The sequence below is a fragment of the Mycobacterium aquaticum genome, assembly GCF_002086485.1.
GTDB classification, from domain to species: Bacteria; Actinomycetota; Actinomycetes; order Mycobacteriales; family Mycobacteriaceae; genus Mycobacterium; species Mycobacterium aquaticum.
Map to the genome: position 1 here is coordinate 57,672 of NZ_MVHF01000008.1, position 56,842 is coordinate 114,513.

56 protein-coding genes (2 of these 56 only partly in view) are annotated in these 56,842 nt (G+C 66.2%); 36 read left to right on the forward strand and 20 right to left on the reverse strand.

Annotated features, from left to right (window positions below; translation table 11 throughout):
* The 3 genes from BST13_RS10820 to BST13_RS10830 all read right to left on the reverse strand — a co-directional run.
* Positions 1-652, reverse strand: partial view of a neutral zinc metallopeptidase gene (locus BST13_RS10820; RefSeq protein ID WP_095533491.1) — the 5' portion only. The gene continues 689 nt to the left of window position 1, outside the view; 652 of the gene's 1,341 nt are visible here — the first part of the coding sequence; it begins with the start codon at positions 650-652; its stop codon lies beyond the left edge, outside the window.
* Between the two features lie 141 nt (positions 653-793).
* Positions 794-1,435, reverse strand: a complete 642-nt coding sequence (locus tag BST13_RS10825; RefSeq protein ID WP_083163543.1) for a DUF4333 domain-containing protein — start codon at positions 1,433-1,435, stop codon at positions 794-796.
* Positions 1,436-1,468: 33 nt separating this feature from the next.
* The gene (locus BST13_RS10830; protein ID WP_083163545.1) at positions 1,469-2,923 is read right to left on the reverse strand and encodes a neutral zinc metallopeptidase; all 1,455 of its coding nucleotides are present in this window, start codon (positions 2,921-2,923) and stop codon (positions 1,469-1,471) included.
* 96 nt (positions 2,924-3,019) lie between these two features.
* Between BST13_RS10830 and BST13_RS10835 the strand changes: the two genes are divergently transcribed.
* The 3 genes from BST13_RS10835 (at position 3,020) to BST13_RS10845 (ending at position 5,975) form a co-directional block, all read left to right on the forward strand.
* Positions 3,020-3,694, forward strand: coding sequence for a nucleoside/nucleotide kinase family protein (locus tag BST13_RS10835; RefSeq protein ID WP_083163880.1), 675 nt, complete (start codon positions 3,020-3,022; stop codon positions 3,692-3,694).
* Positions 3,691-4,671, forward strand: coding sequence for a LacI family DNA-binding transcriptional regulator (locus BST13_RS10840; RefSeq protein ID WP_095533492.1), 981 nt, complete (start codon positions 3,691-3,693; stop codon positions 4,669-4,671). The genes BST13_RS10835 and BST13_RS10840 overlap by 4 nt, the downstream gene beginning before the upstream one ends.
* 101 nt (positions 4,672-4,772) lie before the next feature.
* Positions 4,773-5,975: a cytochrome P450 gene (locus tag BST13_RS10845; RefSeq protein ID WP_083163548.1), complete on the forward strand. Its 1,203-nt coding sequence runs from the start codon at positions 4,773-4,775 to the stop codon at positions 5,973-5,975.
* A 1-nt stretch (position 5,976) separates the two neighbouring features.
* Here the strand turns inward: BST13_RS10845 and BST13_RS10850 are convergent, their stop codons facing one another.
* The 3 genes from BST13_RS10850 to BST13_RS10860 form a co-directional block, all read right to left on the reverse strand.
* Positions 5,977-6,279, reverse strand: a complete 303-nt coding sequence (locus tag BST13_RS10850) for a hypothetical protein (RefSeq protein ID WP_083163550.1) — start codon at positions 6,277-6,279, stop codon at positions 5,977-5,979.
* A gap of 79 nt (positions 6,280-6,358) precedes the next feature.
* Positions 6,359-7,864, reverse strand: coding sequence for a class I adenylate-forming enzyme family protein (locus BST13_RS10855; RefSeq protein WP_083163552.1), 1,506 nt, complete (start codon positions 7,862-7,864; stop codon positions 6,359-6,361).
* Positions 7,861-8,721, reverse strand: coding sequence for an SDR family oxidoreductase (locus tag BST13_RS10860; protein WP_083163554.1), 861 nt, complete (start codon positions 8,719-8,721; stop codon positions 7,861-7,863). Before BST13_RS10860 ends, BST13_RS10855 begins: the two co-directional genes overlap by 4 nt.
* A 182-nt stretch (positions 8,722-8,903) precedes the next feature.
* On the opposite strand from BST13_RS10860, the gene BST13_RS10865 reads away from it, so the two are divergent.
* Genes BST13_RS10865 through BST13_RS10880 form a run of 4 tightly spaced genes read left to right on the forward strand, consistent with a single transcriptional unit; the run spans position 8,904 to position 12,881 of the window.
* On the forward strand, positions 8,904-10,481 hold the full coding sequence (locus tag BST13_RS10865) for a methylmalonyl-CoA mutase family protein (protein ID WP_083163556.1): 1,578 nt from the start codon (positions 8,904-8,906) through the stop codon (positions 10,479-10,481).
* On the forward strand, positions 10,481-10,879 hold the full coding sequence (locus BST13_RS10870) for a cobalamin B12-binding domain-containing protein (protein ID WP_083163558.1): 399 nt from the start codon (positions 10,481-10,483) through the stop codon (positions 10,877-10,879). The genes BST13_RS10865 and BST13_RS10870 overlap by 1 nt, the downstream gene beginning before the upstream one ends.
* The gene (locus tag BST13_RS10875; RefSeq protein WP_083163560.1) at positions 10,879-11,835 is read left to right on the forward strand and encodes an LLM class F420-dependent oxidoreductase; all 957 of its coding nucleotides are present in this window, start codon (positions 10,879-10,881) and stop codon (positions 11,833-11,835) included. The genes BST13_RS10870 and BST13_RS10875 overlap by 1 nt, the downstream gene beginning before the upstream one ends.
* The gene (locus BST13_RS10880) at positions 11,832-12,881 is read left to right on the forward strand and encodes a CaiB/BaiF CoA transferase family protein (RefSeq protein WP_083163563.1); all 1,050 of its coding nucleotides are present in this window, start codon (positions 11,832-11,834) and stop codon (positions 12,879-12,881) included. The genes BST13_RS10875 and BST13_RS10880 overlap by 4 nt, the downstream gene beginning before the upstream one ends.
* Here the strand turns inward: BST13_RS10880 and BST13_RS10885 are convergent.
* Positions 12,866-13,186, reverse strand: coding sequence for a 2Fe-2S iron-sulfur cluster-binding protein (locus tag BST13_RS10885; protein ID WP_083163565.1), 321 nt, complete (start codon positions 13,184-13,186; stop codon positions 12,866-12,868). The genes BST13_RS10880 and BST13_RS10885 overlap by 16 nt on opposite strands.
* A gap of 118 nt (positions 13,187-13,304) precedes the next feature.
* Here BST13_RS10885 and BST13_RS10890 point away from each other — a divergent pair, with 118 nt between their 5' ends.
* Genes BST13_RS10890 through BST13_RS10905 form a run of 4 tightly spaced genes read left to right on the forward strand, consistent with a single transcriptional unit; the run spans position 13,305 to position 17,338 of the window.
* Positions 13,305-14,699: a class I adenylate-forming enzyme family protein gene (locus BST13_RS10890; RefSeq protein WP_083163568.1), complete on the forward strand. Its 1,395-nt coding sequence runs from the start codon at positions 13,305-13,307 to the stop codon at positions 14,697-14,699.
* The gene (locus tag BST13_RS10895; protein WP_083163882.1) at positions 14,677-15,498 is read left to right on the forward strand and encodes an acyl-CoA dehydrogenase family protein; all 822 of its coding nucleotides are present in this window, start codon (positions 14,677-14,679) and stop codon (positions 15,496-15,498) included. The genes BST13_RS10890 and BST13_RS10895 overlap by 23 nt, the downstream gene beginning before the upstream one ends.
* A complete protein-coding gene (locus BST13_RS10900; protein WP_083163570.1) occupies positions 15,485-16,573 on the forward strand; it encodes an acyl-CoA dehydrogenase family protein in 1,089 nt (362 codons plus the stop codon). Before BST13_RS10895 ends, BST13_RS10900 begins: the two co-directional genes overlap by 14 nt.
* A 6-nt stretch (positions 16,574-16,579) precedes the next feature.
* A complete protein-coding gene (locus tag BST13_RS10905) occupies positions 16,580-17,338 on the forward strand; it encodes an enoyl-CoA hydratase/isomerase family protein (protein WP_083163573.1) in 759 nt (252 codons plus the stop codon).
* Between the two features lie 78 nt (positions 17,339-17,416).
* Here the strand turns inward: BST13_RS10905 and BST13_RS10910 are convergent, their stop codons facing one another.
* Together BST13_RS10910 and BST13_RS10915 are read right to left on the reverse strand one after the other, a co-directional pair.
* A complete protein-coding gene (locus BST13_RS10910; RefSeq protein WP_083163575.1) occupies positions 17,417-18,178 on the reverse strand; it encodes an SDR family NAD(P)-dependent oxidoreductase in 762 nt (253 codons plus the stop codon).
* A 94-nt stretch (positions 18,179-18,272) separates the two neighbouring features.
* The gene (locus tag BST13_RS10915) at positions 18,273-19,037 is read right to left on the reverse strand and encodes an SDR family NAD(P)-dependent oxidoreductase (RefSeq protein ID WP_083163578.1); all 765 of its coding nucleotides are present in this window, start codon (positions 19,035-19,037) and stop codon (positions 18,273-18,275) included.
* A 117-nt stretch (positions 19,038-19,154) separates the two neighbouring features.
* Here BST13_RS10915 and meaB point away from each other — a divergent pair, with 117 nt between their 5' ends.
* On the forward strand, positions 19,155-20,027 hold the full coding sequence (meaB, locus tag BST13_RS10920) for a methylmalonyl Co-A mutase-associated GTPase MeaB (RefSeq protein WP_083163885.1): 873 nt from the start codon (positions 19,155-19,157) through the stop codon (positions 20,025-20,027).
* Between the two features lie 80 nt (positions 20,028-20,107).
* On the opposite strand, the gene BST13_RS10925 is transcribed toward meaB, so the two are convergent.
* Together BST13_RS10925 and BST13_RS10930 are read right to left on the reverse strand one after the other, a co-directional pair.
* Positions 20,108-21,721, reverse strand: coding sequence for an FAD-dependent oxidoreductase (locus BST13_RS10925; RefSeq protein ID WP_083163580.1), 1,614 nt, complete (start codon positions 21,719-21,721; stop codon positions 20,108-20,110).
* A 14-nt stretch (positions 21,722-21,735) separates the two neighbouring features.
* Positions 21,736-22,449, reverse strand: coding sequence for an IclR family transcriptional regulator (locus tag BST13_RS10930; RefSeq protein WP_083163582.1), 714 nt, complete (start codon positions 22,447-22,449; stop codon positions 21,736-21,738).
* A gap of 130 nt (positions 22,450-22,579) precedes the next feature.
* Here BST13_RS10930 and BST13_RS10935 point away from each other — a divergent pair, with 130 nt between their 5' ends.
* From BST13_RS10935 to BST13_RS11020, 18 genes are all read left to right on the forward strand, one after another.
* The gene (locus BST13_RS10935; RefSeq protein WP_083163887.1) at positions 22,580-23,476 is read left to right on the forward strand and encodes an alpha/beta fold hydrolase; all 897 of its coding nucleotides are present in this window, start codon (positions 22,580-22,582) and stop codon (positions 23,474-23,476) included.
* A gap of 2 nt (positions 23,477-23,478) precedes the next feature.
* Positions 23,479-25,167 (forward strand): bifunctional 3-(3-hydroxy-phenyl)propionate/3-hydroxycinnamic acid hydroxylase, encoded by a 1,689-nt coding sequence (locus BST13_RS10940; protein WP_083163584.1) that lies wholly within the window; start codon positions 23,479-23,481, stop codon positions 25,165-25,167.
* Positions 25,115-26,038 (forward strand): 3-carboxyethylcatechol 2,3-dioxygenase, encoded by a 924-nt coding sequence (locus BST13_RS10945; protein ID WP_245839499.1) that lies wholly within the window; start codon positions 25,115-25,117, stop codon positions 26,036-26,038. Before BST13_RS10940 ends, BST13_RS10945 begins: the two co-directional genes overlap by 53 nt.
* Positions 26,035-27,786: an FAD-binding protein gene (locus BST13_RS10950; protein WP_083163589.1), complete on the forward strand. Its 1,752-nt coding sequence runs from the start codon at positions 26,035-26,037 to the stop codon at positions 27,784-27,786. The genes BST13_RS10945 and BST13_RS10950 overlap by 4 nt, the downstream gene beginning before the upstream one ends.
* A 15-nt stretch (positions 27,787-27,801) precedes the next feature.
* Positions 27,802-29,112 carry an LLM class flavin-dependent oxidoreductase gene (locus BST13_RS10955; RefSeq protein WP_083163592.1) on the forward strand — a complete coding sequence of 437 codons (1,311 nt, stop codon included), beginning with the start codon at positions 27,802-27,804 and terminating at the stop codon, positions 29,110-29,112.
* 8 nt (positions 29,113-29,120) lie between these two features.
* Complete coding sequence (locus BST13_RS10960; protein WP_083163594.1) at positions 29,121-29,918, forward strand: coniferyl-alcohol dehydrogenase; 798 nt, start codon at positions 29,121-29,123, stop codon at positions 29,916-29,918.
* An 8-nt stretch (positions 29,919-29,926) separates the two neighbouring features.
* On the forward strand, positions 29,927-30,907 hold the full coding sequence (locus BST13_RS10965) for a cyclase family protein (RefSeq protein ID WP_425437008.1): 981 nt from the start codon (positions 29,927-29,929) through the stop codon (positions 30,905-30,907).
* A 7-nt stretch (positions 30,908-30,914) separates the two neighbouring features.
* Complete coding sequence (locus tag BST13_RS10970) at positions 30,915-31,496, forward strand: NADPH-dependent FMN reductase (protein ID WP_083163599.1); 582 nt, start codon at positions 30,915-30,917, stop codon at positions 31,494-31,496.
* Complete coding sequence (locus BST13_RS10975) at positions 31,493-32,314, forward strand: alpha/beta fold hydrolase (protein WP_083163602.1); 822 nt, start codon at positions 31,493-31,495, stop codon at positions 32,312-32,314. The genes BST13_RS10970 and BST13_RS10975 overlap by 4 nt, the downstream gene beginning before the upstream one ends.
* Positions 32,311-33,120 (forward strand): SDR family NAD(P)-dependent oxidoreductase, encoded by an 810-nt coding sequence (locus tag BST13_RS10980; RefSeq protein WP_211296063.1) that lies wholly within the window; start codon positions 32,311-32,313, stop codon positions 33,118-33,120. The genes BST13_RS10975 and BST13_RS10980 overlap by 4 nt, the downstream gene beginning before the upstream one ends.
* 123 nt (positions 33,121-33,243) lie before the next feature.
* Complete coding sequence (locus BST13_RS10985) at positions 33,244-33,900, forward strand: TetR/AcrR family transcriptional regulator (protein ID WP_245839501.1); 657 nt, start codon at positions 33,244-33,246, stop codon at positions 33,898-33,900.
* Between the two features lie 5 nt (positions 33,901-33,905).
* Positions 33,906-34,100, forward strand: coding sequence for a ferredoxin (locus tag BST13_RS10990; protein WP_083163606.1), 195 nt, complete (start codon positions 33,906-33,908; stop codon positions 34,098-34,100).
* A 10-nt stretch (positions 34,101-34,110) separates the two neighbouring features.
* Positions 34,111-35,328, forward strand: a complete 1,218-nt coding sequence (locus BST13_RS10995; RefSeq protein ID WP_083163608.1) for a cytochrome P450 — start codon at positions 34,111-34,113, stop codon at positions 35,326-35,328.
* A 19-nt stretch (positions 35,329-35,347) separates the two neighbouring features.
* A complete protein-coding gene (locus tag BST13_RS11000; protein ID WP_083163610.1) occupies positions 35,348-36,547 on the forward strand; it encodes an amidohydrolase family protein in 1,200 nt (399 codons plus the stop codon).
* Positions 36,544-37,776, forward strand: a complete 1,233-nt coding sequence (locus BST13_RS11005; RefSeq protein ID WP_083163612.1) for a M24 family metallopeptidase — start codon at positions 36,544-36,546, stop codon at positions 37,774-37,776. Before BST13_RS11000 ends, BST13_RS11005 begins: the two co-directional genes overlap by 4 nt.
* Positions 37,773-38,936 carry a M24 family metallopeptidase gene (locus BST13_RS11010; RefSeq protein WP_245839504.1) on the forward strand — a complete coding sequence of 388 codons (1,164 nt, stop codon included), beginning with the start codon at positions 37,773-37,775 and terminating at the stop codon, positions 38,934-38,936. The genes BST13_RS11005 and BST13_RS11010 overlap by 4 nt, the downstream gene beginning before the upstream one ends.
* The gene (locus tag BST13_RS11015) at positions 38,929-39,888 is read left to right on the forward strand and encodes an enoyl-CoA hydratase/isomerase family protein (protein ID WP_083163891.1); all 960 of its coding nucleotides are present in this window, start codon (positions 38,929-38,931) and stop codon (positions 39,886-39,888) included. Before BST13_RS11010 ends, BST13_RS11015 begins: the two co-directional genes overlap by 8 nt.
* A gap of 4 nt (positions 39,889-39,892) precedes the next feature.
* Positions 39,893-42,322, forward strand: coding sequence for a CaiB/BaiF CoA transferase family protein (locus BST13_RS11020; protein WP_083163614.1), 2,430 nt, complete (start codon positions 39,893-39,895; stop codon positions 42,320-42,322).
* 76 nt (positions 42,323-42,398) lie between these two features.
* Here BST13_RS11020 and BST13_RS11025 read toward each other — a convergent pair whose 3' ends face one another.
* Together BST13_RS11025 and BST13_RS11030 are read right to left on the reverse strand one after the other, a co-directional pair.
* Positions 42,399-43,244, reverse strand: a complete 846-nt coding sequence (locus tag BST13_RS11025; protein WP_083163616.1) for a mycofactocin-coupled SDR family oxidoreductase — start codon at positions 43,242-43,244, stop codon at positions 42,399-42,401.
* A gap of 312 nt (positions 43,245-43,556) precedes the next feature.
* Complete coding sequence (locus tag BST13_RS11030) at positions 43,557-44,276, reverse strand: TetR/AcrR family transcriptional regulator (RefSeq protein WP_083163618.1); 720 nt, start codon at positions 44,274-44,276, stop codon at positions 43,557-43,559.
* 161 nt (positions 44,277-44,437) lie between these two features.
* On the opposite strand from BST13_RS11030, the gene BST13_RS11035 reads away from it, so the two are divergent.
* Positions 44,438-45,220 carry an enoyl-CoA hydratase gene (locus tag BST13_RS11035; RefSeq protein ID WP_083163620.1) on the forward strand — a complete coding sequence of 261 codons (783 nt, stop codon included), beginning with the start codon at positions 44,438-44,440 and terminating at the stop codon, positions 45,218-45,220.
* Positions 45,221-45,225: 5 nt separating this feature from the next.
* Complete coding sequence (locus BST13_RS11040; protein WP_083163622.1) at positions 45,226-46,713, forward strand: adenylate/guanylate cyclase domain-containing protein; 1,488 nt, start codon at positions 45,226-45,228, stop codon at positions 46,711-46,713.
* A gap of 18 nt (positions 46,714-46,731) precedes the next feature.
* Here BST13_RS11040 and BST13_RS11045 read toward each other — a convergent pair whose 3' ends face one another.
* From BST13_RS11045 to BST13_RS11075, 7 genes are read right to left on the reverse strand one after another with little or no spacing between them, the layout of a single operon-like run.
* Positions 46,732-47,472, reverse strand: a complete 741-nt coding sequence (locus BST13_RS11045) for an acyl-CoA dehydrogenase family protein (protein WP_083163895.1) — start codon at positions 47,470-47,472, stop codon at positions 46,732-46,734.
* A 51-nt stretch (positions 47,473-47,523) separates the two neighbouring features.
* On the reverse strand, positions 47,524-48,645 hold the full coding sequence (locus tag BST13_RS11050) for an acyl-CoA dehydrogenase family protein (RefSeq protein WP_083163625.1): 1,122 nt from the start codon (positions 48,643-48,645) through the stop codon (positions 47,524-47,526).
* Complete coding sequence (locus tag BST13_RS11055; RefSeq protein WP_083163628.1) at positions 48,642-49,073, reverse strand: nuclear transport factor 2 family protein; 432 nt, start codon at positions 49,071-49,073, stop codon at positions 48,642-48,644. Before BST13_RS11055 ends, BST13_RS11050 begins: the two co-directional genes overlap by 4 nt.
* Entirely contained in the window at positions 49,054-50,283 is a 1,230-nt protein-coding gene (locus BST13_RS11060) for a metal-dependent hydrolase family protein (protein ID WP_083163630.1), read from the reverse strand. Before BST13_RS11060 ends, BST13_RS11055 begins: the two co-directional genes overlap by 20 nt.
* 3 nt (positions 50,284-50,286) lie before the next feature.
* Entirely contained in the window at positions 50,287-50,631 is a 345-nt protein-coding gene (locus tag BST13_RS11065) for a hypothetical protein (protein ID WP_083163633.1), read from the reverse strand.
* Entirely contained in the window at positions 50,624-51,937 is a 1,314-nt protein-coding gene (locus tag BST13_RS11070) for an SRPBCC family protein (protein ID WP_083163636.1), read from the reverse strand. Before BST13_RS11070 ends, BST13_RS11065 begins: the two co-directional genes overlap by 8 nt.
* Before the next feature lie 4 nt (positions 51,938-51,941).
* Positions 51,942-52,490: a carboxymuconolactone decarboxylase family protein gene (locus BST13_RS11075; RefSeq protein ID WP_083163897.1), complete on the reverse strand. Its 549-nt coding sequence runs from the start codon at positions 52,488-52,490 to the stop codon at positions 51,942-51,944.
* Positions 52,491-52,710: 220 nt separating this feature from the next.
* Between BST13_RS11075 and BST13_RS11080 the strand changes: the two genes are divergently transcribed.
* The 4 genes in view from BST13_RS11080 to BST13_RS11095 are tightly spaced (at most 39 nt apart) and all read left to right on the forward strand, a layout consistent with a single transcriptional unit that may run on beyond the window.
* On the forward strand, positions 52,711-54,006 hold the full coding sequence (locus tag BST13_RS11080; protein ID WP_083163638.1) for an amidohydrolase family protein: 1,296 nt from the start codon (positions 52,711-52,713) through the stop codon (positions 54,004-54,006).
* A gap of 39 nt (positions 54,007-54,045) precedes the next feature.
* Positions 54,046-55,212: an acyl-CoA dehydrogenase family protein gene (locus BST13_RS11085; RefSeq protein WP_083163641.1), complete on the forward strand. Its 1,167-nt coding sequence runs from the start codon at positions 54,046-54,048 to the stop codon at positions 55,210-55,212.
* 16 nt (positions 55,213-55,228) lie between these two features.
* Positions 55,229-55,987, forward strand: a complete 759-nt coding sequence (locus tag BST13_RS11090) for an SDR family NAD(P)-dependent oxidoreductase (RefSeq protein WP_083163643.1) — start codon at positions 55,229-55,231, stop codon at positions 55,985-55,987.
* 4 nt (positions 55,988-55,991) lie between these two features.
* Positions 55,992-56,842 carry the 5' portion of a CaiB/BaiF CoA transferase family protein gene (locus tag BST13_RS11095; RefSeq protein ID WP_245839506.1) on the forward strand. The gene runs 388 nt beyond the window's last position, so 851 of the gene's 1,239 nt are visible here — the first part of the coding sequence; the start codon lies at positions 55,992-55,994; the stop codon falls past the right edge of the window.

A 56,842-nucleotide genomic window follows, 5' to 3' on the forward strand; every position in this document is an offset into this window, starting at 1 on the left:
TCCGGTCCAGGGCCGAGCCGTGGCCGCGGGCCTTGCCGCCACCCTCGTCCTCGGTCATCAGGGGGTCGCGCCCGTAGATGATGCCCGCCAGCACGTGGTTGAGACCGTCGCCGGTACTGAGTTCGAAGCGGGGCGAGTTTCCCGCGGCCACCCACCGCAGATACACCCCGCCGAAGCAGTCGGCCTGCTGCTCGCGGACCAGCACCGGATCCTTACGGCTCACGATGCCCGACTTGAACTGGATGGCATGGCCGTATTCGTGCGCCAGGATCCCGACGATTCCCATCGCGGTGAAGTACTGCAGCGCAACGGAGAACATCACGCCGCGGTCCCAGGCGATCAAATCGTCGTCGTAGCAGAAGAACGCGTTGACTTTTCCGGCAGTCACGCTTCCGCACGTCTCCGGGGAACGGGGGTCCTCGGAGTCGTACGACACCAGGGTCTGTACCGGTTCGAAGGTTCCCGACAACGCGCCGGTGTAGTTCTTGCTCCAGAAGTCTTCGATGTCGTCGACGGCCAGCGCCGCGATCTCATCGATCTGACCGTGATCGGTGTTCTCGACGTCGCGGGTGGGCTGCGGGGCATTCGGCCGTAGCCCGCTGTTGCCGTCGGTGACCGGCAGCCCGCCGACCCGATCCGGTTGGAACAACATCGATGTCGCCCGGCCCTGTATCACGTCGGCTCCGCAGCCTGCGACAAGCACTGTGCAACATGCCAACACGAGCACGATTCGCCAGAGCGACCGCTGCCTCGTCAAATTCGCCGCCTCTCGAAGTTCGGTGATGTTCCGGGTCTACCGCGGACCGTCGACGGCGTAGGTGCCGTTGTCGTCGGTGAACTCGACGTTCACCTGTCGCGTCGCACCGTTGATCTGGACCTTGCAGGTGAAGCTGTTGTTGGTGGCCACCTTCGGGTTCTCACCGTTGTTGCAGTTGACCGTTTCGACGTCGTTGGCGCCGTAGCCGTTGATGGGGTCGGACAAAATCTCCTTCACACCCGACTCGGCTTGTTTGACGTCGAGCACCTTGCCGCTGAAGCCGAACTGCCACACCGCGAAACCGCCACCGATGACGAGGATCGCCGCGACGACCAACCCGGCGATCAACAGCGTCCGGTTGTTCGACGACTTGGTCGGTGGGGTAGGCGGAGGATACTGCGGCTGGTTCGTGGGCTGGTTGTATCCCTGCCATGGATTGGGCTGCGCACCGTAGGGCTGCGCTGGTGAGCCGTAGGGCTGCTGCGGCGCACCGTACGGCTGCTGGGGTCTGTACGGCTGCTGCGGCGCACCGTAGGGATTGGCTTGTGCCGGTGGTGGATTCGACGGATTCGGATTCCAGTACGACTGCCCGCCACCGGGAGCGGGTTGTTGTGGCGTCGATCCGGGTGCGGGGGTGGCTCCGCCCGGTTTTGCCCACCAGGGCTGGGGATCACTCATGACCTCTCCTTGTCAGAGGGGGAACGTCGACCGTCATGGGAAGCGTTGGTAGCACTCGTCCTCGGTGCCTTGGACGCCGGAGCGGTAGGCCAGGATGCGGGTGAATCCCGCCGGGAGCAGTTTGCCGTTGACGTCGCTGGCGGCCAAGCCGTTGGTGAGTAGACCCGAGATGGCCTCGTCCGCGTCGCCGGGGGAGAGGGTGAGTTTTCCGCCGGGTTCGGCCATTTTGGCTTGGCCGACGCCGGTGAGGCAACCGGTGCGCATGGCGGCGACAGGGGTGTCGAGGCTCAGACCCTTGTCGTGCTGGACGGCCAGCGCGTAGCGGGAGGTGAAGACCGAGATCGCGGTGTTGTCGCCCTGCAGCAGTACCTGCTGGTTGTCTTCGTCCTTGGCTTGTGCCAGCTTCTTGAGACCAGCAAGGTCGACGATGATGGTGTTGTTGGCCGGGCAGTAGGAGGCCGGTGGGGAGAGTTTGGCGTCGGGGCAGTCTTTGGTGTCGGTGCTCAGGGTCGGCGGTTTCGACGGTGAGTAGATGTCGCCGAGGACGTCCATCAGGTTCTTGAGGGTGTCGGCGTCGATCTCGGTGTCCACAGCCTGGGTGTCGCCGTACCCGTCGGGCTCCAGGAACTTGGGCAGGTCGCCCTGGCGTTTCTTGATCTCGTCCATGTTGATGGCCGCGCACTGGTCGACGTTGCCTGCGAAGCCGATCTGAAACGCGCTGACCCGGTCCAGTGCCGAGCCGTGGGCGTTGGTAACGCCCCTGGCCGCGGCGGCCCGTTGGGTCTTGAGCTGGTCGCGGATGTAGATCAGACCCGCGAGCACGTGATTGAGACCGTCGCCGGTACTGAGTTCGAAGCGTTTCGAGTGTCCCGCGGCCACCCACCGCAGATAGACCCCGGCGAAGCAGTCGGCCTGCTGCTCGGCCACGAAGATCGGGTCGTCGTCGGTCAGGATCCCCGTCTTGTACTGGATCTCGTGGCCGTATTCGTGGGCCAGGATGCCGACGAGGGCCATCTCGCCGAAGTACTTCGACGCCACCGGCACGATGACACCGCGGTCCCAGGCGATCTCGTCCATGTTGGGGCCGTGGCAGTAGCTGGCGTTGACGACCTTGTACGACGGCGAGCCGCACATGTCCACGCTGTTGGGGTCTCGGGAGTCGTAGGACAGCAGGGTCGTCACCGGCTCGAAGCGCTTGGGCAGCGTGGAGTCGTTCTGGCTCCAGAACTCTTCGATGTCGTCGATGGCCAGCAGCACCATGCGGTCGATGTCGCCGCCGTCGCTGTTGTCCGCGGTCCGCTTGGGTTCGGGCGGGTTGGGCCGCAGCCCGCTGTGGCCGTCGGTGACGGGTAGGCCGCCGACGCGGTCGGGGTCGAACATCATCGATGTCGCATGGCCCTGCACTACTGTGCCGCCGCATCCGGCCAGCAACGTCGCGCAGCTCGCGATGACGAGCAAAGACCACCAGAACGAACGCCGACCCGACAACTGCCCCCCGCCTTCCCGACACAGTGTCCACGCGCCGCCGGTGGGCAACGCATCGCCTCGAGTATCTCAGTATTGCGTCGGGCCGCGGGTCGCGTGATTCGATCGCCCGCAAACGACCACAATGGCTCCATCGAACACCGCACCCTAGATGATCTCCTCGACCGCGTCGTCGCGTACGCCGCGCGGCCCGGCACGTCCGTCGTCGGCATCACCGGACCACCGGGTGCCGGAAAGACCACGCTCGCCGAGGCGCTCGTCGCGGCTGCCGGGGCACAGCTCGGACAGTCTGCGGTCGCGCACGTGCCGATGGACGGCTTCCACCTCGCCGACGTCGAGCTGCGCCGCCTCGGGCGGTTGGCCCGCAAGGGCGCGCCCGACACCTTCGACGCTGCGGGCTACGCGGCCCTGCTGCAACGGATCCGCCTGCCGCGGGCCGAGGTGGTCTATGCCCCGGCCTTCGAGCGGGATCTCGAGCAACCGATCGCGGGAGCCATCGGAGTCGGGCCCGAGGTCCGGGTGGTCGTCACCGAAGGGAACTACCTTCTGCTCGAAACCGCGCAGTGGCGCGCAGTCGCGGCTGAAATCGACGAGATCTGGTACTGCACAGTCGATGACGCCGTGCGGCTGCGACGACTCGTCGATCGTCACATCCGGTTCGGCAAGCCCGCGGAGGCTGCCCGGCGCTGGGTACAGGAGGTTGACGAGCCCAATGCCCGTCTGGTCGCCGCGACCGCATGCCGCGCGGCCGGCGTCGTCAGGATGACCTCATGAGCAGGAGCAGGCCCACCAAAGCCGATGTCGCCAGGCTGGCCAAGGTTTCCACCGCGACGGTCAGCTACGTGCTGAACAACGTTGAAGGGCAGCGTATCTCGGAACAGACCCAGGCCGCCGTGCGCAGTGCCGCCGCCGAACTGGGATACCGCCCGAACCTCGCGGCACGCAATCTCGCGGTCGGCGGCAGCGGTGTGGTGCTCTACATCGTCGGCCGGCTGTCGTTGGGCAACCTTCCCATCGAGGTCGGCAGCAAGCTGACCACGGCGCTGGCGCGCCACGGTGTGGTGTTGTCCCTGCAGTTCGAGACCGACGACGACCGCAACGTGGTGGACGCCATCGCCGACCTGAACCCGATGGCCGTCACCAGCACCTTCCCGCTGACCGGCGCCGCGCTGGCCGCGGTGACCGCGGCGGGCATACCGCAGATCCACCTCGGCAGTTCGCAGCTGCACTCGATCGGCGAGCTCGATCGCAGCGTCGGCGAGATGCGCGTTGAGCACCTGAGGGCACGTGGGCATTCGCGGCTGGCGTTCGCCTACACCACCGACGAGGAACTGCGGCCGCTTGGTGACTACTGGCTCGTCGGGTTGCGTGCGGCGGCGAAGCGCCGTGGGCTGCCCGAGATCGAGGTCGCGAGTTTCGCCGCGGACGGATCGAACGCAGCGGACATCGTTGGCAATTGGGCCGCGGCGGGCGTGACCGCGATCTGTGCCCAGAGCGACGAGACGGCGTTCGTGGTCCTCCATGGTTTACGCCGGGCCGGTTTGCGCTGCCCGCAGGACATGGCGGTGATGGGCGTGAACGCCATCGAGCTGGGCGCGGTGAGCTTCCCCCCGCTGACGTCGGTGGCGTTCGACGCCAAGGCAATCGTCGACGTGGCGGTCGCGGCGATGATGTCCGAGCTGGGCTACCCCACCGAACCCGAGCCGAGCAGTGCGGGCGTGGCGAGGCTCATCGAGCGCGACTCCACCTGACGCGTGTCCCGGTCGTCCAGCTCGAGAGAACCGCTGAGCTACTTACGCGCATAAGCATGCCTGTGTAAACTCCGTTCTCGGACACAGAGAGGTGGATTACCGTGACAGTGAGCGCGACCCAGAAGGTGTACTTCGACCCCTACGACGTCGAGATCAACGCCGATCCGTATCCCACATTCGCCCGGCTGCGCGACGAAGCGCCGCTGTACTACAACGAGCAGCATGACTTCTTCGCGCTGAGCCGGTTCGCCGATGTCAACAGGGCGCTCGTCGACCACGAGACCTTCAGCTCGGCTCGCGGCGCCATCATCGAGCTGATCAAAGCCAACATCGACATCCCTTCGGGCGCACTGATCTTCGAGGACCCGCCGATCCATGACATCCATCGCAAGCTGCTGGCTCGAATGTTCACGCCCCGCAAGATCAATGCGCTCGAACCCAAGATTCGCGAGTTCTGTGCGCAGTCCCTCGACCCACTCGTTGGCGCGGGCACGTTCGACTTCATCACCGACTTCGGCGCCGTGATGCCGATGCGCGTGATCAGCGCGCTCCTTGGTATCCCGGAGGGCGACCAGGAGATGATCCGCGACCACGGCAACGAGCAGTTGAGAACCGAGGCGGGTCAACCCATGAAGGCGGCCAAGGAAGGCCTGGTCGACGGGTCGATCTTCGAGGCCTACATCGACTGGCGCAAGGACAATCCGTCCGACGACATCATGACGGACCTGCTCAACGTCGACTTCACCGACGAGCACGGCGTCACCCGCAAGCTCACCCGTGAGGAACTGCTGATCTACATCAATGTGGTGGCGGGAGCGGGCAACGAGACCACCACGCGGTTGATCGGCTGGGCGGCAAAGGTTTTGGCCGAGCACCCGGATCAACGACGCCAGCTCGTCGAGAACCCGGGGCTGATCCCGCAGGCGGTGGAGGAGCTGCTGCGCTTCGAGCCGCCGGCCCCGCACGTGGCCCGGTACGTGACCCGCGACGTCGAGTTCTACGGCCGGACCGTGCCCGAGGGCAGTGTCATGATGATGCTGATCGGAGCGGCGGTGCGCGACAGTCGCCAGTTCCCGCCCGACGGCGAGGTTTTCGACATCCACCGCGAACAGCGCCAGCATCTGGCGTTCAGCGTCGGCACGCACTACTGCCTGGGTTCGGCGCTCGCCCGGCTGGAGGGCCGCATCGCGCTTGAGGAGATCCTCAAGCGCTTCCCGGTATGGGAGGTGGACCTGGACAACGCCGCGTTGTCACCGACCTCCACGGTGCGCGGCTGGGATTCCATGCCTGCCTTCGTGCCCTGACCTAGTCGCTGGCAGGCAGCGGCTTGGCCTCCTTGAGATTTAGCGCGGTGGTGCCGATCGACAGCGTGCCCGCACCCGCCTTGGTGACCAGAACCTCGGCGCCACCGTCGTCGACATAGCGTTTGCCCATCAGATTGCCGTCGGCGAAGGCGGGGTCGATCGTTGCACCCGAGTCCTTTTCGGCGTCGAGGGCGATCATCGCGACACCCCCCGCGCGCAGATCATCGAGGCTGTCGGCGCTGCGCACGACGATCACCTGGGTATCGCATACCTGGCTCTGGAGGCGGGTGCCGTTCTTGATCATGCTGACTCCTTGGTGGTTGGGCTGCCTGGCCGCGACTGTGCATCCTCTGCGAGTTCCTGGCCGATTTTTCGCAGACGATTCACGCTCGCGGAACGGGCGGTACCGGCTGAAGTTCATCGACGAGCTGGCGGCGCAGCACCTTGCCGGTGGCGTTGGTGGGCAGTTCATCGCGGAACACCACCCGGTCGGGGGTGCGGGAACCGCGCAGCTGCTGACGCACGTGTTCGCGTAACTCGTCGGGGTCGGGCGAGGCGCCTTCGGCAGGCACCACCACGGCGACGATGATCTGCCCCCACTGGGGATCCTCCGGCCCGACCACGGCCACGTCGCGCACCGCCGGATGCTCGACGAGCACATCCTCGATCTCGGCCGGGGCGATGTTCTCGCCGCCGCGGATGATGGTGTCGTCCGAGCGGCCGCCGATGAACAGGTAGCCTTCCTCGTCAAGCATCGCAACGTCTTTGGTGGGAAACCAGCCTTGGGCGTCGAGCACCGACCCGATGTCGGTGTAGCGACCGGAAACCTGCTCGCCCCGCACGAACAGCTCACCGGTCTCGCCCGGGCCGAGCACGGTGCCGTCGTCGGCGCGGATCTGCACCTCGATACCTGGTACCACCTTTCCCACCGATCCGAGCCGCCGGACCACGGCCGGGTCGTCGCCGGCCAGAGCCGCCCGGTGGTCCTCGGGACCGAGAACAGCGATGGTCGAACTGGTTTCGGTGAGTCCGTAGGCGTTGACGAACCCGACGTGGGGCAGCAGCTGCAGTGCCTTGCGGACCAGCGGCAATGCGACCTTGGAACCGCCGTAAGCCAGATTGCGCAACGTCGACAGTGTGCTGCCCGACGCCTCGAGTGCGGTGACGATGCGGTCCAGCATGGTCGGCACGACAGTCGCGGTGGTCACCCCTTCGGACCGCGCCAGCTCGACCCAGCGATTCGCGTCGAAGGTCCGTAGGTACACCATCTTGCGGCCGGCGTACAGATTTGACATGGCCGCCCCGACACCGGCGATGTGATACGGCGGTACGCAGATCAGCGCGGCGTCTTCCGGTGCGGCCGAGTCGAATTCGACTGTCCCGGTGATGTAGCTGGTGAGATTGTTGTGGGTGAGCTCGACGGCCTTGGGACGCGACGTCGTGCCGGAGGTGAAGAGCACCACCGCGACGGCATCGGGATCGATGAATTCCGATACGGGCTCGGACTGGCAGGCCGAGGTCAGGAACTCCTCCGAGGTGATGACTTGTCTGCCTGCACCGGCGACGACGTCGGCATACTCGGCATCGGCGATCACGAGCGGTTCGGCAAGCCGGTCGATGAGTTCACGCAGACCGTCGGCGCTGAGCCGGTAGTTGAGCGGGGTGAACGGCACCCCGGCCCGGGCAGAGGCAAACAGCAGAACGGGCAGGAGCGCGCCGCCGGTGCCGATGTAGGCCACGTGGGCTGCGCGGGACCTCGTGATGACGCCGGCGCCCCCGTCGGCCAGCGCACTCAATTCCCCGGCGGTGAGGCGGATATCGTCGGACACCACCGCGGTGCGGTCCGGGTTGCCCGACACCGCCATCTCCAGCAGCAGCGAAATACTCATAGGCCCTGTCCCGGTGCGTCGACGAAGATATCGATGATCGGATCATCCCCGCCACCGTATCGGGACAGGTCGGTGACGCCGGAGGCGGTGAGCACCTGCGAGTCGATGAAGCATTGCCCGGTGACCTCGGCGGCCGGACGGGAGAGGATCTCGACGGCGGCGTCCGCCATGATCTCCGGGCTGCGCGACGCGGCGAGCATGTCCGTGCCGCCGGCACCGTTGGCCACGGCGGCAGTCGCGATGTAGGTCTCGGGCCACAGGCAGCTGAAACCGATTCCGGCTCCGTCTTTTTCGGAGGCGTATTCGGCGGCCCAGCCCAGTGACAGCAGCGTCATACCGTATTTGGACAGCGTGTAGGACGGGTGGGCGCCGAGCCAGTACGGGTTCATGTTTATCGGCGGGGCCAGCGTCAGCACGTGCGGATTGGCAGAGCGGCGCAGATGCGGCAGTGCGGCCTTGGTGAGCAGGAACGTGCCGCGCACATTGATGTCCATCATCAGGTCGAACTTCTTGGCCGACAACGCCTCGGTGGGTTCGGTGGCAATGGCGCTGGCGTTGTTGACGACGATGTCGATGCCGCCGAAATGTTCGACGGCGGTGGCGACCGCGCGTGCGACGTCGTCGTCGTTGCGAACATCCCCGACCACCGCGACGGCTTTGCCGCCGGCGGCTTCCACTTCGGAGACTGCGGTGTACACGGTGCCCGGCAGCTTGGGGTGCGGTTCGGCGGTCTTGGCCAGCAGCACCACGTTCGCTCCGCGGCGGGCAGCGCCGAGCGCGATCGCCAGGCCGATGCCGCGACTGCCGCCGGATACGACCAGGGTGCGATCGGTGAATGAGTCCTGTTGGCTGGGCATGGGCCTCCTCGCGCGCCGCCGTCATTTGATGGTATTGCCATTCTCATTTTTAGCAAGTCTCGTAATCATAGAGTCACGCGCGTGGACTTACGCCGGGCCTCGGCGCTTTCGGCCAGTACCTGCCCGGTATTTTCCCAGTGCGGTATTGGCATTCTCTTTTTTGGCAAGTACGTTATCCAGTGATGAGCGACGACGTACAGACCCCTTCGGGCATCCCACTGGCGCCCGTGTACGGACCGGGCGACCGGGCCGGCGAACCACCGGCGCCGGGCATCTACCCGTTCACCCGCGGCAACTTTGCGTCCGGATACCGCGGTAAGACCTGGACGTTCCGGCAATATTCGGGCTTCGGCACGGCAGAGGAGTCCAATCGCCGGTACCGCTACCTGCTCGAGCAGGGCGGCACAGGCCTGTCGGTGGCCCTGGACCTGCCCACCCAATGTGGCTATGACTCCGACGACGACGAGTACGCAGAAGAGGTCGGCCGCGTGGGTGTCGCGGTGGACACCCTTGCCGACGCCGAGATTCTCTTCGACGGCATCCCGCTCGACGCGATCAGCACGAGCTTCACCATCAACGGCACGGCAGCGATCCTGCTGGCCTTCTACGTCGCCGCGGCCGAACGCAAGGGCGTCCCGCGCGAAAAGCTCACCGGCACCATCCAGAACGACATCCTCAAGGAGTACGCGTCGCGCGGCACGTGGATCTGGCCGCCGGAACCGTCGCTGCGGCTCATTGCCGACACCATCGAGTTCTGCGCTGCCGAGGTGCCGCGGTTCAACGCGATCTCGGTGGCCGGGGCGCACTTCCGCGACGCCGGAGCCAACGCCGTACAGGAGATGGCGTTCACCCTGGCCGACGGCGTCACCTACTGCGACACCGTGGTCGAGCGCGGGCGCATGAGCATCGACAAGTTCGCCCCACAGATCTCGTTCTTCTTCTACACCCACGGCGACTTCTTCGAGGAGATCGCCAAGTACCGTGCGGGCCGGCGGCGCTGGGCCACCATCGTGCGGGAGCGCTACGGCGCCACCACCGACAAGGCATCGATGTTCCGCTTCGGGTGTGTGTCCGGCGGTGCCTCGCTCTATGCACCACAGGCCCAGAACAACTTGGTGCGCGTCGCGTATGAGGCTCTCGCGTCGGTGCTCGGCGGCGTGCAGTCGATGTTCACCGCCGCGTGGGACGAACCGTTCGCGTTGCCCAGCGAAGAGTCGGCGACGCTGGCGCTGCGCACCCAGCAGATCCTCGCCTACGAGACCGGCGTGACCAAAGTTGCCGATCCGCTGGGTGGTTCGTACTTCGTCGAAGCGCTGACCGATGCCACCGAAGCCAAGATCATCGACATCATGTCCGACCTGGAGGCGCACGGCGGCATGGTGCGCTGCATCGAGGACGGCTACCTGCAGGGCCTGATCGCCGACGAAGCCTTCAAGATTCACAACGAGATCGAGTCGGGCGAGCGGCCGGTGGTCGGTGTCAACCGGTTTGTCGTCGACGAGCCGGCACCGGACCTCGCGACCTACGAGCTCGACGCCGAAGGGCGTGACCTGCAACTCAAACGGTTGAGCAAGGTCAAGGCCGAGCGTGATGCGGCGGCCGTTGCAGAAAGTCTTGCCGCACTGAAGCGCTCTGCGGAAGGAACCGACAATCTGATGCACAAGCTGATCGACTGTGCCAACGCGTATTGCACGGTGGGGGAGATGGTATCGGCGCTCAAAGCGGTATGGGGCGAGTTCCGGCAGCCGGTGGTGTTCTAGTGGTCACCCGCGTACTGGTCGCAAAACCGGGGCTCGACGGTCATGATCGCGGTGCCAAGATCGTCGCGCGCACCCTGCGCGATGCCGGATTCGAGGTCATCTACACCGGCATCCGGCAGCGCATCGAAGACATCGTGTCGATCGCACTTCAGGAAGACGTGGCCCTGGTGGGTCTTTCGATCCTCTCGGGGGCGCACGTGGCGCTCACCGCTCGGACCGTCGAAGCGCTGCGGGCCGCTGACGCCGACGATATCGCGGTCGTCGTCGGGGGCACCATCCCGCAGGGCGACGTGCAGAAATTGCTGGACGCGGGTGCGGCCGCGGTGTTTCCGACGGGCACTGCGTTGGAGGAATTGGTGACCGAGGTTCGCGCTCTCACAGAAAAGGTCTCAGGCTGATGCGTCTTGGCGTCATGATCGGGGCGGAACGCGGCGACATGCCCCGCAAGGTCTCCAAACTGATCTCCGATATCCAGTGGGCCGAAGCGGCCGGTCTGGACAGTGCGTGGATGCCGCAGGTGCCCAACGACTTCGACTGCCTCACCATGGTCGCGTTGATGGCGGCGAACACCTCGCGCATCGAGCTCGGGACCGCGGTGGTGCCACTGCAAGCGCAGCACCCCATCGCGCTGGCCCGCCAAGCGCTTTCGGTGCACGCCATGTCGGCGGGCCGGCTGGCCCTCGGCGTGGGTCCGTCGCACCACTGGATCATTCGCGACATGCTGGGCCTGCCCTACCAGAAGCCGGCCGCATACACCCGCGACTATCTGCAGGTGTTGAACGCCGCACTCGCCGGGCCGGGAGATGTTGACGTGGAGAATGATTCGTTCACGGTGCACAACCCCACGGTGCTCGGAGCGGATACGCCGATGCCGGTGCTGGTGTCCGCGCTGGGCCCGGTGATGTTGCAGATCGCCGGTGAGCATGCCGATGGCACATCGCTGTGGATGGCCGACGAGAAGGCCATCGGCGAACACATCGCGCCGAAGATCAACAGGGCCGCGGCAGAGGCGGGCAAGCCCGCGCCGCGCATCGTCGCAGGCATCCCCGTCACGCTGTGCACCAACTCCGAGATCGAGACCGCCAAGGACCGGGCCAACCGCGTGCTCGCCGAGGCCGAGACGTCGCCGAACTACCAGCGGCTGCTCGACCGGGGTGAGGCGCGCAATGTCGGCGACCTCTGCGCAGCCGGCGACGAGGAGTCAATCCTCAAGCGGTTCAAGCAGTTCGCCGACGCCGGTGTCACGGATCTGTCGGTGCGGTTGCTGCCGATCGGGGAGAACCGTGACGATCTCATCGCGTCCAAGTACCGCACGCGTGAGGTGATCGCGGAGCTTGCCAAGGCAGTGCGGTGACAAGCCCTCTTGCGGGTGTCCGCATCATCGAGGTCGGCGTCATGCTCGCCGGCCCGTACGCCACCATGATGTTGGCCGACCTGGGCGCAGAGGTGATCAAGGTGGAGCCGCCCGGCGGGGAGATCTCCCGGCAGGTCAGTGACAGCTACTTCGCCAGCCTCAACCGAGGTAAGCGCAGCATCTGCCTCGACCTCGCCTCGGAACCCGGTCAGGCGAAACTCGCCGAGCTGGTGGCCGATTCGCATGCGCTGCTGGTCAACATGAAACCTTCGGTGATCCGCCGGCTCGGGCTCACCTACGACAACCTGCGCCGGTTCAATCCCCAGATCGTGTGCGTAGCGATGACGGGCTTCGGACTGGCCGGGGGTGACGACCCGGCGTTCGACTACGTGATCCAGGCCGCCACCGGCGTGGCCTCGATGACCGGTGATCCCGACGGACCGCCGACGCTGCCGGGTTACTCTTCGGCGGACAACTCCACGGGCCTGACCGCTGCGCTGGGCCTGCTGGCGATGATCGTTTCGGGCAAGGGCGGCCAGGTCGACGTCTCACTGCGCGACGTGATGCTCTCGCAGCTGAACTACCGCGCGGCGGCCTATCTCAATGATGGCGCAGAGCCGCGGCGGTACCCGTTCGGCGCCCACTCGTATTATGTTCCGGCCCAGCTGTTCCCGACCGCTGACGGCCATCTCGCCTTGTTCATCACCCACGATGGCTTCTGGAAGTCGTTCGCGCAGGAGGCGAAGATCGACGGTTTCGCGACCATGGCCGAGCGCGCCGCACGGCGCGAGGAAGTGCTCGACGTGGTGACGGCGGTTCTGGCCGGCGATACCGCGCTCGGTTGGGAGGCGCGGCTGAAACCGCTGGGCATCCCGACTGCGGCCGTGCGCACCCTGCCCGAAGCGTTGGCTGACACGCCGGAAGCCGTGGTCGCCGCCGGGGATTTCCGATTGGTGGGCAGCCCTATTCGCATCGCCGGGTATACCCCGGATTACCGCCCGCCGCCGGCGCTGGCCGAGCGTTCGGCCGCTCAATCTTCGTCGTAGGAGACCGTCACCAGATCGCAGTCCGGGATCGCCTGGCAGGTGAGCACATAGCCGTCGGCGACCTCGTCGTCGTCCAAGGCATCGTTGACCCGCATGGTCGCGGTGCCCTCGAGGAGTTTGGCCATGCAGGTGCCACAGTTACCCGCCTCGCAGGAGAACGGCGGCGTCATCCCGGCTCGGCGAGCGCTTTCCAGCAGCGTTTCACCCTGTCGCCGCGGTACGGACACCCGTTCTTTCTCGAACATGATCGTCACCTGGCCGCCGGTTTCGCCGGCGGCCGTGGCGGACATCGGTTCTGCCGTCATGAGACTCCCTGTGCACTGCGATTCTGACATAGCGAGAATATCATTCTCCAGAAATGATAGTATCTTCTCATCCGTCCGCAGGACGATCTGACTACGGGGAGGTTGGCGAAGGTGTCCGATGGGTCGAGTCGTGGCTGACGGCGTCGCGCTCGCGTACGGGGACCGCGAGTACACCCGCGCCGAATTGACCGCACTCGCCGGCGGGGCGGCTGAGGTGCTGCGCCGCCGAGGGGTCGGGCAAGGGGACCGGGTGGCACTGATGTCTTCCAACCGGCCAGAGTTCGTGACTGCCCTTCAGGCCATCTGGACACTCGGGGCGGCCGCGGTGTTGCTCAGTCCCGTCTGGAAGGCCGGCGAGGTCGCCCACGCCCTGGCCCTGACCACTCCCGGACATGCGGTGGGCGATAACGACGTGCTTGCTACGCACATGCCGATGCTGCATATCCAGGAACTGGGCGACGCACCGGCCGGCGCCGAACCGTGGACATATCAGCCCCCCGAACCCGACACTGACGCACTGTTCGTGTTCAGCTCCGGCACCACGGGCCTGCCCAAGGCGGTCCGGCACACGCACCGCGGTTTCGCCGTGGCGATCCGGCATTGGCGGTGCGCGTTGGGCCTTACCGCGGCCGACCGGCTGCAGATCATGACACCGCCATCACACATCCTGGGACTGCTCAACATCGCAATGGCGCTCGACACCGGGGCCTGGATTCGGTTGCATCCGCGCTTCGAGGTCGAAACGATGTTGCGCCACATCGAGTCTGATCGGATCACCATCGAAATGGCAGTGGCGCCCATCGCTTTGGCGCTCGCCGCGCATCCTCATCTGGAGCGCTATGACCTGTCCTCGCTGCGATACATCATGTGGTGCGCCACGCCGGTCACCCGCAGCGTCGCCGACGCCGTCACCGCACGATGCGGGGTGAACTGGGTGACGGCCTACGGCGCCACCGAACTGCCCGTCATCGCCTGTAACCCGTTGCGCGGAGCGCGCATCGACACCGTCGGCCGGCCCGCAGCGGGCGTCAGCGTTCGGATCGGTGCGGGCGGGGAGATCCAGGTGTGCTCCGAATCGGTGATGGCGGGTTACCTGCCGCCCGAAGCCGACGCCGATGCGTTCTGCGACGGCTGGTACCGCACCGGCGATATCGGCCAGCTCGACGACAACGGATTTCTCCACATCACCGACCGCAGCAAGGACATGGTGAAGGTGCGTGGATTCCAGGTCGCGCCCGCCGAGGTCGAGGCCGTACTGCACAGCCACCCCGCGGTGGCGGACTGTGCCGTGTTCGGGGAGCCCGACCCGGTCGACGGCGAGGCCGTCGTCGCCGTCGTGGCAACCGCGTCCGCGGTGAGCGCCGCGGAACTCATCGACCACGTCGGGGACCGTCTGGCGTCGTACAAGCGGCCCGCCCGGGTCGAGTTCGCCACCGATATACCCCGATTACCTTCCGGAAAGGTACTGCGACGAGTGTGCAAGGAGCGGCATGGACGTCCGTCTGACGGCTGAACAGCAGCAGCTGCGCGAGGCCGCAGCCAAGCTGGCCGACGATCTCGGACCCGGTGCGGTCCAGGAGTTGTCGGATGACGGGCGGATCGCCCGGTTGGAGAGCACCGTGGCCGCCACCGAGTGGCGGTCGCTGCGTTCGGACGGAGCCTCCGGGGTCGAGGTGGCGATCGTCGCCGAGGAGTTCGCGCGCGGGCTGGTCGATGTGCCGTTCCTCGGGCCGGTTCTGGCCGACGATCTGTCCCGCCGCCTCGGCCGGGCGGTGACCGTCCCTGCCGACGTCGCAGGCACGGCCGGAGTGGATCTGACCCGCAGCGCCGCAGGTGTGATCGAAACACCAAGCGAACTCGACGCTTTGGCCGCCGAGGACGCGCAGCGTTGGCGCGCATTGGCCTTGACGGCCAGCACGGCCGACCTGGTCGGGGCGGCCCGCGGGGCCCACGTCCTGGCCTGCGATTACGCGAAGGTGCGGGAACAGTACGGCTCGACGATCGGCTCGTACCAAGCGATCGCGCACCTGCTGGCCGAGGGACTGGCCCTGATCGAAGGGTCGACCAGCGTGCTGAGGCACGCGGCGTGGGCCGTCGACGAACTACCGGCCATGCAGGCCGTGCAGGCCGCGCGGATCGCCAAGATCTACTGCGCCCGGGCCGCCCGCACCGTCTGCGAGACCGCGATCCAGGTGCACGGCGGCATCGGGAACACCTGGGAATGCCTGGCGCACGTGTATCTGCGCCGCGTCCTGACATCGACCGAATTGTGGCCCGTCGGACTGGAGGATATCGATCTTGGACTTTCGTGATTCACCCGATGAGGCGGCCTTCCGGAACCGACTGAGGACCTGGCTGGCGGACAACGCGGCATCGTTCAAGGCCTCCGGTGACGACTACTGGGCCCGGATGGTGCAGTGGCATCAAGCTCTCTATGCCGCAGGGTTTTTCGGAACCTCATGGCCCAGAGAATTCGGTGGCCAGGACCTGCCGCCGGTCTACGACGTCATCGTCGACGAGGAGCTCGCCCGGGCCGGTGCGCCACCGCGCCCGAGTCTGGGCTATCTGGTGGTGGGTCTTGGGCATCACGGCGGCAAGGAATTACAGCAGCGGTTTTTGCCCGGCATGATCAACGGCACCGAGCGCTGGTGTCAAGGCTTCTCGGAGCCCGGCGCAGGGTCGGATCTGGCATCGTTGACCACCACGGCAACCCGCGACGGCGACAACTACATCATCAACGGGCACAAGATCTGGACCAGTTACTCCGATGTCGCGGACTGGTGCCTGGTACTGGCTCGCACCGACAAGGATGTTCCTCGGCACAAAGGCATTTCGGCCTTCATCGTGTCGATGCACCAGGACGCCGTCGAGCAGCGGCCGCTGCAGATGATCAACGGCGTCACCACCGAGTTCGGTCAGGTCACCTTCGACGGTGCCGTCGTGCCCGCCGCGCAGATGGTCGGTGCGCCGGGTGATGGGTGGCGCCTCGCCATGACCGTGGTCAGTCATGAGCGGGAACCGTCGACTCTGGGATACTCCGCACGGTACGGAAAACTGTTGCGTGAGATGACGTCTCGCGTTGCGGGCACGGTTCCGGAGGAATTGGCGTGGGCCGCGGTCCAAGCCGAGATGCTGCGCTTGCACGTCCGCCGACGACTGTCCGAACAGCTCGACGGAATCAACCACGGGCCGCAGGGGTCGTTGGACAAGCTGTTGATGACGTGGGTCGAGCAGTCTGTCGGCCATGCCGCGTTGGCGGTCAGCGGCACCCGCGACCCCGAACTGCTCAGCGCTTATCTCTACAGCCGCGCGCAGAGCGTCATGGGCGGCACGTCGCAGATCCAGAAGAACATCATCGCGTCGCGAATCCTCGGACTGGGGGTATGAGAGCACATGTACGGAATGCCAGAAGAAATCGACGTGCGGGCCGACGGCGCTCTGCGCATCATCACGCTGAATCGGCCCGATGCGCTCAACGCCGTCAACGACAACCTCCACGTCGGGCTGGCGCGGCTGTGGGAGGCGCTCAACGAGGACGCCGATGCGCGTGCGGCGGTGATCACCGGTGCGGGCCGGGCCTTTTCGGCCGGCGGCGACTTCAACTACCTCGATGAGTTGCGCCGTGACGAGGCCTTGCGGCAGAAGACGATCAAGCACGGGCGTGACCTCGTCATCGGTATGCTCCGTTGCCGCATCCCGGTCATCGCTGCCGTCAACGGCCCGGCGGTAGGACTCGGCTGCAGCCTGGCGGCGCTGTCCGACGTCGTCTACATCGCCGAGAACGCCCACTTCGCCGATCCGCACGTGCAGATCGGGCTGGTGGCCGCCGACGGTGGTCCACTGGTGTGGGGTTCGCAGATCAGCCTGTTACAGGCCAAGGAATTCGCGCTGACCGGCACGCGGATCAAGGCCCGGCGCGCAGTCGAACTCGGCCTGGCCAACCATGTCGTGGAAGATCCGCTGGCCGAGGCGATCGCGTGCGCGAAGAAGATCATGGACCTGCCGAGGCAGGCGGTCGAGGCCACCAAACGGTTGATGAACATGCAGCTCGAACAGCAGGTGATGGCCTCGCTCGACTACGCCAATCTTGCGGAATACGTATCCTTCGGCACCGCTGATTTCAACCGGATCGTCGACGGCTTGATCACCTAGTACCCCTAGCACCGCGAGCGTGCGTGTCTGCTGCCCGACTCCGTGCCGGGGCAGCATTCCACGCACGCTCGCGGAACGTCAGAGCGCGAGTTCTTCGGAACGCTGTACGGTGCCGGTGATTCCGTCGGCGTCCTGGCCGGCCAACAGCACCGCGGCCCGCGCCATGGCCTCGGGCGGTTCCACCATCTCGGGCGGAATCTGCATGCCCGCGCCGCCGGCCTGCCAGCCTTCGGTCAGCACGACCCGTGACGGGCTGAGGCAGTTGACGGCGATGTTGTCACCGCGCAGATCTGCGGCCAGCCCGAGATACAGACGCTCGGCGGCGGCCTTGGAAACCCAGTAGGCGTTGGCACCGGGCATGTCGACGCCCGTGGTGGTGATGGCAATCAATGAGCCGCCGCCACGGGCCCGGACATGCGGGATCACCGCCTTGGTCACGAGGAAGACGCCGGTGAGATTCACGTCGAGGCAGAGCTGCCAGCGTTTCAATGACGTGGTCTCCACGGGCCCGAGCCAGAGCACGCCCGCATTCGCGACCAGGATGTCGATGCCGCCGAACTCCGAAACCGTCGCGGCGACAGCGTCGTTCACGGAACCCTCGCTGGTGACGTCGCAGGGCACGGCAAGGGCGCGCCCGCCGGCTTCGGTGATCTCCGCTGCCACCGAACCGATGGTGCCGGGTAGCTTGCCGGGTTGTTCGGACCGTGCCGCGACGGCGACGGCCGACCCCTCGGCGGCCAACGCGCGAGCGATCGTCGCCCCGATGCCACGGCTGGCGCCGGCGACGAACGCGACCTTCCGCTCGAGCGAGTGGGTCGACGCCGGTTCAGGCACGCTCATGGCCTGTCGAGGGTGCGTGAAGTGCTGACAGATACCGGCGTGTTGACCGGCAGACACGCACGCTCGCGGTGCAAAGGGGGCACGGACACAGCCGTCACTTCGGGGGGAACCGCAGGGCCCCGTCGAGGCGGATGACCTCACCGTTGAGGTAGTCGTTCTCGATGACGCTCTGGGCCAGCTGCGCGTACTCCACCGAACGACCCATGCGCTTGGGGAACGGCACCTGCGGGCCCCAGTACTGCTCGAGTTGGTCGGCTGCTTTGCCGTAGGCCGGGGTGTTGATGGTGCCGGGCGCGATGGTGACGACGCGAATGCCCAACGGGGACAGATCTCGCGCGGCGACGAGTGTCATGCCGAGCACGCCGCCCTTGGCTGCGGAGTAGGGCAGTTGGCCGATCTGGCCTTCGTATCCGGCGATGGAGGCCGTGTTGACGATGACGCCTCGGCCACCCTCGTCGAGAGGCTCTGTCTTGGCGATGGCCGCTGCCGACAGCCGCATCACATTGAACACCGCGGTCAGATAGAACTCGATGGTTTTCTTGAAGCCGTCGAGGTCCAGGGGCGAGCCGTCCTTGCCGACCAACCGGCCGCCGCTGGCCGGGCCGCCGTGGGTATCGACGGAGATCCGCAGCGGTCCAAGAGATTCCGCTTCGGCGATGGCCGCCAACACCGATTCCTCGGAGGTGGCATCGGTGGAGACGTAGCGGATGCCGAGTTCCTTCTCCAGTGCGGCGCCCTTGTCGTCGGCAAGGTCGGCGACGACCACCTTGGCGCCGGCGCCGTGCAACCGGCGCACGGTTGCCTCGCCCAGGCCACCTGCACCACCGACGACGATCGCGGAACTTCCGGCGATTTGCATAGAGTTCCCCTTCTTGCAATTCATACTCTCAGTCAGAGAGAATAGCATTCTCATGACGGGTGAACCAGGGAGACCTTCGATGCTCGAACCCGGGTTCTGCTCCGTAGGCTCACAGTGATGTCCACCATCGAAGAGCTCATCGCCGCTGCGCGCAGCGGATCGGTGCGCGCCATCGGCCGCTTGCTGAGTCTGGTCGAAAGTGACCGCCGGAGCGAGGTTTTGGCAGCGATCGGAACCGCAAAGCCCCGGGTCATCGGCGTCACGGGTCCACCCGGGGCGGGCAAGTCGACCACTGTGGGAGCGCTGGTCGGCGCCTACCGTGCCACGGGCCTGCGCGTCGCGGTCCTGGCCGTCGACCCGTCCTCGCCGTACAGCGGCGGTGCCCTTCTGGGAGACCGCATTCGGATGGCGGCCCACATCAACGACCCCGACGTGCTGATCCGTTCGCTGGCCACCCGCGGGCATCTGGGTGGTCTGGCTGCCGCGGTGCCCGCCGCGATCCAGCTGCTGGCCGCGTTGTCATACGACCTCGTCGTGTTGGAGACCGTCGGTGTTGGGCAATCCGAGATCGAGATCGCCGCGATCGCAGATCCGACGGTGGTGATCCTCAACCCCGGCGCCGGCGACGCGGTGCAAGCCGCCAAGGCCGGTCTGCTGGAGGTCGCCGACTTGGTGGTGGTCAACAAGGCCGACCGCGACGGCGCCGACCAGACGGTGCGCGACCTGCGGGCAGAGACGAGTGCCCCGGTCCTCAAACTCATTGCCGCACAGGGGGAGGGCCTCGCCGAACTGGTCGAGGCGATCGACGCTCATCACCGCGCCGACACCTCGGAGCGGCGCAGCGCCCGGGCCCGCGCCCAGATCCTGTCGCTGGCTCAGACCCTGTTGCGCAACCATGCCGAACTGGATCGGTTGGCGGGCGCCGTCGCCGACGGCAGTTGCGACGCCTACACCGCGGCAGCCCGGTTGATCGCGGATTCAGCCGGGTAGCGCGACGACACGCCGCATCGTCTTCGGCAGTTCGGTGCGCAGCGTGTCGTCGGGTGCATGACCGCGCCGGCGAGCGGCGGTCAGGTGACGGACTTGCCCGTCGCCGCCGTGAACCCGCTGCGATACCCGAACACCATGGCGGGCCCGAGGGTGCCGCCTGCGCCTCCGTATGCCTTGCCCGTCACGCCGGCCATCGCGTTACCCGCGGCGAACAGGCCTGGGATCGGTGATCCGCTGACATGCAGCACACGCCCGTCCCGGTCAGTGCGGGGGCCGCCTTTGGTGCCCATCGCGCCGACCGTGACCGGCACCGCGTAGTACGGGGCGGTGTCGATCGGGCCGAGGGTCTGACCGGCAGGTGTCGCCGCCGAGGTGTCACCCCAGTAACCGTCGTAGGCGCTGGAGCCGCGGCCGAAATCCGGGTCGATCTCGCGCGCGACGTTCTCGTTCCAGGCCCGCAGGGTGGCGGCCAGGCCGTCAGGGTCGATGCCGGTCTTGGCGCCCAGCTCGGCCAGATCGGCTGACGGCGAAAACCATTCGGGCACAGCCTCGCCCGGGGGGACACCCAGGAATCCGTAGCGGTCCAGGTGGATCGAGTCGAAGACGATCCAGCCGGGATCGTTGGCGTATCCGGTTTTCGGATCGAGGTACTGGAACGGCCCTGCCATCGAGTTGTATTCGCCTGCCTCGTTGAGGAACCGCTTGCCCGCCCGGTTGACGATGATGCTGCGCGGCCGCGTGCGTTCCAGCCGCACGCTGCGGCTACGGGGGTGACCGTCGATGGTGTCGCCGGGAATCTGCACGACCGGCACCCACCAGGCTTCGCCCATGTTCGCCAGGTCCGCGCCGTGCGCCATTGCCATCCGCAGCCCGTCGCCGGTGTTGTTCGGTGGGGACACCGGACCGTGCATCGGCCCCCGCAGGTAAGCCTCCACAAGCCTCGGGTCCCATTCGAACCCGCCCGTGGCCAGCACCACGCCGCCCCGCGCCCGGACGCGAATGTCGGTGCCATCCACGCTGACCCGGACTCCGGTGATTTCTGTGGAGTCGCCGATCAGCTCGACCGCGCGGGCACCGGTGACCGGCTGCACCCCCAATTCGACCAGGCCGCGCAACAGGCCTGCGATCAACGCGGTACCCGCCACGCACAAGTCGGCACCGGGGTCGTCGTACGCGGCGTGGATGCGCGCGCGGGTCTCGGCGTCGATGCCCACGTTGCTGAAATCCGCTGGGAAGGAGGTGATCCGGTCAGCCCAAGGCCCCAGCCGCGCGAGGTCGACGGGTCCCGCGCTCAGCGAGCGTCCGCCGCCGGGTCGCCCGCCTGGCAGCTCCGGTTTGTAATCGGGAAAGCCCTCGGCGACGGCGAACCGCAGTTCGCTGTGTTCCTCGACGAAATCGAGCATGCCGGCGCCCGTGCGTACGAAGGTCTCGACCAGCTCGTCGTCCATGTAGCCCAGCGCCTGGGCGTGCAGGTACGCGAGTGCGTCGGTCACCGGAAGCGGACCGTCGGGGCAGCGGTCGTGCGCGGGGATCCAGACGATCCCACCCGATACGGCCGTCGTTCCGCCCACGGTGGCGGCCTTTTCGTAGACGGCGACTGTGGCGCCGTTGACGGCGGCGGTCAGTGCTGCGGTCAAACCGGCCCCTCCGCTGCCCAACACCACAACATCGACGTCGTCGTCCCAATCTGTCATCGGTGCATGGCCTTTCAGTGCAGGATTGCGGACAGTTCGTGTGCGGCGCGCACCACCGCATCCTTGCCGCCGAGGACGACGTCCTCGCGGTGCGAGATCAGGTTGATGCAGGTGGGTGGTGACGGCGCCCGCCTGCGGACCGGCACTGCCAATCCGAAGGTGTTCGGCTCGATCTCGCCGTGGGTGATCACCCAGCCTCGTTCGCGGGTCTGGCGAACCAGATCACGTTCCCCAGGACGCGGTGCCATGCTCGCCAGCAACGCCACGCCGGCTGCACCCCGGTCCAGCGGATGTCGGCTGCCCTCGTGGAAGGAGAGTTGGTAGAACACCTGATTCGGCGTGAGTACCGCGACCGCCACCTGCTGGTCACCTTCGGCGACCAGGAGCGACACTGTGGTGCCGAGTTCGTCGGCCAACGCACGCAGCGTCGGTACGCACAGTTGCCGCAGGTTGTTGTCGAACGACGAGCCGAGCACCGCAAGCGCCGCCGCGGGGCGGTATCTGCCATCGTCTCCCTTTGCAACATAACGGAATTGGCTCAACGTCGCCAGCAGTCGGTAGGCAATGGTGCGGTGGGCGCCGAGGTGGTCGGCGACCTGTTGCACGGTGAGTCCGGTGGGGGCGTTGGCGATCGCCTGCAGTGCATTGAGACCTCGGGCGAGGGTCTGTGATCCGGGGACGCCGTTGGGTACGCCGTCGGTCCTCGGGTGGGTGACCCGGTTCGGCATCGCGCCCCTCCTTGACAGAGATCTCGACGAGAGTAATGCTCTGATAATAATGCACGATCATGTGCGATATCTGAGCAAAGTGCTTACGAAAATGGAGAACGATATTCTCATCGGCTCCAGAGAGGGGATCATGACGAGCACTGCTGCGGTGCCGGTCACCCGCCCCACGGAGTTCGAGAGTGTGTGGAGCGATCTCCAGGGGGTCGCGTTCTCCCAGGGCTATCTCGACGTAGCGGGCGTGCGGACGCGCTACCTGCATGCTGGGGACGAGTCACTGCCCGCACTGGTCCTGCTGCACGGGTCGGGTGGGCACGCCGAGGCTTACGTGCGCAACCTCGCGTCGCACGCCGAGCGCTTCTCGACCTGGTCGATCGACATGCTCGGGCACGGCTACACCGACAAACCCGGTCATCCGCTCGAGGTGGCGCACTATGTCGAGCATCTGATCGGCTTCCTCGACACCATTGGCGCACAGCGAGCCCACATCTCGGGCGAATCGCTCGGTGGCTGGGTCGCGGCCCGCACAGCCGTCGACCACCCCGACCGCGTCGACCGGTTGGTGCTCAATACCGCAGGCGGTTCACAAGCCGACCCGGACGTGATGAAGCGCATCATCACCCTGTCCATGGCGGCCGCCGAGAATCCCACCTGGGAGACGGTGCAGGCCCGCATCAAGTGGCTGATGGCCGACAAGACCAAGGATTACAGCGACATCGTGGCCAGTCGCCAGCGCATCTACCGGCAGCCGGGCTTCGTCGCGGCGATGAGCGACATCATGGCGCTGCAGGATCCCGACATCAGGGCCCGAAACATCCTGGGGCCCCGCGAATACGGTTCGATCACCGCGCGGACGCTGGTGGTGTGGACCAGTGACGATCCGACGGCCGACGTCGCCGAGGGGCGCCGCATCGCCGGCATGATCCCGGGTGCCCGCTTCGAGGTGATGCAGGGTTGCGGACACTGGCCACAGTATGAGGATCCGGACACGTTCAACCGGCTGCACCTGGACTTCCTGCTGAAGGGCTAGCCGTGACCGAACTCGCGAACCACTACGACGTCGTGATCGTCGGTGCCGGTCCCGTCGGCCTGACCCTGGCGAACATCCTTGGTCTGCAAGGGGTTCAGACGCTCGTCGTCGAAGAACGCGACACCCTGATCGACTATCCACGCGGGGTCGGACTGGACGACGAATCACTGCGCACGTTTCAGTCGATCGGCCTGGTCGAGGCGATCCTGCCGCACACGGTGCCCAACCAGATCCTGCGGTTCTACGACGGCAATCGTCGGCTGCTGGCCGAAATGTCGCCTGCCGACGCCCGATTCGGGTGGCCGAAGCGCAACGGCTTCGTGCAGCCACTGGTCGACGCGCAGCTGCTGGCCGGCCTTGACCGCTTCGACCATGTCCAGGTGGCGTGGGGGCTCCGGATGGATTCGGCCGCCCAGACCGACGACGGCGTGACCGTGGACCTCGGCCTCGACGCTGTGCAGGCGAAGTACCTGGTCGGGTGCGACGGCGGACGCAGCGCCACCAGGCATCTCATGGGTGTGTCCTTCGACGGCACCACCTCGGCGACCCGCTGGGTCGTCATCGATCTCGCCAATGACCCACTGGGACATCCGAACAGCGAGGTGGGCGCCGACCCCGACCGCCCGTACGCCTCGATCTCGATCGCGCACGGCATCCGCCGCTTCGAGTTCATGATCCATGCCGACGAAACCGACGAGCAGGCCGAAGATCCCGCGTTCATGGCATGGCTACTGGCGCCGTTCGTCCCGCATCCCGAGCAGGTCGACGTGATCCGCCGGCGCGTCTACACACACCATTCCCGCATCGCCGGTGCGTTCCGGGCCGGGCGGATGCTGCTCGCCGGGGACGCCGCCCACCTCATGCCGGTATGGCAGGGGCAGGGCTACAACAGCGGTATCCGCGACGCGGCCAACCTCGGCTGGAAGCTGGCCGCGGTGGTCAACGGGCAGGCCGCTGATCCGCTGCTCGACAGCTACGACATCGAACGGCGCAAGCACGCGCGGGCCATGATCGACCTGTCCACCACGGTGGGTCGGGTCATCTCGCCCACCAACCGACGTGTCGCCGCGGTACGGGACCGGCTCATCCGCAGTGCCTCGGTGGTGCCCGCACTCAAACGCTACGTGCTGGAGATGCGGTTCAAGCCGATGCCGCGATATGACCAGGGTGCGATCCACCATCCGAAGCCACCGAGCCCGACCTCCCCGGTGGGCACTCTGTTCATCCAGCCGCGGGTCGACACCCGCGAGCAGTGCGATGTGCTGCTCGACGAGGTCATCGGGCCGGGGTTCGCGGTGCTGTGCTGGAACAACGATCCGCGGGCGGTGCTCGGGTCGGACGCCGTCAGCCAGTGGAAGACGCTGGGCGCCAGCTTCATTGCCGCGCGGCCTCAGACCCAGCTGCACTGGGACGCCGACGATGAACCGGCCGACCCCGACGTCGTCATCGTCGGCGACCGCACCGGGGCGCTCAAGGCGTGGTTCGACGGGCACGCGGAGTCGGTGCTGGTGATCCGCCCCGACCGCTGTATCGCGGGAGCCGACATCGCCCAGCGTGCACCGGAACTGAGCGCTGCCCTGTTCGAGGTCTTGCACGTGACCCGGAAGGGAGGTGACGATGCCGATAGCGCTGTGCTGTATGTCCCACAGCCCGCTGCTGAATCTTCCGGGGCCGTCGCGGGAACTGCTTGACGACATCGCCTCCGGGCTCGACGCAGCCCGCGCGTTCGTCGCCGACTTCGACCCGCAACTGGTCGTCACCTTCTCGCCCGACCACTACAACGGCTTCTTCTACCGGCTGATGCCGCCGTTCTGCATCGGCACCGCCGCGGCCGGTGTCGGTGACTACGGAACCCATGAGGGCCCGCTCGACGTCGCCGCGGACATCGCCGAGGCGTGCGCCCAGGCCTGCTGGGACGCCGGTGTCGACGTTGCCATCTCGTCGAGCATGGACGTCGATCACGGCACGGTGCAGCCGTTGCAGGAGCTGTTCGGCGCTGCGACCGCGCGCCCGGTGGTGCCGATCTTCATCAATTCGGTGGCCACCCCGCTGGGCCCGTTGGCTCGCACCCGGGCGCTCGGCGCTGCCGTCGGTGCCTATCTCGCGACACTGGATCTACGCGTGCTGGTGCTGGGATCCGGTGGGCTGTCCCATGATCCACCGGTGCCGACGCTGGCGAGCGCGCTGCCCGCGGCGCGGGACCGAATCGTGCACGGGGTGCCGATGACGCCGGAGCAACGGCTGGCGCGGCAGGCCGCGGTGAGTCAGGCCGCTGCCGACTTCGCCCACGGGCAGAGCCCGCTGCGCCCGCTCAACCCGGAGTGGGATGGCAGTCTGCTGGACATCTTCGACACCGGTCGGCTCGCGGATCTGGACGTCTGGTCCAACACGTTCATCGCGACAGAGGGCGGCAACTCGGCGCACGAGATCCGCACCTGGGTGGCCGCGTTCGCGGCACTCGCGGCCGCCGGACCATATCGGACCGGCAACCACTTCTACCGGGCGGCACCGGAATTGATAGCAGGCTTCGCGATCAGGACGGCGGTACCCAGCGCATCATGACCTCAGAACAGTTCGACCACACCGTGGATCTGCTGGTGATCGGCTCCGGCGGGGGCGGCATGACCGCTGCGCTGACTGCCGACGCCTGCGGTCTCGACGCGCTCGTCGTCGAAAAGTCCTCCCAGTTCGGCGGATCCACCGCGCTCTCCGGCGGCGGCATCTGGGTGCCGGGGGCACCGGCGCAGCGCCGCGCCGGTTACGTGCCCTCTCCCGACGGCGTCTTCGAGTACCTCAAGCAGATCACTGAGGGAGCCGTCAGCGACGCCCGGTTGCGTCAGTACGTGACCGCGGCACCCGCGATGATGGACTTCTTGGAGCGCACCAGCGAGTGGTTCGAATTCGTCTGGAAGCCCGGGTATGCCGACTATTACCCGGAGCTGCCGGGCGGGTCGGCGCAGGGCAGCACCATCAACGTGCCCGCCATCGACCTGCGCAAGCTCGGCGACGAGGAACGCCACCTGCTCACGCCGCTGGCGCTGGCACCCAAAGGGATCTGGTTCGCCCCCAAGGACCTTCGGCTGTTCTATCAGATCCGGCAGAACTGGCGCGGCAAGGCCGTGCTGGTGAAGCTGATCTGGCGGATGTTCCGCGCCCGCGTGTTCGGCGACCGGATGGCCGCCATCGGCCAGTCGCTGGCCGCCCGGATGCGCCTGGCCCTCACGGAGCACGACATACCGCTGTGGCTCGACGCGCCGATGACCGAACTGATCACCGGCGACGATGGGACGGTGCTCGGCGCGGTCGTGCAACGCGACGGGCAGCCGCTGCGGATCCGGGCCCGGCGCGGGGTGATCCTGGCCTCGGGCGGTTTCGATCACGACATGGCCTGGCGCAAAGAGCATCTGCCCGTCCTGGAGAAGGATTGGAGCTTCGGCAACCCCGCATCCACCGGCGACGGCATCAGGGCCGGGGAAAAAGTCGGTGCGGCAACCGATCTGCTCGACGAGGCCTGGTGGTTCCCAGCGATCTGCTGGCCCGACGGACGGCTGCAGTTCATGCTCAACGAACGGATGATGCCCGCGCAATTCGTCGTCAACGGCGAGGGCAGGCGATTCATCAACGAAGCCGCGCCGTACATGGATTTCGCGCACGCGATGATCGCGGGTCACCAAGGCGGCGTCACCCACATCCCGTGCTGGCTGGTCACCGACATCGACTCATTCCACCGCTACGTGGTGGCGGGGCACCTGCCGATCCCGAAGATCCCGTTCGCGCCGGTTCCCACCGGGCGCAAGGTGCCACGGGCCTGGCTGGATTCCGGTGTGGTGAAGCAGGCGCACAGTTGGGAGGAACTGGCCGACAAGATCGGTGTGCCCCGCGAGAATCTGCGGGCCACCGCCGAGCGGTTCAACCAGCTCGCACATGCCGGGCACGATGACGATTTCAACCGGGGTGACAGTGCCTACGACAACTACTACGGCGACCCGACGCTGCCCAACCCGAACCTGCGCCCACTCGGCAAGCCGCCGTACTACGCGTTCCAGATCATCCTCGGTGATCTGGGCACCTCCGGTGGATTGCGCACGGACGAGCACGCGCGGGTGCTACGGGCCGACGGCACGGTGATCGACGGCCTTTACGCGGTGGGCAACGTTTCGGCAGCGGTGATGGGCCGCAGTTACGCAGGGGCCGGGGCCACCATCGGTCCGGCCATGACGTTCGGCTACGTCGCGGCCAGGCATGCCGCCAGACACCCGGACGCCGCCGCCGAGATCACCGAAAACTCACTGCAGCAACGGATTTCCTAGGAGGAAGACGACACCATGAAGATCTCGCTGTTCTACGAATTCCCGCTGCCCCGGCCCTGGTCTGAGGATGACGAACATCAGCTGTTCCAGCACGGTCTGACCGAGGTCGAGGCCGCCGACAAGGCCGGGTTTTCCACGGTCTGGCTCACCGAGCACCACTTCCTGGAGGAGTACTGCCACTCGACCGCGCCGGAGATGTTCCTGGCCGCGGCCAGCCAGCGCACCAAGGACATCCGGCTCGGCTTCGGCGTCATGCACCTGCCGCCGCCAATCAACCACCCTGCCCGCATCGCCGAGCGGGTCGCCACGCTCGATCACCTGTCCAACGGGCGGGTCGAGTTCGGCACCGGCGAGGGGTCGTCGGTCGCCGAGCTCGGCGGCTTCGACATCGACCCTGCCGACAAGCGCACCATGTGGGAAGAAGCGCTCGAGGTGTCGATTCGCTGTATGACCGAGGCGCCGTTCACCGGCTTCAAGGGTGAACACGTAGAGATGCCGGCCCGCAATGTCATTCCCAAACCGCTGCAGAGCCCGCATCCACCGGTGTGGGTGGCCTGCACCCGCCCCTCGTCGGTGCAGATGGCCGCGCAGAAGGCCATCGGCGCACTGAGTTTCGCGTATACCGGACCCGAGGCGCTCAAGGAACGCGTGGCCGGGTACTACCGGGAATTCGAAGAGCAGGGTGCTCCGGTGACCCCGGCGATCAATCCCAACGTGCTCGCCATCGGCGGGGATCTGTCCATGATGGTCGCCCGCAGCGACGACGAGGCACTCAAGCGGCTCGGCATCGGTGGTGGCTTCTTCTCGTTCGGGATCATGCACTACTACCTCACCGGTATGCACACACCCGGGCGCACCAAGGTCTGGGAGCGTTACGAGCAGGCGGTCAAAGAAGATCCGACACTGGCATACGGGCCGGGCCGCGGTGCCATCGGCTCACCGGACACGGTGCGGGAGTTCCTGCGTGGCTATGAGGCCAGCGGGGTCGACGAAATCATCCTGCTGCTCAACCCCCGCAGCCATGAGGGCACGATGGAGTCCATCGAGATCATGGGCCGCGAGATCCTGCCGGAGTTCATCGAGCGGGACGCCAAAGCCGTTGCCGCCAAGGCCAAACGCCTCGAACCGGTGATCGAGAAGGTGGAATCCCGACGCCAACCTTCGGAGGCCCCGTTGTTCGACGAGACATACTCGTTCGGTGGTCTGCCGACCGGCCGCGGCGGCAAGTTCACCGCGGGCGAGATCCCTGAGGCCATGGCCGAGATCAACGAAGGCCGGGTCAAGGCGGCTCAGGCGGAGAAGGCTGCCCACGAAGCGGCAAGCTGAACACCGACATGTGGCGCTATGACGGCCGCCGCGTCGTCGTCACCGGATGCGCATCGGGTATCGGCGCCTGTCTCGCGGCGCAGTTGACCGAGCTGGGAGCACACGTCACGGGCCTGGATCTGCGTAAGCCCGAACACCTTCCGGCACGGTTCGTCGAAGCCGATTTCGGCGATGCCGAATCCATCGATGCCGCGGTCGCTGCCGTCGACGGCCCCGTCGACGCGCTGTTCAACGTTGCCGGGGTGTCATCCGGGATCGGTAACCCGGTGCTGGTGGTCACCGTCAACTTCCTCGGCATGCGGCACTTCACCGAGGCGCTGTTGCCGAACATGCCCGACGGTGCGGCGATCGCCAACGTGTCGTCACTGGCGGCCGCCAACTACCTGGCGAACGCCGCGCAGACGGCGGGTCTGCTGGCGACCACGTCGATGGCCGACGGGATCGCTTGGTGCGAGGCACATCCGGACGCGCTGGCCGACGGCGGCTACCGGCTGTCGAAGGAGGCGATCATTCTCTACGGGATGACGCGCGCACTGCCGTTGGGAGACCGCGGTATCCGGATCAACTGCACGGGGCCGGGCGTCACCGACACGCCGATCCTGGAGCAGTTGCGCGGCGCGTACGGTCAGGACTATCTGGATGCGTTCCCCAAACGCCTGGGCCGGGTCTGCGGCCCGGACGAGCAGGCCTCGGTTCTGGCCTTCCTCAACAGCCAAGCGGCAAGCTACATTTCGGGGCAAGTCATCTGGGTCGACGGCGGAACCGTGGCCGGCAGGATCGCGGCAACCCTGGAAGGGGAGCACTAGTGGCCGACATGACCGATTTCCGCCGCGTCGCCGACGATGTTCGCAACTGGGGACGCTGGGGCGACGGTGACGAGCTCGGCACGCTGAACTTCATCACCGCCGACAAGATCGCCGAGGGCGCAGGCCTGGTCAAGCACGGCAGGGTCTTTCCGCTCGGTGTCGACTTCGGTTCGTCGGGCCCGCAGGGGGCATTCCATTTCCGGCAGAACCCCACGCACGTGATGACCATCGACGGCGGCGACACCGACACACTGCTGCAGTACGGGCCCAAATGGCTGCAGAACCCGGCGGCCGGTCAGCTGGCCGGCTACTTCGACGGCAACCCGATGCGGTTCAACGACGACCTGATCATCATGCCGCTGCAGGCCGCCACCCAGTGGGACGCGTTGTCGCACGTGTACTACGAGGATCAGCTCTACAACGGGTTTCCGGCGAAATCGGTGACGAGTGCCGGGGCCTTCCACTGTGGCATCGACAAGGTGGACGGCAAGGGCATCACCTCGCGTGGAGTGCTGCTGGACATCGTGCGGTTGCGCGGCGCCGACACGTACTGTCCGCTGGGCGACCCGATCACGCCCGGCGAACTCGACGACGCGGCCCGCTGCCAGGGCGTCGAGGTGCGACGCGGTGACATCGTCCTGGTCCGAACCGGTTGGTGGGCCCGGTTTTTGCAGACCGGCGACGGGGCCGAACCGGGGGCCGGGCTGGATTGGACGTGCGCCTCGTGGTTGCACGACCACGAGGTGGCCGCGGTGGCCGCCGACAACCTGATGGTGGAGAACCCCGCGTCCGGCGTCGACGGCGCGTTCCTACCGATGCACATGCTGTGCCTGCGCGACATGGGTCTCATGCTCGGCGAGTACTGGGACCTGACCGCCCTGGCCGCTGACTGCGCCGCCGACGGGGTGTACGAATTCCAACTCATCGCGCCACCGCTGCGCGTCACCGGAGCCGTCGGTTCTCCGGTGAATCCCATTGCGATCAAATGAGGAGAGCATGACGTCGACCGAGAGAATCCCGTTCGTCGTAGGTCTCGGCGGCACGTTGCGCGCCCGGTCGTCGACTGAACGCGCATTGCGGTACTGCCTGGAATCGGCGCAGCGCCAAGGCGGTGAGGTGCGCATGTTCGCGGGCCCCGACCTGGAACTGCCCATGTACGAGCCGCAGTCCCTGGCCCGCACGCCCGCTGCACTGGAACTCGTGAAGGCGCTGCGCGACGCCGACGCCGTGGTGGTGGCATCGCCGGGCTACCACGGCGCCATCTCGGGCCTGGTGAAGAACGCGTTGGACTACATCGAAGACCTGCGCGAGGATCCCCGGGTCTATCTGGACAACACCCCGTGGGGTTGCATCAGCTGCGCGTACGGCTGGCAGGCCGCGGTCGGCACGCTGGGGCAGCTGCGGTCCGTCGGGCACGCCTTACGCGCCTGGCCGACGCCGCTCGGCGTGGCGATCAACTCCGCCGAGCAGATCTGGTCCGGCAGTGGGGAACTGGCCGATGGTCCGGTGCGCGATCAGCTCGACCTGCTGGCCGGCCAGCTGCTGAGCTTCGCTGTTTCCGGCGCGGGGGCCCGATGACCTACCGGCGACGCAGCATCGAGATCGACGGGCTCACCACCAGCTATCTGGAGGCGGGCAGTGGCGATCCGGTGGTGCTGCTGCACGGTGGTGAGTTCGGCGCAGGTGCCGAACTGGCTTGGGAACACACCATTGCCGCCTTGGCCGAGAACTACCGCGTGCTGGCGCCGGACATGCTGGGATTCGGGCAGAGCGCCAAGGTAGTCGACTTCATCGACGGGCGCGGCATGCGGATTCGGCACATCGCCCGGTTCTGCGCCGAATTGGGTGTGGAATGCGCGCATTTCGTGGGCAACTCGATGGGAGCCGTCAATCTGTTGGCGGATCTGACCTCGACCGCACCCAAGCTGCCGGTGCGATCGCTCGTGGCGATCTGCGGGGGCGGGGACATCCAGCGCAACGAGCACAGCGCGGCGCTCTACGACTACGACGCCACGCTCGACGGCATGCGCCGCATCGTCACTGCGTTGTTCGCCGACCCCGGCTATCCGGCCGACGTGGCGTATGTGCGGCGACGGTATGACGCGAGCATCGCACCCGGGGCCTGGGAAGCATTGGCGGCGGCGCGGTTTCGCCGCCCGGGTCTCGAACCGCCAGCGCCGCCGTCGTCGCTGCGGGCCTACGATCGCATCGGCGTCCCGACGCTCGTCGTGGAAGGTGCCCGCGACAAGCTGCTCCCCGCGGGCTGGGCTGCCGCGATCGCCGGCCACATCGGCGGGGCATGCAGCACCGTGATACCCGAAGCGGGGCACTGCCCGCAGATCGAGCAGCCCGCGGCACTCAACGCGGTGCTGGTGGACTTCTTGAAAGAGGTGTGATGAACGAGCTGGCGGGTAAGGTCGCGGTGATCACCGGCGGTGCAGCAGGACTCGGCGAAGGCCTGGCACGGCGCTTCGCCGGGGAAGGCGCGCAGGTGATGATCGGGGACGTGGAGAAGAACCGCGGTGCTGGCCTCGCCGCCGAGCTGGGGGACACCGCGTCATTCCTGGCCACCGATGTGTCCGATCCCGAACAGGTCGGCGCGTTGATCGCCGCCGCGGTCGAGCGGTTCGGCGGCCTGGACGTCATGGTGAACAACGCAGGGGTGTCGGGCACCATGCACCGGCGGTTCATGGACGACGATCTGGCGGACTTCCACGACGTGATGGGGGTCAACGTGCTCGGCGTGATGGCCGGTACGCGTGACGCCGCCCGGCACATGTCTGCCCACGGCGGCGGCTCGATCATCAACCTGACGTCGATCGGCGGAATCCAGGCCGGTGGGGGTGTGATGACCTACCGGGCCTCCAAGGCCGCCGTCATCCAGTTCACCAAGTCCGCGGCGATCGAATTGGCGCACTATGAGATTCGGGTCAACGCCATCGCACCGGGCAATATCCGGACGGCCATCGTGGCGAAATCGGCTTCTGCCGAGGATCGGGAGCGAATCGAGCAATTCGAAGAGGGGATCCGGGCACAGATGCGCGCGGACCGTCCACTGAAGCGAGAGGGGACCGTCGACGACGTCGCGGAGGCGGCGTTGTACTTCGCGGGCGACCGCTCGCGTTATGTGACCGGCACGGTGTTGCCCATCGACGGCGGCACGGTAGCGGGCAAGGTCATCGTCCGCAACGAAAAGCCCTAGCGCCGAGACGACGGTTTGTGGCGAGGTAACGCGGTTATCGCGGCAGAAACCGTAGTGTCGGCGGGGCGGCCAATTTTAAATCAACTGCTTGACTTAGTGACAGAAACGGCGTTGACTGTAACGGTGACGACAGCCAGTCGGACGGCGCGGGCCGATCGGGTCAGCTCCACGCAGGAGGCCATCCTCAAAGCGGCCGAACGGCTTTACGCCGAGCATGGCGTATTCGCGGTGTCCAACCGTCAGGTCAGCGAAGCGGCGGGGCAGGGCAACAACGCTGCGGTCGGTTACCACTTCGGCACCAAGACCGATCTGGTCCGCGCCATCGAGCACAAGCACCGTGGCCCCATCGAGGAGCTTCGCGAACGGATGGTCGCGGAGCTCGGTGGTTCGGCCGATCTGCGGGACTGGGTCGATTGCCTGGTGCGTCCGCTCACCGATCATCTTGCCGCGCTGGGTAACCCGACCTGGTACGCGCGATTCGCCGCCCAAGTTATGACCGATCCGGCGTACCACGACATTATCGTCAGGGACGCCCTGAGCAGCGAGTCGCTGGTGGAGGTGATCGACGGCATGACGAACTGCCTGCCCGATCTACCCGGTGAGGTCCGCGCCGAACGCAACATCATGGCGCGAAACCTGTTGATGCACAGCTGCGCGGACCGCGAACGCGGCCTGGCCCAGGGGGCGAGCGTACCGCGGGCGTCGTGGTCGGACGCGGCCTCGGGGCTCGTCGATGCCATCGTCGGGCTGTGGCGGGCGCCGGTCACTCACGAAGGCTGAACCGCGTGAAAATCACTGTCGACCAAGATAAATGCGTTTCATCCGGACAGTGCGTGCTCAATGCCGCCGAACTGTTCGACCAGCGTGACGACGATGGCGTCGTCGTCCTGCTCCAAACCAGCCCCGGCCCCGAACGATTCGATGATGCGCGGCGGGCCGCGACGGCCTGCCCGGCCCTGGCCATCGCGATCGAGGAATGAGATCCCCTGCATGCCCGAAACCTTGACTGAAGTCGACATCCCCGACTACCCGATGGAGCGCGACGCACGGTGCCCGTTCGCACCGCCGCCGCAGATGCTGGGCAACGACAGCGGGCTCTCGCGGGTGCGGATCTGGGACGGCAGCACACCATGGCTCATCACCGGCCATGAGGAGGCCCGCGCACTCTTCGCCGATTCGCGGGTCAGCGTCGACGATCGTCGTGCAGGCTTCCCGCACTGGAACGAACACATGCTCTCCACCGTCGACAAGCGGCCGCGGTCCGTGTTCACCTCCGACGCCGAAGAGCACACCCGGTTCCGCCGCATGCTCTCCAAACCGTTCACCTTCCGTCGCGTCGAGGGGCTCCGGCCGGCGATCCAGAAGATCACCGACGAGTGCATCGACGCGATCCTCGCCGGACCACAGCCCGCCGATATCGTCACCACCCTCGCACTGCCGGTGCCGACCGTGGTGATCAGCGAAATGCTCGGTGTCCCTTACGAAGACCACGAGTTCTTCCAGCATCACGCCAACGTCGGCCTGGCCCGCTACTCGAGCGCCGAGGACGGCCAGAAGGGCGCGATGAGCCTGGCGCAGTACCTGATCAACCTGGTCGAGGCCAAGCAGAAGAACCCCGCCGAGGACGCGGTGTCGGATCTGGCGGAGCGGGTCAACGCCGGCGAGATCAGCGTGAAAGAGGCTGCGCAACTGGGGACCGGTCTGCTCATCGCCGGTCACGAGACCACCGCCAACATGATCGGCATCGGCGTGCTGGCGCTACTGGAGAACCCCGAGCAGGCAGACCTGTTGCGCAACACCGAGGATCCGAAGGTGATCGCCAACGCCGTCGAGGAGCTGATGCGCTATCTGTCGATCATCCAGAACGGTCAGCGGCGCGTCGCCATCGACGACATCGCGATCAGCGGCCAGACCATCCGTGCCGGTGAGGGCATCATCATCGACCTGGCCCCGTCGAACTGGGACGACAAGGCTTTTCCGCATCCGGACAAGCTGGACCTGAGCCGCGACGCCGGGCAGCAGCTGGGCTTCGGGTACGGACGCCATCAATGCGTGGGCCAACAGCTGGCCCGCGCCGAGTTGCAGATCGTCTTCCACACCCTGCTGCGCCGCATACCCACCCTGCGGCTGGCCATTCCGTTCGACGAGGTGCCCTTCAAGCACGACCGCCTCGCCTACGGCGTCTACGAACTTCCCGTCACCTGGTGACCCATGATCGGAGAACCCCATGTCTGCTCTGACTGCCACGCTCTATCCGTCGGAAGGCTTTGGCGCGCCGAAGAATCGGCGTGGTCACGCCGCGGAGGGCGGGGTGACCGGACTGCCCGAAGGCACCGAGGTCTTCTCGGCCGACAACCACATCTCGGTGGCCGACGACATCTTCTACGACCGTTTCCCCGACGAACTCAAGGGTGCGGCGCCGCGCATCTGGTATGAGGACGGCGCCTACATGGTCGGGATGAAGGGCAAGGCATGGACGGGTGGCGATTTCGGCCGCGTGCTCATGCAGTACGACGATCTGGCCGGCGCGGCGACCAACAACATCGACGCCCGGATCCGGGAACTCGGCGAGGACGGCATCGACAAAGAGCTGGCGTTCCCCAACGCTGTGCTCGCGCTGTTCCACTACCCGGACAAGGGCATCCGTGAGCGGGTGTTCCGCATCTACAACGAGCACATCGCCGATCTGCAGGAGCGGTCGAACGGCCATTTCTACGGTGTCGGGCTGATCAACTGGTGGGATCCGAAAGGCACCCGCAGCACGCTCGAGGAACTCAAGTCCTTGGGGCTCAGGACTTTCCTGCTGCCGCTGAATCCGGGTAAGGACGACGAGGGGAACATCTACGACTACGGCAGCACCGACATGGACGCGGTGTGGGACGAGATCGAGGCCTCCGGCGTGCCGGTCAGCCACCACATCGGCGAGACCCCACCCAAGACACCGTGCCAGAACAACAGCGTCGTGGTCGGCATGATGGTCAACGTCGACTCGTTTCGCGAGCAGTTCGCCAAGTACGTCTTCTCCGGCATCCTCGACCGGCATCCCACATTGAAAGTTGGTTGGTTCGAGGGCGGTATCGCATGGGTGCCGACGGCCCTGCAGGACGCCGAACACATGCTGGCCTCCTACCGGCACATGTTCAATCACGAACTGCAGCACGATATCCGGCACTACTGGGACCGCCACATGAGCGCGTCGTTCATGGTGGACCCGCTGGGGCTGCGGCTGATCGACGAGATCGGCGTCGACAACGTGATGTGGTCCAGCGACTACCCGCACAACGAGTCCACGTTCGGCTATTCGGAGAAATCGCTGAAGACCGTCGTCGACGCTGTCGGCCCGGACGCCGCCACCAAGATCGTCAGCACCAACATCCAGAAGTTCCTTGGGCTGCGTACGCGCGGATCAATCGGGGTCGAAGCATGACCACGTTCGCGACGTCCAACACGGCCGCGATCGACATTCCGGACGAGCCGGACTTCTCCCGGATGCGTCGAGAGGTGAGCGTGCGGTTGCGGGCAGCGATGCGCGAGCAGGGCATCGACGCGCTGATCCTGCTCGGCAACGGCAGTGTCGTCTACGCAACCGGTGCGAGCTGGCCGCTGCTCGATGCGGGCCTCTCGCACGTCGAGCGACCCGTCGCCATCGTGCTGGCTGATGACGAGTACCCCCATCTGTTCATGCCGGCCCGCGAGGGCGCGCCGCTGGAGACCGATCTGCCCGACGATCATCTGCACGGCCCGCTGTTCCTCGAATTCGACGAGGGCGTGGAGCATTTCGGCAAAGTGGTGGCCGAGCTGGTCCGGCCGGGTGCGACGGTGGCGGTCGACGAGCTGACCGGCGCGATGCGACGGGCGGCGGCCCGGCTGTTTCCGGGCGGTGCTCCGCTGGACGCCGCCTCGGTGGTGGGTGCGGCCAAGCTGGTCAAGACACCCGACCAGATGTCCGCGGTGCGACGGGCCTGCCGCATCACCGAGCAGGCCATGGTCGACGTTCAGAAGGCACTGGTGCCCGGTGTTCGGCAGATCGACCTGTCGGCGCAATTCGTCCGGCGCGCTTTTGAATTGGGTGCGACGGCGAACATGCTGGAGGCCATCTGGCAGGTCATGCCCTCCACCAAGGCCGAGGGCACCTGGACGACGCACGGCGATCTGGCGTTGCCGCTGTTGACCACCGAACGGGAGCTGGCCAAAGGCGACGTGCTGTGGACAGACGTGTCGATCACCTATGGTGGCTACTGCTCTGACTTCGGCCGCACCTGGGTGGTGGGGCAGGAGCCCACCACCCGCCAACACGATCAGTTCCACCAGTGGCGTGACATCCTCGGCGCGGTGTTGGCGGTGACGAAAGCCGGTGCCACGTCGGGAGATCTGGCCCGCGCGGCGATCAAGGCCGCGGGCGGTCGTAAACCCTGGCTGCCGCATTTCTACCTCGGTCACGGCATCGGCACCAATGCGGCCGAGATGCCGATGATCGGCACCGATCTGGGTGAGGCGTTCGACGACAATTTCGTGTTCCCCGCCGGCATGCTGCTCGTTCTGGAGCCGGTGATCTGGGAGGACGGCACCGGGGGCTATCGAAGCGAGGAGATCGTGGTGATTACCGAGGGCGGCTGGATGTCGCTGACCGACTACCCGTACGACCCCTACCTGTGAGCGCCGGCGCGCGCGCCGAGGGCCGCACCGAAATTGAGGCGGACCCATACAACCTGCGCTACGGGCGCCGCAGACGCGTTCTCGAGCAGATGGACTGCCACGACCTGGACGTCCTGGTACTCGGCAGGCAGGCCAACGTGCGGTATGTGACCGGGGCACCGCAGCTGTGGGTGGCAGGCACCCGGCCGTTCGGCCCGATCTGCACGCTGGTGCGGGCCACCGGGGCCATCCACCTCAACAGCACCTGGGACGAGGGTATGCCCGAGGAGATCGACCACGATCACCTCTACGGCCTGGCCTGGAACCCCATGACGCTCATCGGGGTACTGCAGGGCATCGCCGGCTGCGACACCGCCACACGGGTCGGAACCGACGCGTTGACACCGAATTTCGCCAAACTGCTGCCGATGGCGTTTCCCAACGCCGAGCTGGTCGATGGCGAGCAGGCCATGCGGACCGCCCGGCGCGTCAAGACGGCCGACGAGGTGGCGGCGCTGCGGGCGTCGGTACGTGTGGCCGAGGAGGGCTTGGCTTCGGCTGTGGCGGAACTGATTCCGGGTACCACCGAGCGAAACCTGGCCGGTGCGTTGATGGAAGCCGAGGCAGCCGGCGGCGTGAGCACACCCGCCACCCAGGATTCGGCATGGATCACCAGCAAGGACATCCCGTGGCGGCGAGCTGCCGGCGACGGTCGGCTGCGAGACGGCGATCTGGTGGTGATCTCCGCCGGGGTGCTCGCCGACGGCTACGTCGGCGAGGTGGCCCGGACGCTGCCGGTCGGGAAGGTGCCCGACGCGCGCCCGGTGCGTGCCCTCTATGCCCGCCGTGATGCGTTGTGGGACAAGCTCCTGACTGCCTGCCAGCCGGGCCGTCCGGCCAGTGCCCTGCTGGATGCCTATGACGCTGCGGGCGAGCCGGTGCCGCCGGCGCCGGTGGCACACGGGCTTGGTCTGGGTTTCGATCCGCCCGTCGTGTCACAGCACCTGCGTGCGACATCTGATGCGGAGATCCTCGCCGAGGGCATGGTGCTGGCGGTGACCGCACACGTGTGGCAGCGGGGGCTCGGTGCGGTGTTCAGCCGGGACGCGGTGCTGATCACCGCCGACGGTGCCGAGGTGCTCTCCACCAGCCCGTCCTGGAGTGAGGCCCGCGATGACTGACCGACCCAAGCCCGAGGAGATCATCCTCTACGAGAAGGATCCCACCACCAAGATCGCCACCATCACGTTCAACCGGCCGGACTATCTCAACGCGCCGACGTCGATGGCGCGGCTGCGTTATGCCGATGTGCTGCGCGCCGCCAACGCCGACAACGATGTCAAGGTCGTCATCATCCGCGGTGTCGGCGACAACCTGGGCAGCGGTGCGGATCTGCCGGAGTTCATGGAAGGCAATGACAATCCGGAGGCGCGACTTGCCGAGCTGCGCCTGGAGGATGACGGCGTCGGCGAGGTGACCTACCCACCGAAGGGCACCTTCCGCAACGGCGCCACCATCTCGGCCTGGTACGCCAACTCCCAGGCGGGCAACCGTGCGCTGCAGGATTTCAAGAAGATCAGCATCGTCGAGGCCAAGGGCTACTGCTATGGCTGGCATTTCTATCAGTGCGCCGACGCCGATCTGGTGATCTCCAGTGACGACGCGCTGTTCGGCCATCCGTCGTTTCGCTACCACGGCTGGGGTCCGCGAATGTGGACGTGGGTCCAGATGATGGGCCTGCGCAAGTTCCAGGAGATGGTCTTCACCGGCAGGCCGTTCACCGCCGCCGAGATGTACGACTGCAACTTCCTCAACAAGGTAGTGCCTCGCGACCGGTTGGAGGCCGAGACCGAGAAGTATGCGCGCGCCTGCGCACGGAACCGGCCGGTGGACACCGTCTTTCAGCAGAAGATGTTCTTCGAGATCTTCAAACAGCAGCAGGGCGAGTACATGGGCAGCCTGCTCAGCGCGTTCTTCGAGTCGATGGGCAACGGGGTGGCCAACGACAGCGACGACGACCTCGACATGTTCGAGTCGATCGATTCCGGATTGTCGGCCGCCGTCAACGACAACGACAGCAAGTTCCCGCCCGACTTCCGGCTGTCCAAGAAGAACCGCGACAAACCCGAATAGGCCTATGACTGCACCACTGTCCGGGTACACCGTCATCGATCTGTCCTCGGGGATCGCCGGTGGGTACTGCACGAAAATCCTGGCCGACGGCGGCGCCGACATCGTCAAAGTCGAAGCACCGCAGGGCGATCCGCTGCGCCGTTGGTCGGCATCGGGGGCATCGATCCCGCCGGACGCCGACGGCGCGCTGTTCGGCTTCCTCGCCGGCGGCAAGCGCAGCGTGGTGATCGATCCCGAACAGGATGCCGATCTCGAGCTGCTCGACCGGCTGCTTGCCTCCGCCGACGCGGTCGTATGGTCCCCGGAATCACCAGTGGCGCAACGCGTCGCACCCGAGGATCTGCACCGCCGGTATCGCCACTTGATCGTTACCACCATCACCGCGTTCGGGTTGGACGGTCCGTGGTGTGACGGGCCGGCCACCGAGTTCACCCTGCAGGCCTGGTCCGGCGGAGCGATCGGCATCGGACGCGGCTCACAGGACCGGGCGCCGGTCACCATCGGCGGCCAAGTGGGGGACTGGCTCGCCGGTGCCTACGCCGCGGCGATGACGCTGGCATTGCGGGTCCGCGCCTTGCGCGACGGGCACGGCGAGCTCATCGACCTGTCCATGCTCGAAGTCCAGATCCTCGGTCTCACCTACTATCCCGTGACCTATTTCGAGATGCTGGGCCACCCGTGGCGCACCGAACGGCGGCCGACCGTACCGGGTGTGGCCGAGGCCGCCGACGGGTTGGTCGCCCTCGGCTGCGGCACCGCACAGCAGTGGTGGGATCTGTGCGCGATGTCGGGTCACGACGAATGGATCGACGAGACCACCGAGCTGACCATCACCGAGCAGGCAAATCTGCATGCCGAGGAGCTGTACCGCTGGATCGGTGAACAACCTGCGGATGATCTCCGCGAGCTCGCCGCGGCGTTCCGGATCCCTACCTCACCGGTGGGCAACGGCGAAAACGTGGTCACCATGGACCATTTCGTCGCCCGCGGTTCGTTCACGACCAATCCGCGTGACGGATTCATCCAGCCCACACCGCCCTACCGGCTCACCGATTGCCCGTTGCGACCACCCGCGCCGGCACCGCGGCTGGGAGAGCACACCGAGGCCTACAGTGCTGCCGTGTCGACGGCGCGCCAAGTGCCTCCCGGGGATCCCGACGACAATCGGCTGCCGCTGGCCGGGCTGCGTGTGCTCGACATGACGACTTTCTGGGCAGGCCCGTCGTGCACACACGCGCTCGGCATGCTCGGCGCCGAGGTGATCCACCTGGAATCCACCGCGCGCCCGGACGGGACCAGGCTCATTGCCGGGATCCCCGCAACCGTCGAACAGTGGTGGGAACGTTCGCCGATCTTCAGCGCACTCAACACCAACAAGAAGTGCCTGACGCTGGATTTCCAGACCGACGAGGGCCGCGACATCTTGCGCCGTCTCATCGCGACCTGCGACGTGGTCGTGGAGAACTTCACCCCACGCGTCATCGACCAGATCGGTTTGGATTTCGAGGCCGTACGAGCACTGCGTGACGACATCATCATGGTCCGGATGCCGGGATTCGGCTTGGACGGGCCGTGGCGGGACAACCCGGCGTTCGCCTACATCATCGAAGATGCCACCGGATTGAGTTGGCTCACGGGGTTTCCCGACCGCACGCCCTACGAGCCGTACTCTGTGGGGGACCCCAACGCCGGTGTGCACGCGCTCAACGCACTGTTGCTGGCACTGGAACACCGACGCAGAACCGGTCAGGGCGTGTTGGTGGAGGCCGCGATGGCCGACGCAGCGCTCAACATCGCTGCCGAGCAGGTCATCGAGTATTCGGCTTACGGAACGCTGCTGCAGCGCGACGGCAATCGCGGTCCGACAGCCGCGCCGCAGAACCTGTATCGCACCGCTGAGGTGGACGAATTCGGCCGCGATGACAGTTGGGTGGCTGTGGCGGTGCAATCCGATGCGCAGTGGGAAGCGCTGCGGGACGCATTGGGCCGGCCCGACTGGGCGATGGCCACCGAGTTGATGATTGCCGCGGGCCGCCGTGCCGCACACGATCTCATCGACGAGCACCTTGGCGCCTGGTGTGCAACCCGCACCGGCGCCGAGGTCGTCGAAGCCTTCTGGAGTGCCGGGATTCCGGTGGCCAAGGTGATGCAGCCGCACCGGCAGGCCGAACTGCCGCAGCTGCGGCACCGGAGGTTCTTCGAGCAGGTGGGCCACCCGGTGAACATGCCGGCGCCGCACAGCACCCTTCCGGTCAACCTTGGCAGCGGTCCGATGGTCTTCCACCGCGAACCCGCGCCGCTGCTCGGTGAGCACAACCACGAAATCCTGGCGGCCCTGGGGCTGACCGACGCCGAGATCGCCGAACTGGCCGAAGCGGGTGTCATCGGCACCGCGCCCGGGGTCGGTCGTCGTCAGCGAAAAGCTGTGCGCTAACCCGCGAGCAGACGTAAAAGTCCGCGACACACCGCATTTCGCGGACCTTCACGTCTGCTCGCGCAGGGAAGGTGAGCTACTTCAGGCAGCTACCCGCGTCGACGGGCAGGGTCACGCCGGTGATGTAGCGCGCCTCGTCGGAGGCCAGGAACAGCACTGCGTTGCTGATGTCGACGGGTTCGACCCACGGGATGGGCAGCGTGTGGAACAGCTGGCAGATCGGCGCCATGTCGTCGGGGCCCGGGTTCTCCAGATCCGGCCGGAACATCTTGAAGGTGCCCTCGTTGTGCAGCATGGGTGTGGCGACATGGGTTGGGTGCACGGTGTTGACCCGAATGTTGTGCTGTCCCAACTCGACTGCGAAACCGCGCATGAGCCCGACCACACCGTGCTTGGCGGCCACGTAGTTACCGCACTGCGGGTAGGCCTTGAGCCCGCCGACCGAGCTGGTCAGGACGATCGAGCCGCCACGCCCGCCGGCGATGAGGTGGGGGACACCGGCTTTGACCGACTTCCAGGCTCCCGAGAGGTTGATGTCGATCATCTCGTCCCAGTCCAATTCGCTGGTCTGGTCCAGCGTGTCGCCACCATTGCCGATGCCGGCGTTGGCAACGATGATGTCGAGCCGGCCGAGCTGTTCGACACCGCTGTCGACGGCGGCCTTCACTGCGGCGGCATCGCGGATATCGACCTCGGCGGTGACGATGCGGCGGTTGAGACCTTTGACCAGATTGGCGGTTTCGGCCAGATCATCGGACGTGGAGGCCGGGATGGCGGTTTGGGCGCCGGGGCGGATCGGCCCGCAGATATCGATCGCGATGATGTCGGCGCCCTCCTGGGCCAACCGCACCGCGTGGCTGCGGCCCTGACCACGAGCCGCGCCGGTGACGAAAGCGACCTTGCCTTCCACCCGTCCGGTCATTGTGTACCTCAGTTCTGATCGTGGGGAATCATGCGTCTTCGGCGAATTTCTGTGCACCTGCTCAGCACTCTGTCACCGTGCGCGGATGGTGTCAACGACGGACTCATAATTGATAATTTCTACTCTTCGCTTGGAAGAATTTCGTTCTCGGCGCGGCGAGAAGACCCGCTTCAGCGGCTCGCGGCGCAGGGAGTCATCCCTGCAGGGGTCTGCGAGTTCGCGAGCATGGGCATCAATGGCGAACCGGATTGGACCACGTGCGTCGTCAGTCCCAAAGGGTGGTGCGGAGGCGCAACGAGAACGTAGTTCTCGCTATTCGGCGGCGAAGCCGTGGGCGCAGAAATCCCATACCTCATCGGCGGTGATCGGGTGGGGTGCGGCCTCGTCGGCACCTCCACTCGACTGCGCGACGAACATCACCGTCTGCATGGTCATCGCTGCCATCCGGCGAGGATTGATGCCCTTGCGCAACAACCCCGCCTCAGCGGCCTCTTCCATGAGTTCGGTGAGCAGAGTCAACAGCGGTGCGTGGGCAACCTTCACCTCAGACGGGTGCGATACCAGCAGACGCGGTGCGAAATCGGTGAACAACGGCCGCTTGGCGGCCGGGTCGGGTCGAGATGATTCGAACAGCAGCTGGATGGCTACCTTGAGCCGTTCCAGCGGATCGCCGTGACTGGCCGTGGCGGCGCGAATCTGGTCGGCCGAGCGGCTCAGCGCGTCCTCGAATAGTGCCAGCAGCAGTTCGTGCTTGCCGTCAAACTGCAGGTAGAAGCTTCGCAGCGACTGACGCGAGCGGTCGACGACCTCTTGCACCGTGAAGTCGGTGCTGCCCTTTTCGATGATGATCGCCTGCGCGGCATCGAGGAAGCGCTGAACGCGCTGCGCTGCTCGCAGCTTGGCGGTTTTGATCGACCGCTCGACCGCCCGTTGCTTCCAGGCGGGTTCATCGCCGGCGGTGGTCACCGGCGGCTGAGATGGGTGTCGAGTCGGGAGAACATGAATTGACTGTACCGGAGAACGCCTTGCCATTGTGGTGCCAGACCCCCTCGCGGCCAACGTGTCGGAGATTGTAACTTTCGTGCCGTGAGAATAGTATTCTCATCGAGGGAATTATAGAAGTGCTTCGGGAAGAAGGATGTCGCGGCTCATCCGGTGCCCGCCGTTCTTGGCCGCAATCGTCGAGGAGTGCCGTGTACATCGATTACGACGTCGCCGATTCCATCGGCACCATAACTCTCAACCGGCCCGAGGCTGCCAACGCGCAGAATCCCGAATTGCTCGACGAGCTCGATGCCACCTGGACCAAGGCCGCGGAGGATCCCGCGGTCAAGGTGATCGTGTTACGGGCCAACGGAAAACACTTCTCCGCGGGGCATGACCTGCGCGGTGGCGGTCCGGTGCCGGACAAGATCACCCTCGAATTCATCATCGAACATGAATCGCGCCGCTACCTGGAATACACGTTGCGCTGGCGCAATGTGCCCAAGCCGTCGATCGCCGCGGTGCAGGGACGGTGCATATCCGGCGGCCTGTTGCTGTGCTGGCCGTGTGACTTGATCCTCGCCTCCGACGACGCGCTGTTCTCCGATCCTGTCGTGTTGATGGGCATCGGAGGCGTCGAATACCACGGGCACACCTGGGAACTCGGTGCCCGCAAGGCCAAGGAGATCCTGTTCACCGGCCGGGCGCTGACCGCCGAGGAAGCCGAACGCACGGGCATGGTGAACCGGGTGGTGCCACGCGACGAACTCGACGCCCAGACCCGCGAACTGGCCGCCCAGATCGCCGCGATGCCGTCGTTCGCGCTGCGGCAGGCCAAGCGCGCAGTCAACCAGACGCTCGATGTCCAGGGCTTCTACGCCGCGATCCAATCTGTGTTCGACGTGCACCAGACCGGCCACGGCAACGCGCTGAGTGTCGGTGGATGGCCGGTGTTGGTGAACCTCGACGATATGAAGGCCAACATCAAGTAACCGGTATGGGCGCCATGCGGCTCAGCGTGCGGTATGCCGCTGGGCTGACCTACGCACAGATCACCGCCGCCGCGGCCGTCACGCTCGTGGTGCTGGCGCTGAGTCGCAACACCGTCGGCGATGCGCGTCAATTGCTGACCCACGCCAACCTGGTCGCGCTGATCGCCCTGATGGTCGGTGCCGGCATCATCGATACCGTCGTCGGCTACTTCAACGTCTATCCCACCTTCAGCTGGTTCGCCGCCGGGGTCCCGCCGACTCCCGCGCAGCGGCAGGCCGCGATGCGTATCGGCCCGCGGCAGGCCGTCATCCAGTTCGGCACCTGGGCCGTGAGTGCAGCGGTTTACACCGTGGTGAATCTCGGCGCCGGTGGCGGGGTGGCCTACGTGATGGGCGGCGCCATCCTGTTCGGCGGCGTGGCGGCAGCCTGCATGGGATTTCTGGTGACGCAACGGATGTTGCGGCCGATCGTCGCTGCCTCGCTCACCGGAGCGTCGGCGACGAGTGTGACGATGCCGGGTATCCAGGGCCGGCTGCTGACCATCTGGACGCTGTTCAGCGGCCTGCCGACCGTGGGTATCGCGCTGATCGTGCTGGCCCGCTCCAACGGCTGGTTCGTGCAGAAGACCGCCCCGGTGGAAGCCGCCGTACTGGTACTCGCCGGAATCTCGTTGATCTTCGGACTGCGGTCGATGGTGTTGGTGGCGCGGTCGATCGCCGATCCGGTGCATGATGTGGTGCTCGCGATGAAAGCAGTCGAGCGCGGGTGGTCGGGCGTCTCGGTCAAGGTGTACGAGCCGTCGGAGATCGGCAGGTTGCAGTACGGCTTCAACCGGATGGTCGCTGGATTGGCCGAGCGAAACCGGTTGCGCGAGTTGTTCGGTCGCTATGTCGGCGTCGACGTGGCGCGGCACGCACTGCAGCAGGGCGGCGCAGTCGGCGGCGACGTCCGCGAAGTGGCCGTGCTCTATGTCGACCTGGTGGGCTCCACTGCGCTGGGCGCATCCCGCCCGCCGCAGGAGGTGGCCGAGCTGCTCAACGGCTTCTTCAAGATCGTCGTCGACACGGTGGAACGACATCACGGCCTGATCAACAAGTTCGAGGGCGACGCTGTGCTCGCAGTGTTCGGTGCCCCACTGCCACTGGACAATCCGGCCACCTCGGCCCTTGAGGCCGCGCGGGCCCTCGTGCCCGGTCTGAATGCACTGCCCGACGTCGAATTCGGTGTCGGAGTGTCCTGCGGTTCGGTTTTCGCAGGCAACATCGGTGCCGAGAACCGTTATGAGTACACCGTGATCGGTGATGCCGTCAACGAGGCGGCACGGCTCGCCGACCACGCCAAGGATTGGGACTCCGCCGTGCTGTGTTCGGGGTCCGCGTTGGCCCGCGCCGACACCGGCGAAGGCAGGCACTGGGCAGTGCGGGGATCCACGGTGCTGCGTGGCCGCAGCACCGCCACCGTGTTCGCCGAACCGGTTCCAGAGCTTCTGTAGGTCGCGGTGCCGGGAAAGTTACAGGTGCGCCAAACGTGGAGCCGAACCGCGGGCCCGCAGGCCTGCTCCCGCCTTGCGGGTGAGTTCCCTTGAGCTGCCGAGCAATCCGTCAAGTACCAGGGCGCGTTTCACATGTCGGTGTAGATCGTGCTCGGCGGTGAAGCCTATGCCGCCCAAGACCTGTTGGCAGTGTTTGGCAGCGGTCAGCGCGGCCTTGCCTGCAGCCGCCTTGGCGAGCATGGCTGTCAGATCGGGGTTGTCGGTGCCGGGCAGGATCAGCGTCGCCTCGGCGCCTTCGATGGCCACGAGTGTCTCGGTCAACCGATGCCGGACCGCCTGGAAGGCCGCGATCGGCTTGCCGAACTGCACGCGGTCCAGCGCGTGCTGACGGGCCAGGGCCAGCATTGCGCGTGCCGAGCCGACGAGCCACCAGCCCACCGCGCGGCGGGCTTCGCCCATCCGCATCAGTTCGCCGTCGGGAACGGGTCGCAGGGGTAGTCCGCCCAGAGTCGGACAGTCGTTGGGCTGACGTTCCCACACCACCCAACTGCCGCCGGCGTACGGCATCGGCGGGGTCCCGCCCGGCAACCCTCCTATGGTCTCCAGCATCACATCGTTGAGAACCGAGGCGTGCGAACCGGTTTCACCGAGCAGACGAAACACCAGCGGTATCGCGACGTCGGGCATGTCGGACAGCATGTCGGCCCAGCCGAGCTCGGCCAGCGCGGCGTCCAGTTCGGCCCCCGAGACCGACAGCATGGTCTTGCGCAGCGCGTCCTCGAGCAGGTCGAGAGACTCTTGATCCACCTGTCAGTCCTTCCCGAGGCCAAGCAGTCGGCGCGCGATGATGTTGCGCTGCACTTCGGCCGTGCCCCCGTAGATGGTGGCCGCCCGCGAGTAGAGAAACTCCGTGCGCCAGTCGTCGTCTTCGAGTTCGATGACTCCGGGCATCAGATCGCGTGCGGTGTCGTAGAGCTGTTGCTCGGCGCTTGCCAGCAGCACCTTGTCGATGGAGGTGTCCGGTCCGAGTTTGTGACCGTCCGCCAGTCGGTGCTGGGTGGCCCGCGACCGGCAGCGCAGGGTGTGCAGTGCCAAATAGGCCGAGCCCAGATCGGAGTCAGCCACAGCACCAAGGCCTTTCGCCTCGCCGATGAGCGCGTCGAACCGTGAGTACAGGTAGGCGATGCGCTGCCAGAAACACGTCGACCGCTCATAGGGCAGCAGATCCATTGCCAGCTGCCAGCCGTCGCCGGGCTTGCCGAGCATGCGGACCGCGTCGACCACCACGTCGTCGAAGTACACTTCACAGAACTCGTCGACGTTGTGCATGGTGCGCAGGGGACGCACCGTGATGCCCGGGGTGTCGGTGTCGACGAAGAAGGCGGTGATGGCTTGGTGGTCGGGAGTGTCCGCGTCGCCGGTGCGGGTCAACAGGATGCAGCGGTGTGAGTACTGCGCGAAGCTGGTCCACACCTTCTGGCCATTGATGACCCACGTGTCGCCGTCGATCACCGCGCGGGTGGTCAACGACGCCAGGTCGCTGCCCGAGCCCGGCTCGGAAAACCCTTGGCACCATTGCTCTTCGCCGGAGAGCAGCTTCGGGACCATCTCGGCGGCCAATTCGGCGGGCGCATAGTCGATCATCGTCGGCGCCAACACTTCCAGCATCGAGTACGGTCCGGGCTCGACCAGACGGCGCCCCACCACCTCTTCGCCGACGATGGCCCGCAATATCGCCGGGCCGCCGAGCCCGCCCGCATGCTCGGGCCAACCGTAGCGGCTCCACCGCGCGTCGTAGAGTGCCTTCTGTACGCGGGAGAACTGCCGCATGTCGCCCGCCAGAGTGCGCTCCTCGGGCGGCGTCAGATCGTTCTCGGTCAGCCACGCTTGTAGCGCCGTTCGGAAAGTGGCGGGCTCGTGGAGATCGGTCACGCTGACGGCCGACCGATCGCATGTGGTTTGCCGTGGTCATGCGCGCCGTTGCGGCGGATGAACGTCATGGCACGGGTTTTGAGCCGCCAGCCGTTGCCGGTACGCACATAGGTGTCGTTGTAGTACCCGATGCGCATATCGTGCGCGGAGTGCTCGATGAAGCACAGCGGCTGGGTGCCGCTGGCCGCATCGGGATTGTCGGGATCGAAGGTCACCAGTGCCGTCGCGGTCATGAACAGCCCCTTGGGGGCCGCCTCGACGAGCACCGGAAAGCGTTCCAGCGCATAGGTTTCGCCGAATGCGCTGTAGTTGCCATCCGGGGTGAACACGCTGATGAGGCCGTCGATGTCACCCTGGGTGATGGTGACGGCGTAGCGCGCGAGCAACTGCTGGATCTCGACGAGGTCGTCAGTTCGTGGCGTACTCATTGCGAAATACCCTACCTCCCTTCATTACAAAATTCACGTCCTGTGTAACGCGAATATCGTCCAGGGGATCACCGGGTACCGCGATGATGTCGGCCAGGAGCCCTTCGGCGAGTCGGCCGCGGTCGTCGGCGTTGATCAGCTCCGCGGCGACCACGGTGGCAGCCCGCAATACCGCGGCCGACGGCATGCCCCATTCCACCAGGGTGACGAGTTCGTCGGCGTTGCGGCCGTGCGGGATCGCCGGGGCATCGGTGCCGACGGCGATCTTCACGCCGGCCTCGTAGGCGGCCTTGATCGATGTCTGGGCCTTCGGGAACATCTCGGCAGCCTTGTCCTGCAGTACTTTCGGTGCCTTGGACACGTCCATGGCCTGAGCCAGCCGCCGGGTGGTGACGAGGAAGCGGTCGTTGTCGACGAGCATCTGGATGGCTTCGTCGTCCATCAGGAAGCCGTGTTCGATGCAGTCGATACCACAGGCCACCGCGTGTTTGACCGCCTCGGCGCCATGGGTGTGCGCGGCGACGCGCAATCCGCGGCGATGGGCCTCGTCGACGATGGCCCGCAGCTCCTCGTCCGAATAGTGTTGTGCGCCGGCCTCACCGGTCAGTGACATGACACCACCCGAACAGCACACCTTGATCAGCTGCGCACCGTGCTTGATCTGATAGCGCACCGCCTTGCGGATCTCGTCGATGCCGTTGGCGATGCCCTCTTCGATGGTCAGCTCCAGCACACCCGGCATGAACGCGGCGAACATGGTCGGATCGAGATGGCCACCGGTCGGCGTGATGGCGTGCCCGGCGGGCACGATGCGCGGGCCGTCGATCAACCCGGCGTCGATGGCTTTGCCCAGGGCGACATCGAGCAGATAGCCGCCGGTCTTGACGAACAAGCCCAGGTTGCGGACGGTGGTGAACCCGGCTCGCAGCGTACGCCGGGCGTTGCCGACCGCTCGTAGCACCCGGGTCGGGGGATCGTCCTGCACCTGGGACAGGCCGGGATTCTCACCGCGGCCGCCCATCAGCAGGTTGACTTCCATGTCCATGAGGCCGGGCAACAGGATCGACTCGCCCAGATCGATCACCTCGGAGTCCTGCGGAATCTCGCCGCCGACACCGACTATGCGGTCGCCCTCGACACGGACGATGCCGGGGCGGATGATCGCCCCGGCATCGACGTCGAGCAGACCGGCCGCCTTGAGCGTCGCCACGACTCAGACCACCGGTTCCCGGACGATCTCGATCCAGGCTGCGCCACTGTCGAGCACGCGCGGCTGCTTCCACACCTCGACGGGGAAGCTCACCATCACCACCGACTGCATCAAGTGCATGAGCCGCTTGGCGTCGTCGGGCATGCCGTGCAACGGAAACCGGGCGTCGAGGTAGACCATGACCTCTTCGAGGCGGGCCATGCCGACGTCGTAGAGCTCCTGCATCTCGGCCATCGTCGAAGCCAGCCGCTTGGCGTAGCGTTCCGGCTCCGTCGGCAGGATCCAGTCGGCAAAGCGCTCCAGATCGGCGAATTCGGCGGGCAGCAGGGCCTCGGTGGTCTCAGACATGCGCAACCTTCCCGTTGGTGGCGGCCTTGACGGCCTGCTGCAGCTTGTACTCGTCGACGTACTTGTGCGCGGTGTGGTGCAGGTGCCGCAGCAGGATCTCCTGGTCGCACAACGGGAATTCGGTGACCGCCCGCGTGCCGATCTGGGTCTGCGTGGCCTCCAGGGTGTTGGCGTCCTGTAGCGCGTACTCCTTGAAAGTCACCGCCGCCAGCTCCTGCGACAGCCGCTGACGGGTGTTCTTCGGTGGGACGAAGTAGAGGTTCGCCTCGAAGATGTGGGTGTCGACGCCGGTGGGCCAGTAGTTGTAGGTGAGGTACCAGCCCGGAACCCACAGCAACAGCGTGAAATTGGGGAAGAACTCGAATGAGTCCTGACCCCAGGTCTTCTGGCGGGCCGGATTGACGGCGGGCGGCAGTTCGCCGGGCAGGATGCCCTCGATGTCGGGGCGATCCCACGGCCCGAACAGACCGCTGTGCAGGATCCGCTCGATGGGCTTGACCATGCTGAGATCCTTCGGTGGGCTCATGCCGCCCCAGGACGAGATCATCGAGTGCTGATCTTTGATGTCGTAGTGCAGTGCCTCGAAGCCGACCTTGGCCAATTTCGCGGCTTCTTCCGGTGTCGCCTGCTTCATGTGCAGGATCGGCGCGTGGTAGAACTCGACGAACGCGTCGATGAACAGCTTCCAGTTGGCCTTGATCTCGGAGCGGTAGCTGTACACCTCGGTCATCTCGTGGAAGGGGTAGCCCTCCAAGCCTTTTGCGAAGTCACCGAGGTAGTCGCGCAGCGGCTCGGCGTCGTCGTCGAAGTTGACGAAGATGAAGCCTTCCCACACCTCGCAGCGCACGGGCCTGAGCGGGTAGTCGGCCTTGTCGACGTCGAAGAACTCCTGCTCCTGTTGGATGAAGGTCAGATCCCCGTTGAGGGCATAGCGCCAGGCGTGGTACTTGCAGGTGAACTGCCGGCAGCTGCCCGATACTTCCTCGCCGGGATAGTCGTTCCAGACCAGCTTGTTACCGCGGTGGCGGCACATGTTGTAGAAGGCCCTGATGGTGCCGTCTTTGTCCTTGTTGACGATGATCGACGTGCCTGCGCCGACCGAGGGCATCTCACGGGTGAAGTAACTGCCGCTCTTGGGTAGCCGCTCGACCCGGCCGACGTGCAGCCACAGCTTGCGGAAGATGGCCTGCTGCTCCAGCTTCCACTGTTCGGGGTCGATGGAGTCGGTGTAATCCACCGGTGCTGTGCCCAGCTCGGGCCAGTTCTCGGTCCAGCTGCCGACATCGGGCTTCGGGAAGTGTGCCAATTGTCTACCCTCTTTCTTCAGGTTCGGTGCCGGATTCCGGCTCGATGCCAAAGGTGTTGTAAGCCATGGCCATCAGGCCGTAGCCGCCGATCGTGAAAACCAGGTCCATGCGCTGACGCTCGTCGAGCCGTTCGCTGAGCGCGGCCCAGGTTTCGTCGGAGATGCGGGAATGCTCGTCGAGCTCGTCGACGGCGTTGAGCACGATCTGGTCGAACAGGTCGGCGGCTTCTCCCCGCTGGACTGCGGCGATCTGAGCGTCGGTGAGCCCTTCGGCCTTGCCGATGAAGGCGTGGTGGGCCCATTCGTATTCGCAGTGCCTGCGGTGGGCGACCCGCAGGATCGCGAGCTCACGCAGCCTGGGGTTCAGTGTCGAACGGAACAGCAGGTGATTGCTGAACCGCAGGAAGGCCTTGGTCAGCTGGGGGTGGCGGGCCAGGGTGGACAGGGCGACGCCTGCGCCCTGGGGATTGAGCCGCTCCTCGGGGAGCATGACCGACAGCGCCCGGAGCACCTCGTCGTCCCACTGGTCGGCGGGCAATGGGGGCAGGCGCACGTTCGCGTCTCCTCTCACTGGCTCTCGTTGATGAGAATCATATTCTCATTTGCGACCAATAGGTTTCCATCTTTTGCCTGCTCGGTCAATGGGGGCGCCGCAAGTTGCCTGCGGACGGGGACGATTCCGCTCGTCAGCGTCGTAGGACATTGATTCTCGGTAGAGGAGAAGATAGTTTTCTTCCATCGAGAACCTGTTGTCGGAGCGGAACGGAGCGGCCATGAACAAAGACGACATGATCCTGATCAGCGTGGATGACCACATCATCGAACCGCCGAACATGTTCGCCAATCATCTGCCTGCCAAGTACCGCGACGAGGCGCCGCGGTTGGTCCACAACCCCGACGGGTCGGACACCTGGCAGTTCCGCGACACCGTCATCCCCAACGTGGCGCTCAATGCGGTGGCGGGCCGGCCCAAGGAGGAGTACGGCCTGGAGCCGCAGGGTCTCGACGAGATCCGCAAGGGCTGCTACGACCCCGATGAGCGCGTCAAGGACATGAACGCCGGCGGGGTCCTGGCGACCATGAACTTCCCGTCCTTCCCGGGATTCGCTGCGCGGCTGTTCGCCACCGACGATTCGGACTTCTCGCTGGCGCTGGTCCAGGCCTACAACGACTGGCACATCGACGAGTGGTGCGGGTCGAATCCGGGTCGGTTCATCCCGATGGCGCTGCCGGCGATCTGGGATCCCCAGCTGTGCGCCGACGAGGTGCGGCGCGTGTCGAAGAAGGGCGTGCACTCACTGACCTTCACCGAGAACCCGTCGACTCTGGGCTATCCCAGCTTCCACGACCTGGAACACTGGAAGCCGTTGTGGGAAGCGCTGTGTGACACCGACACCGTGATGAACGTGCACATCGGGTCATCGGGCAAGCTCGCGATCACCGCGCCCGATGCACCGATGGACGTGATGATCACGCTGCAGCCCATGAACATCGTCCAGGCCGCTGCCGACCTGCTGTGGTCCGCGCCCATCAAGGCATACCCGAACCTCAAGATCGCACTGTCCGAGGGTGGCACCGGCTGGATCCCCTACTTCTTGGACCGGGTAGACCGGACCTATGACATGCATTCGACGTGGACCCACCAGAACTTCGGCGGCAAGCTGCCCTCGGAGGTGTTCCGAGAGCACTTCATGACGTGCTTCATCTCCGATCCGATCGGCGTGAAGAACCGCCACGAGATCGGCATCGACAACATCTGTTGGGAGATGGACTATCCCCATTCGGACTCGATGTGGCCCGGCGCGCCCGAAGAACTGGCCGCAGTGTTCGACACCTATGACGTGCCCGACGACGAGATCAACAAGATCACCCACGAGAACGCCATGCGGCTCTACCACTTCGACCCGTTCGCCCACATCTCGAAGGACCAGGCCACCGTCGGTGCGTTGCGCAAAGCTGCCGAGGGGCACGACGTATCGATCCGCGCGCTGAGCCACAAGGAAAAGACCGGCACCACCTTCGCGGACTTCCAGGCGAATGCCAAAGCCGTTGCCGGCGCGCGTGACTGACGACCAGACAACCGAGGAGACCACAACGTGTCGGGCGGGATGAACTTCGAGCTGACCGAGGACCAGCAGCTGATCCGGGCTTCCGTCGCGGAGCTGGCGGCCAAGTTCGACGACCACTACTGGATGGAGAAGGACCAGGCCCACCAATTTCCGCAAGAGTTCTACGACGCCATCGCGGGCGGCGGCTGGCTCGGGATGACCATCCCGGAGGAATACGGTGGCCACGGCCTGGGCATCACCGAGGCGACGATCTTGGCCGAGGAGGTCGCCCGCTCGGGCGGCGGCATGAACGCCGCCAGCGCCATCCACATGTCGATCTTCGGCATGCAGCCCGTGGTGGTGTTCGGTTCCGATGACATGAAAGCGGCCACCCTGCCGCGCATCGCCGACGGGAATCTGCATGTCTGCTTCGGTGTCACCGAACCCGGTGCGGGACTGGACACTTCGCGAATCACCACGTTCGCCAGACGCGACGGGGACAGTTATGTCGTCAACGGGCGCAAGGTGTGGATCTCCAAGGCCCTGGAGTCGGAGAAGATCCTGCTGCTGACTCGCACGACCCCGTACGACGAAGTCGAGAAGAAGACCGACGGCCTGTCGCTGTTCCTCACCGACCTGGATCGCGATCACGTCGACATCCGGCCGATCCGGAAGATGGGGCGTAATGCCGTCAGCTCCAACGAACTGTTCATCGACGATCTACGCGTACCCGTCGAGCATCGCATCGGGGAAGAGGGCAAAGGCTTTTCGTACATCCTGTACGGACTCAATCCGGAACGCATGCTCATTGCCGCGGAAGCGCTGGGCATCGGCCGCGTCGCGCTGGACCGGGCCGTTCAATATGCCAACGAACGCGTGGTCTTCGACCGGCCCATCGGCATGAACCAGGGCATCCAGTTCCCGCTCGCCGACTCACTGGCCCGCCTCGACGCCGCCGAGCTGATCCTGCGCAAGGCGACTTGGCTCTACGACAACGGCAAACCGTGCGGCAAAGAAGCCAACATGGCCAAATACCTCTGCGCCGACGCGGGGTTCGCCGCAGCGGACCGGGCACTGCAGACCCACGGCGGGATGGGTTACTCGGAGGAATACAACATCTCCCGGTTCTTCCGGGAGTCCCGACTCATGAAGATCGCACCGGTGAGCCAAGAGATGATCCTGAACTTCCTGGGGTCGCACGTGCTCGGACTGCCGCGCAGCTACTGAGGGGAATGCCATTTCGATGCGTACCTATTTCAACCTGACCGGCCGTTCGGCACTGGTCACCGGGGCGGGCGCCGGGATCGGAGCCGCCGTGGCCGAGGCGCTCGCTGCCGCCGGTGCTGCGGTGCTCGTCACCGACATCAGCGGTGACGCGGCCGCTGCGGTCGCCGAGCGGATCAACACATCGGGCGCCAAGGCCGACAGTGCCCCGCTCGATGTCAGCGACCGCGCCGCCGCAGTCGCCGCCGCGGCGCAGGCGGCCGGGTTGGGGGAGGGTCACCTGCACATCGTGGTCAACAACGCCGGCGTCACCTCTCCGGCGATGTTCCCGAAGCTCACCGACGAGACCTTCCGCCTGACATTCGACATCCACGTCATGGGTACCTTTCACGTCACCCAGGCTGCGCTGCCGCATCTCCCGACCGATGGCACGGGGCGCATCATCAACGTCACCTCCTCGGCGGGCATGACCGGAACCCTGGGGCAGGTCAACTACTCGGCGGCCAAGGCCGGCATCATCGGGTTCACCAAATCGCTGGCCCGGGAACTGGCGCCCAAGAACGTCATGGTCAATGCGCTTGCGCCGCTGGCGGCGACGCCGATGACTGAGACGATCCGCACCAACGAGAAGTTCGCGGCGAACATGATGAACCGGATCCCGCTCAAGCGGTGGGCCGAAGCCGACGAAGTGGCCGGGGCATTCGTCTTCCTGGCCTCCGATGCCGCGTCGTACATCACCGGGCAGGTGCTTCCGGTCGATGGCGGCATGGTTATGTGAGCCTGTGAGCGAATCTCAGACCGCACCGCTGGCCGGGATCACTATCGTTGCGCTCGAACAGGCGGTGTCCGCGCCGATGTGCACGCGGGTGCTGGCCGATTTCGGTGCCCGCGTCATCAAGGTGGAGAACCCGAAAGGCGGCGACTTCGCGCGCGACTATGACGATGTCGTGAACGGCCTTGCGGCCCACTTTGTTTGGGCCAACCGCGGCAAGGAGTCCATCACCCTGGACCTGAAGACGGCCGGCGGCATGGACATTCTGCACCAGCTGCTCGACGGCGCAGACGCACTGGTCTCGAACCTGGCCCCTGGCGCGACCGCCCGCATGGGCCTGGCGCCAGCAGAGCTGGCCCAGCGTCATCCGCAGCTGATCCCGGTCGAGATCGACGGCTACGGCACCGGTGGCCCGCTGTCCCACAAGCGCGCCTACGACCTGCTGGTGCAGGCCGAGTCGGGGGCGTGCGCGGTGACCGGTCACCCGGGCATGCCGGCCAAACCCGGGCCGCCGGTGGCCGACATCTCCACGGGCCTGTACGCCGCGTTGTCGATCATGGCGCTGCTGATCGGCCGGGCCCAGCGACCCTCCGGGGCTTCGGCACCTGCTGTCGCCGTCAGCCTGTTCGACACCATGACCGACATCATGGGTTACCCGCTGACCTACACCCAGCACTCCGGCATCGACCAGCAGCCGCTGGGTATGAGCTCGCCCGCGGTCGCCCCGTACGGTGCGTTCGCCACCCGGGACGGGCAGACGGTGGTGCTGGGCACCACCAACGACCGGGAATGGCAGCGGCTGGCCCGGTCGATCATCGACCGGCCGGACCTGGCCGACGATGCGCGGTTCGCCACCAACTC

Excerpts from the sequence above, each read along its gene's own strand:
- BST13_RS10825 (WP_083163543.1), bottom strand. The coding sequence starts at position 1,435 with ATGAGTGATCCCCAGCCCTGGTGGGCAAAACCGGGCGGAGCCACCCCC.
- BST13_RS10840 (WP_095533492.1), top strand. The coding sequence starts at position 3,691 with ATGAGCAGGAGCAGGCCCACCAAAGCCGATGTCGCCAGGCTGGCCAAG.
- BST13_RS10850 (WP_083163550.1), bottom strand. The coding sequence starts at position 6,279 with ATGATCAAGAACGGCACCCGCCTCCAGAGCCAGGTATGCGATACCCAG.
- BST13_RS10855 (WP_083163552.1), bottom strand. The coding sequence starts at position 7,864 with ATGAGTATTTCGCTGCTGCTGGAGATGGCGGTGTCGGGCAACCCGGAC.
- BST13_RS10860 (WP_083163554.1), bottom strand. The coding sequence starts at position 8,721 with ATGCCCAGCCAACAGGACTCATTCACCGATCGCACCCTGGTCGTATCC.
- BST13_RS10865 (WP_083163556.1), top strand. The coding sequence starts at position 8,904 with ATGAGCGACGACGTACAGACCCCTTCGGGCATCCCACTGGCGCCCGTG.
- BST13_RS10875 (WP_083163560.1), top strand. The coding sequence starts at position 10,879 with ATGCGTCTTGGCGTCATGATCGGGGCGGAACGCGGCGACATGCCCCGC.
- BST13_RS10885 (WP_083163565.1), bottom strand. The coding sequence starts at position 13,186 with ATGACGGCAGAACCGATGTCCGCCACGGCCGCCGGCGAAACCGGCGGC.
- BST13_RS10890 (WP_083163568.1), top strand. The coding sequence starts at position 13,305 with ATGGGTCGAGTCGTGGCTGACGGCGTCGCGCTCGCGTACGGGGACCGC.
- BST13_RS10895 (WP_083163882.1), top strand. The coding sequence starts at position 14,677 with ATGGACGTCCGTCTGACGGCTGAACAGCAGCAGCTGCGCGAGGCCGCA.
- BST13_RS10905 (WP_083163573.1), top strand. The coding sequence starts at position 16,580 with ATGTACGGAATGCCAGAAGAAATCGACGTGCGGGCCGACGGCGCTCTG.
- BST13_RS10910 (WP_083163575.1), bottom strand. The coding sequence starts at position 18,178 with ATGAGCGTGCCTGAACCGGCGTCGACCCACTCGCTCGAGCGGAAGGTC.
- BST13_RS10915 (WP_083163578.1), bottom strand. The coding sequence starts at position 19,037 with ATGCAAATCGCCGGAAGTTCCGCGATCGTCGTCGGTGGTGCAGGTGGC.
- meaB (WP_083163885.1), top strand. The coding sequence starts at position 19,155 with ATGTCCACCATCGAAGAGCTCATCGCCGCTGCGCGCAGCGGATCGGTG.
- BST13_RS10925 (WP_083163580.1), bottom strand. The coding sequence starts at position 21,721 with ATGACAGATTGGGACGACGACGTCGATGTTGTGGTGTTGGGCAGCGGA.
- BST13_RS10930 (WP_083163582.1), bottom strand. The coding sequence starts at position 22,449 with ATGCCGAACCGGGTCACCCACCCGAGGACCGACGGCGTACCCAACGGC.
- BST13_RS10935 (WP_083163887.1), top strand. The coding sequence starts at position 22,580 with ATGACGAGCACTGCTGCGGTGCCGGTCACCCGCCCCACGGAGTTCGAG.
- BST13_RS10945 (WP_245839499.1), top strand. The coding sequence starts at position 25,115 with ATGTCCCACAGCCCGCTGCTGAATCTTCCGGGGCCGTCGCGGGAACTG.
- BST13_RS10950 (WP_083163589.1), top strand. The coding sequence starts at position 26,035 with ATGACCTCAGAACAGTTCGACCACACCGTGGATCTGCTGGTGATCGGC.
- BST13_RS10955 (WP_083163592.1), top strand. The coding sequence starts at position 27,802 with ATGAAGATCTCGCTGTTCTACGAATTCCCGCTGCCCCGGCCCTGGTCT.
- BST13_RS10960 (WP_083163594.1), top strand. The coding sequence starts at position 29,121 with ATGTGGCGCTATGACGGCCGCCGCGTCGTCGTCACCGGATGCGCATCG.
- BST13_RS10965 (WP_425437008.1), top strand. The coding sequence starts at position 29,927 with ATGACCGATTTCCGCCGCGTCGCCGACGATGTTCGCAACTGGGGACGC.
- BST13_RS10970 (WP_083163599.1), top strand. The coding sequence starts at position 30,915 with ATGACGTCGACCGAGAGAATCCCGTTCGTCGTAGGTCTCGGCGGCACG.
- BST13_RS10975 (WP_083163602.1), top strand. The coding sequence starts at position 31,493 with ATGACCTACCGGCGACGCAGCATCGAGATCGACGGGCTCACCACCAGC.
- BST13_RS10995 (WP_083163608.1), top strand. The coding sequence starts at position 34,111 with ATGCCCGAAACCTTGACTGAAGTCGACATCCCCGACTACCCGATGGAG.
- BST13_RS11000 (WP_083163610.1), top strand. The coding sequence starts at position 35,348 with ATGTCTGCTCTGACTGCCACGCTCTATCCGTCGGAAGGCTTTGGCGCG.
- BST13_RS11005 (WP_083163612.1), top strand. The coding sequence starts at position 36,544 with ATGACCACGTTCGCGACGTCCAACACGGCCGCGATCGACATTCCGGAC.
- BST13_RS11015 (WP_083163891.1), top strand. The coding sequence starts at position 38,929 with ATGACTGACCGACCCAAGCCCGAGGAGATCATCCTCTACGAGAAGGAT.
- BST13_RS11020 (WP_083163614.1), top strand. The coding sequence starts at position 39,893 with ATGACTGCACCACTGTCCGGGTACACCGTCATCGATCTGTCCTCGGGG.
- BST13_RS11025 (WP_083163616.1), bottom strand. The coding sequence starts at position 43,244 with ATGACCGGACGGGTGGAAGGCAAGGTCGCTTTCGTCACCGGCGCGGCT.
- BST13_RS11030 (WP_083163618.1), bottom strand. The coding sequence starts at position 44,276 with ATGGCAAGGCGTTCTCCGGTACAGTCAATTCATGTTCTCCCGACTCGA.
- BST13_RS11040 (WP_083163622.1), top strand. The coding sequence starts at position 45,226 with ATGGGCGCCATGCGGCTCAGCGTGCGGTATGCCGCTGGGCTGACCTAC.
- BST13_RS11045 (WP_083163895.1), bottom strand. The coding sequence starts at position 47,472 with ATGCTGTCGGTCTCGGGGGCCGAACTGGACGCCGCGCTGGCCGAGCTC.
- BST13_RS11055 (WP_083163628.1), bottom strand. The coding sequence starts at position 49,073 with ATGAGTACGCCACGAACTGACGACCTCGTCGAGATCCAGCAGTTGCTC.
- BST13_RS11065 (WP_083163633.1), bottom strand. The coding sequence starts at position 50,631 with ATGTCTGAGACCACCGAGGCCCTGCTGCCCGCCGAATTCGCCGATCTG.
- BST13_RS11080 (WP_083163638.1), top strand. The coding sequence starts at position 52,711 with ATGAACAAAGACGACATGATCCTGATCAGCGTGGATGACCACATCATC.
- BST13_RS11085 (WP_083163641.1), top strand. The coding sequence starts at position 54,046 with ATGAACTTCGAGCTGACCGAGGACCAGCAGCTGATCCGGGCTTCCGTC.
- BST13_RS11090 (WP_083163643.1), top strand. The coding sequence starts at position 55,229 with ATGCGTACCTATTTCAACCTGACCGGCCGTTCGGCACTGGTCACCGGG.